This is a genomic window from Kiloniella majae, assembly GCF_002118315.1.
GTDB classification, from domain to species: domain Bacteria; phylum Pseudomonadota; class Alphaproteobacteria; order Kiloniellales; family Kiloniellaceae; genus Kiloniella; species Kiloniella majae.
The window spans coordinates 1-57671 of the sequence record NZ_MTSZ01000008.1 but is presented as its reverse complement, the minus strand read 5'-3'; the positions used below and the strand labels follow the sequence as shown (position 1 = coordinate 57671).

Sequence of the window (57671 nt, the reverse complement as noted above, 5' to 3'; positions counted from 1 at the left end):
CTTGGGTATGACTGTTTTGACTTCTGAGGAAGTATCGGCTTTAGATGCTGATTCTAGACCCTATGTAAGTCAAGGATACCCAGAATTTATAGTAAAACACTACGAACACAGTTCTGGCGTCATAAGGAAGGTGCTTGAAATTGAAATTCCGCCAATAGAAAATTTTGATCAATCTGAAGCGGGGTCAAAAATAGTAGATTATGTCGTTGAAGGAGAGTTATTAGAAGCTTTTAATGTGGGGTTTGATGTTGCCGGAGGCGAACGTAATCTTCTTGCTATAGGAGATAGTGTAGCGCCAATTCCACCTGTTAATTACGCGATGAATTTCAAGGACCCTAGCAGTTTAGATCTTCATTCCATAGATTTTCTTGCCTTGTTAATGGCTATGCCAGAGAAAGATGGCGAGTTTCCTATGGTTAAGCTCATAAGGGAAAATCCTGGATTAATCCACGCTTTGTATAGTAATAGCACGTTCCATCTGGACACTGATGAGTATGGATTTGTTGGCTCTGTCAGTAATCCTATGAATGGTGCAGATATTCAGCGTGAATTAGTTCGACAGCATATTGATTCAAATAATGGTGATCTAAGTGTTCTTGAAATGCTTCATGATGATCTTGTTAAAATCCCGAAAGGGAGCCCCGATAATGATACAAAAAATGGTGGACTTGCTAATGAAAATATTCTTGTTCGCCAAATGCTTATTGAGCTTCGAGTGCAGGAAAGTTGGCGTCAGTTAGGTTTTATGGAGGGAGGTCCGGCAGCAGCGCCTTCTCCTGATATCTCGCAAGAACAATTTTTAAAAATTGATTTGGCTGGAATTGGGATTGATCCGACGAAGTTATTTGAATTAGGACCAGAAAAAGTACCAGTTTTAAAATATATTCTTGAATATTTACCTAAGGCATTACTGTTTAAGAAAGATGATACTATTGTTTCAGTGCACAAAATCAATAGGGATGATTTTGTGCAACCTGAATATATCGCCGTTTCAGCAGATATCCCTGATCAAGAAGAATTAATTCTTCAAGGTAAAGAGGGCGTAGTAAATTTACTGATCTCGGATGCAAGTAAAGAATATATTGTCAAAGGTAACAATAAGTCAGATTACATCATTGCTCTAAAACCAACACTGGGAACATCTGAGGGGGCCAGCAATGTCTTCTATGGAGCAGAGGGGAATGATGTCATCAATGGTCTAGAGGCTGATGGCAGCATTTTTTATGGGGGAGAAGGTGATGATACTTTTGTAGGGGGTAATGGTAATTCAGATGATACTGTAAGGTACACAGCCGATAGCGAGCATGATTTTGTAAAAGATCCAAAAAGCGGGATTTTCATTAACATTGAAAAGCCAGACGAAGACGACGAAAACCCACCTGAATTGATTGTGCAAAATGACGGGGATGACGGTGTTGATCATCTCTATAACATTGAAAAAATCATTGGATCTAAATTTTCCGATTATTTAAGGATTTCTGATCTTTCCGTATTTGAAACAAGAGGTTTAAACAAACTATCCCTTAAAGAAATTGATTTTGGAGATAGTGAGACTGGCGTTGGGGATACTGTCGACTTATCAGATCTTGATAAGGGTGTAACGATTGTTAATGGCAAGATCGAGGGCACGGATCTTGAAATTAAAAATGCCGAAATACTTATTACCGGTCAGTATGATGATATTATCATTTTAGATGGAGATACTTCTAACGGTCACAATAATTACGGTGGAATCACTCAAGTCAGAACCGAAGACGGGGACGATATTGTGGAAGCCCGGGGGAATGGCGTTAGGGTAGATCTTGGTATGGGGGCTGATTGGGTCGAGCTTCGCGGTAAGAATTCAATTGTCACTCTGGGGTCGGATGCGGTCAAAGATACCGTGGTTTTTGGGAATGGTTATATTGTTGACGCGGCTGCTAATGACCGTTTGCAATTGGGCGGTTATAACTTGTTGGGTGGCATCCGTAACGCGACGTCTGAATCTCCTTATGCAGGTGATCGTTTTGGCAACAGTTATGGTTTTAACAAACAGGGCGACCTTATCATTGAGGATATTGCTGGTCGCGAGATTTTCGTTAATGGAGCAGAAAGCGGACCGGGTGTTGGGTATGACAAAGAAACATTAGGATTGCATCTTGTCGAACGCTATATCGAATATGTCAGACTCTTTTCCTTAAAAGCCACGCCGGGTTGGTTCACTGATATCTTTAAATTCTGGTTTGGGGACTACCTGAAAACCATTATGGATAATGATGACTTTAATTATGGTGGTGTTGATCCTATTGTCCTTGATCTGGATGGTGATGGCTTGGAACTCACGGCCAAAAGTCAGTTCGGGGCAACCTTTGACACAGATGGTGACGGGTTTAAAGAGCCTACTGGCTGGGTAGATAAAGATGATGGTCTTCTTGTTCTGGATAAAGATCTGGACGGTAAAGTCGATAGTGTTGAAGAGCTGTTTGGTGGTCCAACGCAAAGCGGTTTTGACGAATTAAGTGAACACGACCTTAATGGCGATGGTGTTATTGATAGTAACGATGACATCTATAGCGAATTACAAATCTGGCAGGATTTAAACGGTAATGCCGAAGTTGATGAGGGCGAACTTAAATCCCTGGCCGATCATGGCATTGCGTCGATTTCGCTTAATGCAGAAGAACTCAACGGGCAGCAGTTAGCACAAAATACATTGGCTGCGAAAGCTGCCTTTACCCGTACAGACGGTACCACGGGTGATGCCTATGACGTTGTCTTCAAAATTGATAATTTCAATTCAGAATGGCTGGGGGACAAGACAGTTGCCGATGATGTCAAGCCGCTTGCCAACCTGAAGGGGCATGGTACGCTTTTGGATCTTCATGTTGCTATGACGCAAAATGAAAGTTTGAAAAATCTGGTAGCCCAAACAATTCCAACCTTGAATATGGTTAATATTGCGCAACTGCGTGATGCCGTTCAACCTGTTTTGGATGCATGGGCAATGGCTTCACCTTTTGGTATGGCTGCTCATGATGATTTCAATATTCTTGTCAAACGTACGGATGATGGCGTCACGGTTACTGACTTTACAGTTAAGGTTACCGATGAAGATGGCAGTTATTGGAAATTGGGTAGCGGAACAAAGATATATGACGATGTTCTTGGCCCTGAAGTCAAACGCCCTACCTTTGAGCAAATCATGGCCCACAAACCAGATGGGGCAGAGTGGGAGATCTTCTCTGGTAACAAGATAGCCGTTATGGAGCGGTACTTTGGCGAAGATTTGCCACTTAACGATGCGGTGGCCGGGGCATCCGGGGCGGTGGATGCTCTGAATAATATGTTCTCTTTTTTCCTCGATAATCTGGATCTTCTAGCGGTTAAGCTTGCTATTCAGGGGCCACTTGCTTCTTATTTTGAGGGTATTGCCTATGATGATGAAGGTGACAAATTTGTTTTGACATCCGATCGTCAATTGACCCCAACCTTTGAAGCAATATTTGATGCAGCTCCTGCAGATACCCAGGGTGCCATGAATTGGTTGCAAGATTGGAAACCGATTGTTTACACCGTGCTGCAACAGCTTGATCGTGGCGCAGATTACCTGATGATGACACAAGCTTATGTGTTCCATAACATTGTCAGTGCCTATGAGAACAAAAACCTCAATGTGGATCTAAAAGAAACAGGGGCAATTTTCGGTGTAGATAAATCATTGATTATGACCGGTGCTGGAGAGATTTCCGGCACGGATCAGGGTGATTTCTTCTATATGGATGGTAGTGATCAGGTTGCTCGTGGCGGTGATGGGGCTGATACCTATGTTTTCGGACGTGATTTTGGGCATGATGTTATCGACGATGTGGAAGGTCGATTAAGCGCTAAACATACGGATAGCATCCGTTTTGCTCATTATAATGCAGATGAATTTATCGCAACACGCGAAGGTCTTGAACTTCTTCTGACTCATGTGCCAACTGGTTCGACTGTGCGAGTTTTACGCCAGTTTGAAGGCATTATTCCTAACTTGAGCGGGGGGGACATCAGCGAAGATACCGGTATTAATGAAATCATTTTTGCCGATGGTACGGTATGGAACAAGGTTGATATTGCCAAAGCAGTATCACATCCTTTGGATAGTGATGATATTCTTATTGGAACTCCTGATATTGATTTTCTTAATGGGGGTGCCGGAAACGACCATCTAGCAGGTGGAGATGCAAGTGATATTTATTTCTTTGGCAAGGGGTATGATCAGGACACAATTCGTGAAGATGTAAAGTGGGTGAAAACACCAGCTGTTGATTATGTCAAATTTGATGCCAATACCGATTTTTCGGATATCTATTTCGAAGGTGTTGAGGGCACGGGCGATCTTGTCATTCGCTATCATAACACCAGTGATACGCTCACTATCCAAGGGCAATTTGATGCAGCTTATACCGGAGTTTTAGGGAAACAGTTTCTTCATAGGGTTGAACTGATTACCTTTGAAGATGGCTATTCATACAATTGGGATGAAATTCTCCGCGATCTTGTTGCAGATATGAAAACGGATGGTGATGATCGTGTCTTTGGCTTTGACTATGAGGATACTCTTGATGGTGGTGCTGGGGATGACTTTCTGACAGGCGGAAATGAAAACGATACCTATATTTTTGGTATGGGATATGGAAATGATGTTATTCACGACAAGCTCGATAATATCCTTTCTGGACAAAATGATACTCTAAGATTCAAGGCGGATGTTGATCCATCCACAGTACAGTATGAAAGAGTAGGTAAAACGGATACGCTTCTTATTACGTTATCTGACGGGTCAACTCTGAAAATACACGAACAATTTTCAGCAAGTCATACCGGAGTTTTTGGCATCCACTGGTTTGATCGCATTGAATATTTTGAGTTTGAGGCTGATCCAACTGCAAACTTTAACGCAACGAATCTCATTCATCGTCTGTTGGCAGAGGCCAAGACAGATGGTGATGATGTTATCTATGGTTACGATATTGCCGATGTTATGGACGGCGGTTTGGGTAATGACCGTCTTGAGGGTGGGTTAGATAGCGATACCTATATCTTCAATCGGGGTTATGGTCAGGATGTTATTCACGACCATTCGACCAACGTGCTTTTTGATGATAAAGATGTTGTCAAATTTGGTCCCGGGATTGCCTTCGAGGATCTCGAATTTGAACGGGATGGTACGAAGCTCACGATCAAAATTAAAGACAGTACTGATACGCTGACAATTGAAAATCAATTTTTCTATAACAATCTGGGTCATGCCTATCGACAGATTGAAGAATTTCATTTTGATGATGGCACTATCATTACGCCAACAGATATTCAACAGGCCTTGCTGGAAGGTACTGATGGTGATGATGTTCTGGAAGGGTTCTTTGCCTACGATACTCTTGATGGTGGTGCAGGTAACGACACCCTGAAAGGTCGTAATGCAGGGGATACCTATATTTTTGACCGGGGATATGATCACGATACGATCTATGATGAACAAACAAGCGTTTTTTCTGACGCGCCGGATGTTGTTCAGTTTGGTGAGGGCATTCTTCCCGAAGATATTCTTCTCTCTCGGGATAATTATAATCTGATACTGACGATTGCAGATACGGGTGACACTCTGACCATTATCAATCAGTTCTTTGCAGGCAATCTTGGGGGGACTCTATATCAGATTGAAGAGTTCAGGTTCAGTAATGATGTTGTGTGGAGTTGGTCGGATGTTCGTCTCAAGTTGCTTGAGGGAACTGACGGAGACGACACAATAACTGGTTTCTTTGGTGCCGATATTCTTGATGGTGGTGCTGGTAATGATACGCTCAAAGGAGCAGATGGCGGGGATACCTACGTCTTTGGCCGAGGTTACGGACAGGATGTGATTTATGATGAACAAAAAAGCATTTTTGCCGCTCAACCAGACGTAGTTCAATTTAAAGAAGATGTCCTGCCATCTGATATTACTCTCACACGCGAAGGTCTGAACCTTATCATTACAATCGCAGATACGGGTGATAGCTTAAAAATTATCAATCAATTTTTTACGGGTAATCTTGGCGGTACCTTATATCAGGTTGAGGAGTTCAGATTCAGCAATGATGTCGTCTGGAGTTGGTCTGATGTACGTCTGAAATTGCTCAATGGTACCGATGGTGACGATACCATAACTGGTTTCTTTGGGGCGGATACGATTGATGGCGGCTTGGGCAATGACACACTCAAAGGTGGAGATGGTGGTGATACCTACATTTTTGGGCGCGGTTATGGGCAAGACGTTATTTTTGACGAGCAATCGAGTGTTTTTGCCGACCAACCTGATAAAGTTAACTTTAAAGAAGGCATCTCTCCTTCAGATCTGATTCTCACGAGGGAAGGGTATAATCTTATCATCAGGATCGCGGATACTGATGATACTCTTAAAGTTATAAATCAGTTTGCGTATGGTAATCTTGGTGGAAATTATCACCAAGTTGAAGAGTTCGTATTTGCTGATGGGACCATTTGGAGTGAATATGAGGTTCGTCTCAAGCTCCTGACTGGTACTGATGGTGATGATAATATTTCCGGATATTTCTGGGATGACGTTATTGAAGGTGGAAAAGGAAACGATGTCTTAAAGGGTAGTAATGGCGGTGACAGCTATGTCTTCAATTTAGGTGATGGGCAAGATATAATCTATGATAAGCAGTCCAGTGTTTTTTCAACAGATAACGACAAAATCATATTTGGCGAAGGTATCTCCCCTGAAAATCTAAAGTTCTTCAGACAAGGCACTTTTGCTCGCGATTTACGTGTAGAGTATGGAGATCAGGGCGATTCTGTTCTGATACAGGATTTCTTCATCACGAATTATTATAAAATCGAAGAAATTCACTTCCATGATGGCACGTCATGGGATCTTGCTGCTATTCACCAGGCCATGCAAACAGGGACAGACAGAGATGATTCTCTCATCGGATTTGGCGGGAATGATACTCTGGAAGGCGGCCTCGGAAACGATATTCTCAACGGTTTCAAAGGTAATGACACTCTCGATGGTGGTGCTGGCGACGACTTCATGTATGGAGGGGAAGGCAGTGATACCTATGTGTGGGGAGCTGGCCGGGGAAACGATGTCATTGATGACAATGTTTCCAGTGGAACCAACACGCTTCTATTAAAAAATACTCCCCCTGCAGATATAAAACTATACCGTAAAGGTAATGATCTTCTTGTTGAAAACTCTACAACGGGTGAAACATTAACCATTGACGATCAGTTCTATATTTATGGTGTAGAGAGTTTTGTCTTTGATGATGGCACGACTTGGGATCGGACGTATATACGCGCAAATTCTGTCTACAGAGGTACAGATGGCGATGATACGATAACGGGTACGACCTGGAGTGAAACGTTTATTGGCGGTGCAGGGGATGACGTTATCCGTGCCAGAGAAGGTCATGACACCCTGGATGGTGGATCAGGGGATGATCTGCTTGATGGTGATGATGGAAGTGATACTTACATATGGGGCCTTGGAAGCGGTAACGATACGATTGCAGAAATCGGAAAATATAGCGATGTCGATACAGATGTTGTCCAGCTCGTTGATGTTAATCTGAATGACCTTGAATTCAGCCGAGTTCTCCCTGCGTTAAATAATTTGGTTATAACTATTAAATCGTCAGGCGAAACACTGACAATTGTTGATCATTTTAAAAATACTGCCCGAGGTATGGAAACATTTGTGTTTGCAGATGGTACCGAGCTTGATCGAGGGCAAATACTCGCCCTTACTTCTTATCAGGGGACCGCAGGTAATGACACATTAACTGGATCTTCTCGTAGCGAAGAATTAAACGCGGGTGCCGGAGATGATACAATAAATGGTGAAGCGGGCGCCGATGTTCTGATTGGTGCAGAAGGCAATGATACACTACGCGGTGGTTCTGGTTCAGATACGTACATTTTCTCAATAGGTGACGGTCAGGATATTATCGATGACAATGGCGATGGTACTCTGGATAAGTTGATTATTCACGGTGTCACACCGGACAATGTCATTCTTGAGAATGCCTCTACTCTCTCTCCGGATTTGAAAATAACATTCGCTGGCAGCGATGATCAGATCATTATCAAAAATGCTTTAAATGCCAGTAGCTCGGATACAATAGAAGAATTTGTTTTTGATGACGGAACCATTTGGACAATAGTTGATGTCGAGACCATCATCGCGGAAACAAACGCGAACGCTGGTAATGATCATATACAGGGAAATGCTGGTGATAATACTCTGCGTGGTGGTCGAGGGAATGATATCCTTAACGGCAATGATGGTTCGGATACCTATGTGTTCAACAAGGGTGACGGAGAAGATATTATCGAAGATAACGGGTATCATGATACAGATAAGGTTCTTATTCATGGCTATACACCTGAGGAAGCAATCTTAACCCAAAATGGAGCCAATCTTGTTATCACTTTTGCAGGAACATCAGATAAAATAACCCTTGTGAATACACTGAGCTTCAGCCGTTCTGATACCATTGAGCAGATCATCTTTGACGATGGTACTTTGTGGGGAATGACCTATGCTCGCGCAACGCTTATTGAGCAACAGCAAACCGATGGTAATGATACAGTTATAGGCTTTGCTGGTGATGATACGCTAGAAGGTGGTCTGGGGAATGACATTCTTCACGGCAATGATGGTTCGGATACCTATGTGTTCAACAAGGGTGACGGAGAAGATATTATCGAAGATAACGGGTATCATGATACAGATAAGGTTCTTATTCATGGCTATACACCTGAGGAAGCAATCTTAACCCAAAATGGAGCCAATCTTGTTATCACTTTTGCAGGAACATCAGATAAAATAACCCTTGTGAATACACTGAGCTTCAGCCGTTCTGATACCATTGAGCAGATCATCTTTGACGATGGTACTTTGTGGGGAATGACCTATGCTCGCGCAACGCTTATTGAGCAACAGCAAACCGATGGTAATGATACAGTTATAGGCTTTGCTGGTGATGATACGCTAGAAGGTGGTCTGGGGAATGACATTCTTCACGGTAATGATGGTTCGGATACCTATGTGTTCAACAAAGGTGACGGAGAAGATATTATCGAAGATAACGGGTACCTTGATACGGATAAGGTTCTCATTCACGGCTATACGCCTGAGGAAGCCATTTTAACTCAGGATGGCGCTAATCTTGTTATCACTTTTGCGGGAACATCAGATAAAATAACGCTTGTAAATACCCTGAGCTTCAGCCGTTCTGATACCATCGAACAGATCATCTTTGACGATGGTACTTTGTGGGGAATGACCTATGCTCGCGCAACGCTTATTGAGCAACAGCAAACCGATGGTAATGATACAGTTATAGGCTTTGCTGGTAATGATACGCTAGAAGGTGGTCTGGGGAATGACATTCTTCACGGCAATGACGGTTCTGATACCTATGTGTTTAACAAAGGTGACGGAGAAGATATTATCGAAGATAACGGGTACCTTGATACGGATAAGGTTCTCATTCACGGGTATACGCCTGAGGAAGCAATTTTAACTCAGGATGGCACTAATCTTGTTATCACTTTTGCGGGAACATCAGATAAAATAACGCTTGTAAATACCCTGAGCTTCAGCCGTTCTGATACCATCGAACAGATCATCTTTGACGATGGTACTTTGTGGGGAATGACCTATGCTCGCGCAACGCTTATTGAGCAACAGCAAACCGATGGTAATGATACAGTTATAGGCTTTGCTGGTAATGATACGCTAGAAGGTGGTCTGGGGAATGACATTCTTCACGGCAATGACGGTTCTGATACCTATGTGTTTAACAAAGGTGATGGTCAGGATGTCATTGAAGATAATGGGTATCTTGATACGGATAAGGTTCTCATTCATGGCTATACGCCTGCGGAAGTCACTGCTTGGCGATTAGCAAGTACCATGAGTACCTTGGTACTTACCTTTAATGGATCAACAGATTTACTTACTATTCGCCATACCCTCAATGGTTATCGAGGAGACACTGTAGAGCAAATTGTTTTTGATGATGGAACAATTTGGACAATGGCTGATGTTCTTGTAGGTATTCAAGTATACAACCTTGGTGATGATCATATTGTCGGCGGATCTGGAAATGATATTCTTGATGGTGGAGCTGGGGATGACGTGATCGATGGTGGTGATGGCGAAGACACCATCATTGGTGGAACAGGTAATGATTTCATGAATGGTGGTTTCGGGGTGGATAATTTTGATGGTGGAGAGGGTATCGATACTCTTGATTTCACCTACACAGATGCTGAAGTGGTCATTGAAATGGAAGCTGGAACCGCAAGCTTTGCGAATGGATCGGTAGAAAATTTCACGTCAGTTGAAAATATCAATGGCACAAGAGGTAACAATACAATAATCGGTGATGCGCAAGATAATGTCATACGTGGTTTTGCCGGTAACGATACGCTTAAAGGCGGTGCCGGTAATGATATTCTTGATGGCGGCGCTGGTTTAGATAGCTTTGATGGCGGCGAAGGAGTTGACACTGTTGATTATGCTTATACGGATATTGCAGGAACCATCGACCTTGAAGCAGGCCAAGCAAGCTTCGTAAATGGCTCTGTTGAGAGTCTTACCAGTATTGAAAGCGTTATTGGCAGTACAGGTGACAACACAATTGTTGGAAATAACCAAACAAACGTTTTCACGGGCCTTGCAGGCAACGACACCTTTGTTTTCAAAACCGATCTTGGTCACGATACGATTACTGATTTTGTTGTGGGTGCAGGTTCAGAAGATAGTATTCGTATCGAAGGTCTGAATATCTCGACCTTTGATGACGCTCTCCAACTTTCTGAACAGGTTGGGAATGATACTGTCATCAATATTGATGATGATAATTCCATCACGTTGAAAGATGTTCAGAAAACAGCCCTTCATGCCGATGACTTCCAGTTTGTGTAATCACTGATGTCAGATAGTACTTCCAAGACTGCTGTGCCTTCGGCGCAGCAGTCAAATCCCGATAGTTCGGATAACGAAATCAAACAGGCCTTGGGCTATTGCCGAAAGGCTTTGGTTTCTATTGGCCTGTTCAGTTTTGTCATCAACATGCTGATGCTGACAGGGCCGCTTTTTATGCTGCAGGTCTATGACCGGGTTTTGACCAGCCGTTCCATTCCAACGCTGATTGCCTTGACGGTTCTTATTGCCGGACTCTTTGGCTTTATGGGTATCCTCGAGATCATTAGGTCCAAGGTTTTGGTTCGTATTGGCCTCAAACTTGATAGTGTGCTGACAGAGCGGATTTTCAATATCTGGCTGCTACAGGGGCTGCTTAAAAGCGATGGCAAGAAGACCAACCCCCTCGCTGATCTGGCAACGATGCGGCAGTTCCTTTCTGGTAATGCACCGGTTGCTCTCTTTGATTTGCCATGGGTGCCTTTTTATCTCGCGCTTGTCTTTCTTTTGCACTGGACCCTTGGTCTGGTTGCTGTCGCCGGGGCTTTGATTGTCTTTGTTCTGGCCCTGACCAATGAACTTTCAACTCGGAATCTCCTCAAACGTGGGGCGGCCCATACCGCTGCGGCAGGAGCTTATGCCGATCAAAGCCATCGCAATGCTGAAACTGTCCTTGCCATGGGCATGGGAGAGAATGTTCAGAAGCGTTGGCAACAAAGCCATCAAGAAGGCATCAAAAATAACATCACGGCCAGTGATCGCGCCGGAGCATTGACGGCAACGTCCAAAACCTTCCGGATGTTTTTACAGTCCATCATTCTCGCTGTCGGTGCTGCTCTGGCTGTTGAACAACTAATTACACCCGGTGTGATGATTGCGGCTTCTATTCTCACAGGTCGAGCTCTAGCCCCTGTTGATCAGACATTGGCGCAGTGGAAGGGGGTCATTACAGCCAGACAGGCCTATCAACGCCTGAAAGCCCTGTTGAACTCCATTCCCAAAGAAAAAGACAAAACCGATCTACCCGATCCGGAAGGTAAGCTCTCTGTAGAGAAGGTTTTTGTGACACCTCCCGGAGGATCAAAGCCTGCGCTTAAGGGCGTAAACTTCACACTTGAACCCGGACAGGGCTTGGGGGTGATAGGAACTTCAGCTTCGGGGAAATCTACCCTTGCCCGTCTTTTGATCGGGGCCTGGTTACCTATGCAGGGAACGGTGCGTCTGGACGGGGCAACGCTGGATCAATGGAAACGGAGTTCTCTCGGCAAACACATTGGTTATCTGCCGCAGCAGGTAGAACTCTTTAGCGGAACGATCAAAGAGAATATTGCGCGTTTTAGTCCAGAGGCTCAGGATGCTGATGTTATCGAGGCCGCGCAACGTGCTGGCGTTCACGAGATGATCCTGCGGCTGGCCAATGGCTATGAAACTGAAATCGGCACAGATGGCGCCGGACTGTCCGGCGGACAGAAACAGCGCATTGCATTGGCGCGTGCGCTTTATCTCGACCCTGCACTCGTTATTCTGGATGAGCCCAATTCCAATTTAGATTCAGAAGGTGATGCCTCTTTGACTGAAGCAATCAAGGGCGTACGCACCCGGGGAAAGACCGTTATTGTGATGGCGCATCGCCCCTCTGCTATTGCAGCGGTTGATATGCTCTTGATGCTCAATGATGGTCAGCAAACGGCCTTTGGCCCGAAAGAACAGGTTCTCAAGGAAGTGACTCAACAAGTGCCAAACAGCCAGTCGTCTGTTCAAGAGAATCCTCCACAGGCCGGACAAACAACACCTCTGGGAACGGCTGGCTAGATGATGCAACAGCAAGAAACACAAGAGCTTTGGTCGGAAAAGCTGTGGGCGGGATCTGGGCGCTATGTACTAACGGGTCTGTTGACGGTGGCGGCCCTTGTCATTGGGCTCGGCGGTTGGTCTGTCATGGCCTCGATCTCTGGCGCCGTGATTGCCACGGGCGTTGTGATCGTTGAGGGCAAGCCTAAAACCATTCAGCATCTCGATGGCGGACTGGTTGGCGAGATCCTTGTCAAAGACGGTGACAGCGTCAAAGCGGGTGATGTACTGGTGCGTCTGGACGAGACCATGGTGCAAACCAACTTTGTCATTACCGAGAACCGTCTCTATGAAGCCTATGCACAGCGAGAGCGTCTGATTGCCGAACGAGATGGTAAAGAGACTGTCGAGATTCCATCTCAGTTTGAAGCTCTGGCCCAAGATGCTGAGGAGTGGCAGATCCACCGGGATCACATTAATCTCTTTCAGGCCCGGGAAAGCACCCGTAAAGGCCAGATTGGCCAACTCAGGAAACGTATAACCCAATCCGGCAATGAAATCTCCGGCCTCAGGGGCTTGCGGAAGTCCAAAAAGCAGCAGGGTGATTTCATCTCTCAAGAGCTTACGGGGCTGCGCAAGCTCTATGAAAAGGGCCATGCAACGCTCCCGCGTTTACTGGCACTGGAACGGGAAGCTGCCAAGCTTGATGGTGAAATATCTGAACTGGTTGCGAATATCGCCCGGGCAGAAAACCAGATCGGGGAAGCCGAGCTGCAGATCCTGCAGGTTGAACAGGATTACCGTGAACGCGCTTTGACCGAACTCAAGGAAACCAATTCTTCTATATCAGAGTTGGAAGAACAAAGAATAGCCTATCAGGAACAGTTGGCACGTGTAGAAATCAAGGCCCCGGTTGATGGCATTATCCATGGTTCCAGTATCTTTACGGTTGGTGGTGTAGTTTCTCCTGCGGAGCCTCTGATGCAGATCGTCCCCTTTGATGAACGCCTGACCGTTGAAGCACAGGTTGACCCTCAAAATGTCGATCAGGTCTACAGCGGCCAACCGGCTGTTGTGAAGTTCCCGGCCTTCAACCAGAAGGTCACACCTGAACTCAACGGTTATGTCCTGAAAGTCTCTCCAGACCGCCTACAGGACCCCCAAAGTGGCATACCTTATTATCAAGGCATTATCGAAATCCCCGAAGAAGAAATGGCGCGTCTGAACACTGTCAAGCTTGTCCCAGGTATGCCTGCTGAAGTTTATATCCAAACCGGCGAACGTTCTGCTCTCAGCTATCTGATAAAACCACTGACAGATCAGTTGGAGAGAGCTTTTAGGGAAGAGTGATAAATATCACCCCATCTTTTTAGCAAGATCGGCTGCTTTAAGATTTGTATAACGTTTAAGGCTCTGTAAGTCTTTGTGGCCGGATACTGTCGCTACTTCCATGACGTTCCAATTTGCCTCAAATAGTCTTGAAATAGCTTCATGCCTTAAATCATGAAAGTTGAAGTGCTCCAAATCAGCGCGTTTACGAGCCCTTTCAAATGCATTTTTAATACCTTCGGCAGTTGTGCGTAGAACTTGACCACTTTCATGTTGCGGTAAGTCCTTCAGTGTTTGTATTGCGATAGAGGACAGAGGGACATCGCGTGATTCGCCGTTTTTTGTATCAGGGAGGTGTGCAACGCGTGTTTCCAGATCAATGTGTTGCCACTGTAGGTTAAGTAACTCACTTCGCCTCATTGCAGTTTCTAAAGCTAAAATTACCGCAGGTTTAATCCAAGGATTTCGGCAAGAATCGAGAGCCTTCATTAACCTTGTCTCATCATCGCCGTAGAAACGCATGATACGGTTATCATTTACTTTTGGGCGTTTAACTTTCGTAACTGGATTCTCTAGAAGGCCCAGTCTTCGAAGTGAAGATTCAATAACGCTGTGTAAAAGGCCTAGTTCTCTTTTTACTGTCCCCGGCGCTTTGTTTTCGTTTAGACGTTTGTCCCGATAACTTTCAAAATCTTCAATGGTTAGTGTTGCCATGATACGGCAAGATAAATCTTGTTCGTCATTTAAGAATTTGTTGAGACGCGCTACTTCGGCGTCGCCACCTTTATGTTTCGGGGCAATGTAATTTATATAGCGAATTATGACATCTTCCAAAGTTTCCCGTTCGCTTAAGGATCGATCAACAAATACAGAACGAGTCATTTCTGATTCGATTACGGCGGCCCAGGCCTCAGCCTCACGTTTGGTATCAAAAGTCTTACTTTGTACCGGATATCCTTGTTTGCGAATCTTGGCTTGCCATTGATATACCCCGCGCTTCGAAATAGTCGCCATTTCTTGCTCCTAAAATAACTTTTAGAAGTTAGTGTCCCAAAATTGTCCCAAAAAGGCAAAAGAGAGATTTTTCAAAAATGGTAAATTATTGATTTTATTGGCGCACCCGACAGGATTCGAACCTGTGACCTTCGCCTTCGGAGGGCGACACTCTATCCAGCTGAGCTACGGGTGCTTAAGCAGAGGGCCAATAGGGCGGACATTACTGCAAGCTATGGACGAGGTAAAGGGGCAAAATGGCTGTTGCCTTTGTTGAGGGGATAAATTTATTGCTCTGATAAAATTATCTCTGGACGCTTTGCTTCTGCCAGTCTTCAGGTTGTCGAACGCCCTTTGTTTCATTGTGTGAGTAAGTGTATTGAGCTGCACTACAGAGCCCTTGGAATTTCCGATACCTTCCCTATATTGCTTTGATAATAAGCTGAACGCGCTGCGTTAGTGCTTTTTTCTTGTGTTTGCCCTGTCCTTTGTGGCTTGTTGGGCAACAGATTTTCGGGATGTGGTAAGATGCTTTCTTCTGATTGAAGGCATTTATCGCTGGTTTGATGTTCTGATGTCGCCGAGATGGCGTTGGATCAGAACAAAAAGGGAGTTAGGAATGGCGCGTCAAAAACCGAATTGGATGGGACCTGCAATTGAATATGGTCCAATTCTGATCTTTATGGGGATCTATTATGGTTTTGATCGTATTGTCACCGCCTTTCCGCATGAAATTCTTCAGAATACAACGCAGTTAATTGCTGCGACTGTGGGCCTGATGATCACCACCGTGATCGGGATTGCCTTTTCGCTTTATTACGATGGCAAAATTCCAAAAGTTCCCCTGATTACTGCTGTGGTGGTGATGGTTTTTGGTGGCCTGACGGTCTATCTGAACGATGAAACTTTTATCAAAATGAAGCCGACCATTATTCAGACCATCTTTGCGCTGGTTCTTTTCGGTGGTCTGTTTATTTTCAAGCGTCCCTTGATCAAGCCTTTGATGCAGAAAGCTTGGAACATGACCGATGAAGGTTGGCGCATTCTGACCATCCGTTTTGGTTTCTACTTCCTTGGTATGGCAGTGTTGAACGAAATTGTCTGGCGCACACAGTCCAATGATTTCTGGGTGAACTTCAAAGTTCTGGGATCAATGGGGTTGATGGTGCTCTTTATCTTTAGTCAGTATCCTGTGATTCGCAGATATCATCTGCCTGAAGAAGATGAAGCGTAGGTTTCGTTTTTAAACTCAATTCGTTTTTGCTTCCTGTTTCAGGTCTTCCTGATCCAGTTTCTGTTGGGCGTTAAGGTCGGCGCCCGATGGCAAAGGCATTGCTTGGTCTTTCACCCAGCTTGCGATATCGGCAAGGACAGTTTCCGCCTGTAAATCCCGCAACAGCATGTGCCACCCTTCCGGGTAGAGGGCTGCCTTTTGAGGGCCAGAGATGCCGTTGGGCAATCGCTTCCAGACATCGCGTGTCGGGTGCCAGGGCACGACTTCATCCTTTTCGCCATAGAGCAAAAGTGCGGGAAGGATCAGGCTGTCGGGTGAACCATAGGCGGCATCCATTAAATCCGTCAGGCCATAAACGCTATCAATCCGGGTGCTTTTGATCACAAGGGGATCTTTGCCAAGGCCGATTAGCATGGGGATATTGTCCGAGGCCTGTATTTTCAATCCACTGCCGGTAAAACTTGCCCATGGAGTGGTATGGGCGACCAGCCACAACGACGCCCGTTGATACCACGGCATGGTTTTTCTGGCCCATACGGCGGGGGCGGAGAGGATAACGCCGTCGATATCTAAGTTGGCTATATCCCGACCAGAATCTAGGTCAACTGAATTGCTTTGTTCTGATGCGTTTTCTTCTTCCAAAGCGGCCATGGCAACCGCGCCGCCCATGCTGATCCCGAGCACATAGAGAGGGGTGTCTGGATGGCGTTGGCGCAAGAGCTTGGCGGCGGTACGCAGATCGGATGTCATGCGTTTGTGTCCACCCCACAAGCCAGGATGAGGGGCGGCGCCAAATCCACGTTGATCATAGGCATAGGTGGCGATACCTGAGTCTTTCCAGAAGGTGCCGGGACCATCAAAGGCATTGGAATAGTCATTGAAGCCGTGCAGGCCAAGTATGATCGCAGAGGGTTTTCCTTGGGGCAGCCAGCTTCGCAAAGGAAGCTGCAGGCCATCGTCTGTAATCAGGTAATCGTTGGTGATTTCTGCGGCCTGTGTAAGTTCTCCTGCAGGGCCAAGGCGCGGCGTACAGGCGGCAAGGGAGGTTATTATGAGCAGGCACAAAAGAAGAGAGCACCACAACCTGTTATCTAAAACTCCACACACACCAAACATTTTAACCTTCATAGCCGCTCAAGTTAGCTTTCCTCATCTTTGTTTTATCGTTCGTATAGGTCTCTCTACACTTCTGTCTTCATGCCTTTGAGTAAAAGCTAACTTTAATGGCTATAAATTGCCAGTCTGATTAAAGCGGAAAATGCATGGAAGAAGCTTTTGATTTCCCATGGTTCAGGGCAAGAAATCAGTTTTGATAATTTAGTGATCTAAAGACAAAAAATAGATTTGGGGGGTAAGGGGGAAGAGGATCTTCCCCCTCATAAACTTATGTTACTTGTGAAATCATATTAGGCGGTCGCGTTATGCGCCCCACGGGTGAGCTGCAGGAAGATATCTTCCAGATCGCCCTGATCTGTTGTCAGATCCAGAATGGAAAGACCAGCAACATGTGCTGCTTTGAGGATTTCTGCGAGCTGCCCATCATCGGATTTATAGGTGAAGGTTAGCTCTCGTGCAGATTTTTGCTCAACGTGGAAAGCGGTAAAGCTGCCCGGCAGACTATCAAGATCTTCGCCGAGAGTCAGAGTAAGCGTTTTGCTTTCGATACGCGCAAGTAGAGCTTGGGTTGTATCACAGGCAATGACCTGCCCGTGGTTGATGATGGCGATTTCATCACAAAGCTCTTCTGCTTCTTCCAGATAGTGCGTAGTCAACAGAATCGTGGTGCCGCGTTTGTTCAGTTCGCGCACATAGGCCCAAAGCTGTTGGCGGAGTTCGATATCCACACCTGCTGTTGGTTCGTCCAGAACGAGAACCGGGGGATTGTGCACCATGGCTTTGCCAACCATCAAGCGGCGTTTCATTCCGCCGGACAGGCTACGGGTATAGGTTTTTGCCTTGTCGGTGAGACCCATGACATCCAGAATTTCTTCGCTGCGGCGCTCACTTTTGGGAACACCATAAAGTCCGGCTTGAAGTTCCAGCAATTCCAGGGGCGTGAAGAAGGGATCAAAGTTCAGTTCCTGTGGCACCACACCAATTGACATCCGGGCGGGACGCATCTCGTCCACAATATCATGGCCCCAGATCTTGGCTGAGCCGCTGGTTTTATTGACGAGGCCAGCAAGAATATTGATCAGGGTTGATTTCCCGGCGCCGTTTGGCCCCAAAAGACCAAAGATACTCCCGCGCGGGATTTTGAGATCAACAGAACTCAGGGCGCGTTTTTCTTCGGCGTTTCCGGCGGCCTGATAAACCTTGGTCAGACCTTCGAGTTCAACGGCGTAAGTGGGCATGCCAGATGGATCCTTATCTGTTGAGTCCGGTAATTCAGACTGTTCCGGGGTGTTTCGTCCGGGCGTACTTTGTGATGTTTGGGCGTAACTGTGATCGTCAGGCATAATATGTACTATCTGTCCGCCTTAAAAGGCTGTTTACCTTAGAAGGTCTAGAATGGTTTAAATTGGTGTCCGGTGGGGAAAAGGAAGCCGTTGGAAAAAGAGGCTGGAAACTTTCCTGTCTGGACGGTAAAAGAATTTCAGCATCATTACATAGTGACTATTGTCTCAATAATAAAGTCCCCCATAGATAAAGTGGGCTGAAGATCGCAAGGAAAAGGTGTTGTTCAGTTCGAAAATCAAGGGGTGAAGTCAGGAAAGAGTTATGGCCGTTACTGAAACGCAAGAGGTTGAAACCAACGTTGTTGCCTGTGATGGCGGCAGTGGTCCCGAGGGACACCCGCTCGTTTATCTCAACATGAACGGGAAGAATGAGATTACCTGCCCCTATTGTAGTAAGCATTTTACACTAAAAGAAGGTGCTGGCGGCGGAAGCGGTCACTAAAGCTTTCCAATCAAGATATGTTCAAAAGCTCCATACCTGAAAGCTAAGTGCTTTGGGTGTGGAGCTTTTATTTTCTGCAAAGAATAAAGTGGGGGAATAATGTTCCGTATAGCCATAATTATTGTCGGGATGGTTATTACACTTTCCGGCTGTAATAAAAGACAGCTTAATTTGACGGGTTCTGGTCCAATAGAACTAAGTCCAGAAATTAAAGTTGCTTATCAAGGATATTTAGAAAATGAACCCGTGATTTTTTCTGTGTCCACCGATGGTACGTCCAGTTGGTATGGTGTCACTTGTGACTATGGAGACTGTCGTCGCAAGGCTAATAAGCTAAAATATTATGCCAATGGAGCATGTGTAAACAAGGCAGGAGGTTTCTTGAATCCAGAAGGTATCGTTTGTAAAGTTTATGATATTGGAGGAAAGGTTGTATGGGATAGAAGCGGACCTCGAATAGAAGATAAGGCCAAAGTTGAAGAGCAGGTCGTAAATTTCAGCGGAAAGCTCACTGAAGGTCAAAAAAAAACCTTTGATGTTTATCAAAGTAGAATCAGTATCAAAAATCCTGAACTGACATTTGTTTATGCGGTAAGCAACAATGGTGCAAATTCCTTTGCTTATTCTAAAGAGTCAGCACCGCACAAAGACTTAAAAGATAGAGTGATCCGCTATTGTGAGGTTAAATCTAATGGCGAGCCGTGTTTCTTGTATGCAGTTAATGACAAAATCGTAATCAATGAATAGAGCTGGGTTTTATATTCAAGATATATTTGTACTCTTAGGTAAATTTTTTGCCTCTTGAAAGTCGCGTTGACTGCTTTTGCGTTCAGTTCCGTTTTTAGCCAGAATTCTTTGGGTTACGATTTAAGATGATGGATATAACCTCGTTAACCCGCTAGAGATTCGGATGCTTGATTCAAAAGTTTGCCAAAAAGCCCGATTATCCCGTGACCCTCGGTTCGATGGTAAATTTTTTACTGCGGTAAAAACCACAGGGATTTATTGCCGTACGATCTGTCCGGTCTATCCGCCGAAAGAAAAAAATGTCTTATATTTTCCTACTGCAATAGAGGCGGCGAATGCTGGGTATCGGCCCTGTTTGAGATGTCGCCCTGACAGTGCGCCGGGATCGCCAGCGTGGAAAGGAACAAACGCGACATTGGACCGCGCAATCAGATTGATTGACGAAGGTGCTTTGCAGGACGGATCACTTGAAAAACTCGCTGATCAATTAGGTATTACAGATCGGTATCTGAGGCGGCTTTTTGATAAAAGCCTTGGGATCTCGCCAAAGGCATATGCGCTTTATCAACAATGTCTTTTTGCGAAGCAGTTATTACATCAGACGAACCTGCCAATTATTCAGGTTGCTTTTGCGAGCGGTTTCAAGAGTTTGAGGCGGTTTAACGACTGTTTCAAAACACATCTGAAGTTGACACCTTCGCAGGTACGGAAAAAGGGTCAATCAGCTTCAAATATTTTGCAGTTAAATCTCTACTACCGTCCTCCTTACGATTGGCCGTCCATGCAGAGGTTTTTGACGAAAAGAGCGATAGGCAAGCTGGAATGGTGCGATGAAACCAGTTATGGGCGGACCTTTAACTGGCTTGGTTCTCTAGGTCATTTTACAGCACGCCATGATTCAGCAAAAAACCGTTTTATCGTTACCATTGGTCTGGATGATCTTTCTCATCTGAAAGCGGTGGTCGCGAATATCCGCAGGGTGTTGGATATGAATGTGGATATTCAGGCTATAGAATCAGATATTGAGGGCTGTATTCGTCCGCTGTTCCCGCTTAAATCCGGGTTGAGGTTACCGGGCATCTGGTCATCTTTTGAGGCGGGTGTCCGTGCTATTCTGGGGCAGCAAATTTCGGTTACAGCAGCTCATGAATTGGTCAGAACCCTAGTGGAGGAGTTAGGGAACTCGATTGGTGACAATAAGATTTTTCCGTCGCCAGAAAGTTTGGCCGAAAGTGACTTTGATTTTCTGAAGATTCCGATGTCACGCAAGAAAACGTTGCGTAATCTGGCACAACATTATCTTGATCATGACATCCCGGATGACCTGTCCACTTGGCATAAGCTTCAGGGAATTGGACCGTGGACAATTGGCTATGTCCAGATGAGGGGGCAAAGTGACCCAGACGTTTATCTCGATAGTGATCTTGGTGTGAAAAACGCGCTGCAAAAATATACAACAGCGATCAATTCTGACATGGCGGCCCCTTGGAGAAGCTATCTAACCTTACAGTTATGGAATCAGTTATAATGTATACTGACTATATCGAAACACCCCTTGGCATGGTGGAAATCAAAGCGTCAGAAAAAGGTGTTCGACACGTTATTTTTTGTGGTTCCGAACGAACTGCTGTCGAGCCCAGCTCCATCACAGATCGCTGCAAACAGCAGCTTAAAGAGTATTTTGACGGCTCGCGAAAAGAATTTGATTTGTCGCTTGATCCTCAGGGGACTGATTTTCAAAAATCAGTTTGGGCTATTTTGACCAAGATTTCCTTTGGGGAAACACTTTCCTACATGGATATTGCTGAGAAGCTGAGCAATCCGAAGGGAGTGCGTGCTGTAGGTGGTGCTAATGGTCGGAACCCTATTAGCCTTATTCTTCCCTGTCACAGGGTTGTTGGCAGCAATGGAACGCTGACGGGTTATGCAGGTGGTGTCGCAAGAAAACAATGGTTGTTGGAGCACGAAGGCATTCAATTGAACTTTCTTAAGAAAACGGAACAACTTGACCTGCAAGATGTAATCTACACCCGCCAGGATAAGACCCGGTTTTTAAAATAGGTACAGTCCTTACTGATATACCCTTTACTGGTAAACTAAGATAATCTTTATGCTCTAATCGTATGTTTAAGCTCATATAGGATCTTTTTCGTTTTTCGAAAGTCGGTTTATATTTTCTGCTCGTAGAGTTTTAATGAGGTGTCGCAAGTGATGAAGCTTATGTTGTGGGGTATAGAAGCTTTGATGCAGCAAGTTTGCACAATAGTTCATGGCTTGAAATGTGTTGTGTCCAGGATTTGCGTTCTCGGGGTTGTAACCCTTGGGATCCTTGGCTGTAGTATTTTGCTATCTCCGCAACTGCAGGCACAGGATGAAGAAGAACTATCCGCGCAGGAATTTATCGCAGGAAATATCTTGCTCACACTCTATCACGAAGCAGGTCATGCCTTTGTATCTATGTACAATCTACGACTGAGCGAAAACGAAGAGGATGCCGTTGATCACTTCTCGATCATTGCCCTGACCGAAGAACTTAATGAAGGAAATTTGAGAGAAGAGCGGGAAGTTCAACTCGATAATTATCTTTTCTCAACAGCGCTCTATTGGTTGGCCATGAGCGAGGAAGAAAGTTTTGGCGACAGCAGTGAGGGGCGAGAACATTCGTTGGACTCAGAGCGGTTTTTGCAACACCTGTGCATGGTTTATGGATCAGATCCGGATGTTTATGTAGATTTGCCTGCGGACTTTGATGTTGCGGATTTAGTCACGCCCGAATGTGTTGGTGAATACGAAGAAAAAACCGATGAGTGGTACGACATGTTGGCGTCACACTGGCTTGGGGATCGTATTCGCACAGACAGAATTGAGATTGTTGAAGACAAGCCAGACCCGCGTTACAAGGGCTATCGCGAGTGGTTGCATGTGCATGGTATTCTTGATGAATTTGAAAGCTATGTTGAGGGTAATTTCTATCTGCCGCGTAAAATCACCTTACGTTTGATGTCTTGTGGTGAAGCGAATGCTTTTTGGGATCCGGAAAGCTTTGAAATTATCCTCTGTGATGAACAGATTGCAGAATACAGCCATATCTATGACCGTCTTGCAGAAGAGAACGGATAAGGCTTTGGACCTTATCTGATTATTATTGTATCTTTTCCTGTAAATAATACGCATCAGAGACAGTGATATTTATCTTGTCTCAAGATGATTTTGGTCAGGGAAGCCTTTGTTACGGTCATTTTTCGGCAGTCGTCGACGCATAGAAAAGCTGGTTCCAGATTTGAAAGCTTATGCCATCGCCCTTTGTGGGGATCGGGAACAGGCCGAAGATCTGGTGCAGGAAGCAATTGCGCGGGCGTTTGAATCTGGAACCCGTTTGAAGTCGGTGGACGAACTGCGACCTTGGCTGTTTCGTGTTCTTCGCAACCACTTCTTTGATGAACAAAGAAAAAAAACGGTGCGTAGGGAATATTTCGCGCAGGAAAAACGTTGGGTAAGTGAGATCAATGACCAAGCACTTGCTCCGGAAGATACTCTCGCCATCAGAAAGGCCTATGAGGAGCTCTCCGCAGATCATAGAGATGTTCTGGCCTTGGTGGATATTCTGGGATTACGGTACAAGGAAGTGGCCGAGTTGCTGGATATTTCTCCGGGTACGGTTATGAGTAGGATCAGTCGTGCACGACAAGCGTTGTTGCAAAGATTGGAAGAAGAGGCGGACGAAAAGATTGTTAAGTTCCCACATGAGTCCCGTTAATCGTGAGTATCGTTAGTTATGTCCAATAAGGATCGCCCCATCGGGGAAAGCCCTGATTGGGAAACATTGAATGCGTTTGTTGATGGTGAATTATCTCCATCCCAAGAGGCATGGGTGAAAAGTTATGCCGAAAAAGACCCGGAAATTTCGTCTGAAATTGCCCGGCTTACGCTGTTAAAAAATGCGTTAGCCGCGAGTGTTCTGACGAATCAGAGCGAACAGGTATCTGACATAAATGTAAGTAGGGTGCTTGATTACAAGAAGGTCGTAGCTGGTATCTCTATTCTTGCTGCGGTTATTGTCTTGTTTGTAATGGTTTCTCCTTTGGGGTATTTTTCCTCTCCTGATTTTGAGCACTGGGCGCTGGATCGCCACGAAGATCTTTCTGGTCAAAGCTTTGTTGTATCAGAGCTTGAATATAAGCCACTGCTTGCGGCTGCCGTATCTGGTACGTTGCAAGCGCCGGATCTTACAGGCAGCAAACTTTATCTCGTGGATTTGTCTATCAGCACTTTTGATCGTGATGATGCAATTGTGATGCATTATCGGGGTTTGCGGGGCTGCCGTGTTTCTCTGTTGGTAACCGCACTTCAAGATGATCAGACGCGCAAAAATAGTGAGCTTCAGGGATTGCCCTCCAACTTTTCCGAAACAAAAAATCTGGTAACTGATTTCTGGAAGGGAAAACGTTTCCGTTTTGCTCTCTTGGCAACAGGTATGGAGCAAAAACGGTTTGATTCTATTGCGACTTACCTGAAACTTCAGGGGGAAAGAAACCTTCCTTCTTCTGACGATGAACAATACGCAATGCAGCAGGTCTACGCGCAGTCTACACCTTGTGCGTAGGTTGTTTTGATTTCAATTAAACGATAATTAAAGATGAAGCCGGACAGCTATTTGTCCGGCTTTGTGTTGAGAATTTTTTTACCTAACAATCAGATGTGGTTTTACATCTTAATTTGCAGGGAAATTAGGACGATCAATGTTATAGTTTTTGGCAAGGTAATCGAGGATCAACGTAAGGTCTGGCTCTTCAATCTCGCTCATGCCCTGATCTTCCACCATCCACTCCAGTGTTTCTGCCCACTCATCCCGTGAGAGCCCTTGTTGTTGCACAATTCTAGTTGAATGGCAGGCCGAGCAGTAGATCAAAACCTCTTCTTGCCCGGGACCTGCGACAAGTCCTTCAAACTCGTCTTCGTCGGCGTCTTGACCGAGGCTAGGACTGCCAAAGGCAAAGAGTGTTGATGCCAACAGGAATGCTTTTGCAGCACCGCGACGCAGTGATGTTTTTGTCATCGTATAGTTATCCATAAGGTATAAATATCCACTGATCGCATATTCATGACGATAGCATGGACTGCCTTGGCGATAAAATCACCGCCAAGGCGCAAAAAAGAACGCGATAGGTTTAAGAAATCCGAACAGCGATGCGATGCATTGTATTGTTCAGATACCCTTTGGGATTCCAGTCAATGGCATGTGGCTGGCTTTCTCCCTCTGAATCTGTGGCTTTTGCCCAAATTTCGTAATAGCCCTTTTCCGGTAAGGTGACTGAGGCAGACCAGTTTTGCCAAGCACCTGTATTGGCTGCCTTGTCCAATTTGGCTTCCTGCCATGTTGCCCCGAAATCAATAGAAACTTTAACGGAATTGATATCCCGATCCCCGGACCACGCGTGACCGCGAACGGTAATGTCCTTATCTGTGGTTTCTATACCGGATTGTGGAAAAGTGATGAGTGACTTAACGGGCATCCGCTCGATAATCTCAAAGTCTTTTTTATCCACCTTTTCACCTGGGGAAACCGGGTGGTTCGGAACACGATAGGCTTTGCCTGTCATTTTGGGGCCATCGTGAACCTGATCCCGTAGCCAGATGCGCGTTATCCATTTTTGAGAACAAGATCCGGGCCAGCCCGGAACAACAAGACGTAATGGTGCACCGTTCATGGGGTGGATTGGTTCGCCATTTTGTTCAAAGGCAATCAGAATATTCGGGTCCAATGCTTTGGCGATGGGAACACCGCGAGAAATTGGCAGCTTTTCTGGGTCTCCGGAAAGATGACCATCGGCGCCTTCATGCGCGGTATAAACTACACTGCTCTGAACGCCTGCAGCTTCCAGAACATCTTTCAAGCGGACGCCGGTCCACTGAGAACAGGCAACTGCCCCCAGAGTCCATTGGTTGCCCTTTGCCGGGGGATTAAAATAAGCACGTCCATTTCCACCGCACTCGATGACGAGTGCTTTGGTCACAACTTCAAATTTGCTCTTCAGATCAGCAATTGTCAGTTTCATGGGTTTGTCGACGAGACCATCAATGGTCAGAGTCCAAGACTCTGCATCAACGTCTTCTGGTGGGATACCGTTATTACGGATGAAGTGGCGGTTTACCGGGGTTATTGCATCATCGAGAAGATGTGGTGGCGTTTCAGCATTAAGAGGTCGATCATTAAGGAGTGTCAGTCCGTCTTTTCCTTCGATAACACCACCCGTCTCGGCGAGGGCAACTGGAATCAAACCAGCGGGCATGTTTTTGCTAAAGGGAATAGAAGCCCCCAGCATAGCACCCATTGTAGCGAGGCCTGCGCCTTTCAGAAAACCGCGGCGATTTTGATCTGGAACGCGGCCGAATATTTTGAAGTCGGCGGCAGCTGGATCGGATGAATAGAGGTCAAAAAGCTTTGGAATTCCAGAGTTTTTTGTGAATCTTTTTGATGATTTTTCAGTCATGTATTCCCCGTGTACGTAGTGAGTTATTTATTTTTATTCTCTTTGTAACTGTGGGGATAACGTCTGGGGTTTGGGTTTTATTCCATTCGTATTGAAAAAAAACTGACTGATTTTATCAGGTAATTTCCCCGGGCTCTTTTCTTATGAATTCTGGAAAGTCACATTTTTATGATTTCAGAGGAGATTTCTGTCATTCCTGCTCGACTTAACCGGGCCGCTTGGGCATTCTGTGCAGCATGACTGATAACGTACCTTTCAAGCACCTCTACCTCGTCGATGGTTCCGGATATATTTTCCGGGCTTTCTTTGGCATTCCTCCGATGACTCGCCCTGACGGAACACCCGTTAATGCTGTTTTCGGATTTACCAATATGTTGCTCAAATTGCGTGACGATATGGAGGCTGACGGTATTGCTGTCATCTTTGATGCAGGGCGATCAAGCTTTCGCATGGATATCTATGAAGAGTACAAATCCCATCGACCGGAAGCGCCTGAAGATCTCGTTCCGCAATTTGCGCTTATCAGAGAAGCAACAGACGCGTTGAACTTGCCACAGGTCGAAATGAAAGGCTTTGAAGCGGATGATTTAATCGCGACCTATGCACGTCAGGCCAAGGAAAAAGGCATAGATGTGACCATCGTGTCATCGGATAAGGATCTGATGCAACTGGTTGAGCCAGGCATCTCGATGATGGACCCGATGAAGAATAAAATCATTGGTCCGGACGAAGTATTTGAGAAGTTTGGGGTTCAACCGAACAAAGTTGTCGATGTACAGGCTTTAGCAGGCGATTCTGTTGATAACGTGCCGGGTGTACCGGGTATTGGCATAAAAACCGCAGCTCAGCTGATTACTGAATATGGGGATCTGGAAAGCTTACTTGATCGGGCAGGCGAGATTAAGCAGCCAAAACGCCGGGAAAAGCTGCAGGATAATGCAGAAATGGCGCGTATCAGTAAGCAGTTGGTGACACTTAAACAGGATGTCCCCGTCGAAATTCCACTGGAAGGCTTTGCGACACGGGAACCTGTGGCAGAAGTGCTTCGTCCCTTCTTGGAAGTGAATGCTTTCCGTTCCTTGTTGGCTAGAATGTCAAAACGCCTAGGGGACGCCCCAATGGAAGTGACGGATGAAGCTGCATCTGAAGATGGTGATCCGGAATATGAATTGGTGCAGGATGAAGCCACGCTTGTACGGTGGATTGCTGAGGCTAAGTCTAAAGGAACCGTTGCTGTTGATACCGAGACAACATCGCTGAACGCCATGAGTGCCAATCTTGTCGGTGTGAGCTTGTCCACGGGAGGTAACAGAGCCTGTTATATCCCTTTGGATCACATTGCTATCTCTGAAAGTGGTGATGGTGGACTTGATTTGTTGGGCGGTTCAGCAGATCGTCCTAAGCAGATTCCGAAAGCGCGTGCCATAGAACTTTTGAAGCCATTACTGGAAGATCCATCGGTTCTCAAAATCGGGCAAAACATCAAGTATGACATGGTGATTTTTGCTCAAAACGGAATCTCAGTTTCACCCGTTGATGATACGATGCTCTTATCTTACGTACTCGAAGGTGGGATGCATGGGCATGGGATGGATGAACTGGCTGAGTTACATCTGGATCACACGACAATTAAATTCAAGGAAGTTGCCGGAACAGGAAAGTCTCAGGTTACTTTCGATAAGGTGCCTCTGGATAAAGCGCTGGATTATGCCGCAGAAGATGCTTTGATTACCTATCGTCTTCATGCTGCTTTGAAGCCGCGCCTGGTTCCAGAGAAGATGACAACTGTTTATGAGACGATTGAGCGACCGTTGGTAAAGGTATTATCGGATATGGAGCAACGCGGGATTAAAGCGGATCGCCCCTTCCTGCACCGCCTCTCTAATAACTTTGCCCAACGTCTGGTTGATTTGCAGTCAGAGATTCATGAAGTCGCGGGTGAACCTTTCACTATTGGATCACCCAAGCAATTGGGGGAGATCCTGTTTGATAAGCTCGGATTGCCGGGGGGTAAAAAGGGTAAAAGCGGATCGTACAGTACAGGGGCCGACATTCTGGAAGGACTCGCCGCCGAGGGACATACCCTACCAACTAAAGTTCTTGAATGGCGCCAGCTTGCGAAGCTGAAAAGTACTTATACTGACGCCCTTCAAGATCAAATTAATAGTAAAACGGGACGTGTTCACACATCCTATGCACAGGCTGTAGCATCAACCGGGCGGTTATCTTCATCCGATCCAAACTTGCAGAACATTCCCGTTCGTACAGAAGAAGGTCGAAAGATCAGAGATGCCTTTATCGCTGAAGATGGTTATAAACTGCTTTCTGTGGATTATTCTCAGGTCGAACTTCGTCTTGTTGCTGAAATTGCGGAAGAAGATGCTTTGCGTCAAGCCTTCGTAGAGGGGCAGGATATTCATGCCATTACGGCACATCAGGTTTTTGATACACCGATTGAAGGTATGGATCCGATGATCCGTCGACAGGCGAAGGCAATTAATTTTGGTATTATCTATGGTCAGTCCGCGTTTGGTTTGGCTGCAAGCTTGGGGATTTCCCGAAAAGACGCCAAAGATTATATCGATGCTTATTTCGGACGGTTTCCGGGAATCAAACGTTACATGGAAGAGACCAAAGAATTTGCACACAAACATGGTTTTGTGAAAACACTGTTTGGGCGTCATATTCATCTACCGTCGATCAATGAGAAAAATCCAATGCGCAAGAACTTTGGTGAGCGTGCAGCGATTAATGCGCCAATTCAAGGAACAGCAGCAGATATCATCAAGCGGGCAATGATCAGGATGCCGGCTGCGTTGAGTAATGCTGATCTAAACGCAAAGATGTTGCTTCAGGTGCACGATGAATTAATCTTTGAGGTCCCTGAAGCAGAAGTTGAGGCGACGTCAGAGATCGTGCGTTCTGTTATGGAAAACGCCTGTGATCCCGTACTGAAACTCTCAATTCCCCTTACGGCAGATGCAGGTGTTGGGCGTAGTTGGGGTGAAGCTCACTAGTACTACATGCTAAATGACGATGAAGAAGCCGGGATTAATGCCCGGCTTTTTTTATTACCCAAACAAAATGTCAGCAAGGTCTTTGTAGTCTTCGGCAATCCATGTTGGTTTATATTTAGCGTGTTCACCGTCTTTGCGATTGGCGACACCCGTTAAAATCAGGATGGATTTCATCCCCGCTTTATGACCGGCAAGAATATCTGTGAACAGATTATCCCCGATAATCACACACTGATCGGCGGGTATTCCTATGCGTTTCAAAGCGGCATCCATAATAGGTTTTTCGGGTTTCCCAAAGATTTCTGGTTCTTTGTTTGTGGCGGCTTGAACAGCTGCAACTAATGGTCCAGCTTCGGGTAGGATACCGTCTTCGACAGTGATCAAGCGGTCTGTATTGGTTGCAATAAATCGCGCGCCTTTATCAATAAAACGTAGTGCGTGGCTTAGCTTTTCATAGTTAATGCCCCGGTCATAGCTGACAACAACAGCATCGACCTCATGATTATCTGCACTATCCACGATGTTCATACCGGCTTCTTTGAGAGTTGATTTAAGTGGCTCTTCCCCAAGGCAATAGATTGTTGTTCCGGGTTTCAAACCCATTGCAACGGCCTGTGCCGATGTCAGGACATCATCTTCAGTGCAGGGAATGCCCATAGATACAAGTTGATCTGCAACAGCAGAGGGATGGCGATTGCCACGATTGGTCACAAACAAAAAGGGAATGTCGCGCTTTTTTAACGTGGCAATGAAGTTACTCGCGCCGGGAATGGCTTCTGTTCCTCGATAAACGGTGCCATCAAGATCAAATAAAAGGGCTGAAATATTATGCATTAACAAAATCCTGTTGAAGTCAGTCATGGCTTAGTAACAGATTTTATTGTCAATAAAAAAGCCCAACCGTTCGGTTGGGCTTTGGCATGTTTTATGTGGTCAATTTTGGAGATCGAATCACATATTGCTTGTACTAAATTTGGGGTCGGTTCCCAGATGTTTCAAGAGGGGTACAAACTCATCCCGACGCAGATACATGATGATGAGACCAGAAAACCAGACGCCGACAGCCTGAGTGAAGAGCTTCCCGCCATCATTATAAGGGTCGATACCCAAAGGAGTGAAGACGTGGAAGAAAATAGCACCCGTCATCAGGGCCAGTGAAAGTAATCCGCCAAGTGATTGTAACCGTGGAATAAAAAGTAGAATACAAGCGAGTAGTTCTGCGCCACCTGTTAAATAGCGACCATGGGGCTCAAACCATGCAAGCCCGCTCCAATCTTCGAGAACTTGAAAAAGGTGGCTACCCTTGGCAAATTTGAAGGGCAGGTATCTTAAAAAAACATAGGCGATAAATATCGCGAGTAAATATGGCAGTACTTTTTTGATCATAGACATTTGGTTTATTCCCCTAAACTGCGTTCCATGAAGTGCATATGACTTCTTAATTGATCAAGCACCAGTAACATTTTTGATAACAAGTTGTTATCAGGATGCCTCTACCTTTATAGTTCGGGCTTCCTTGGTTTGGGATACCAGTGCATTCCTGGCTTCAGTGGTTGTGGTAACGAGTTGGTTAAATGGGTACCTGGCATGAACATGGCCGTTGTGCAGATCCCACCCTTCTGGATCAATACCGCACATACGCCACTTGCCGGGATCCAGTCGAAGAGTTTGCTCTGCAATCACATTAATTGCGTCTGAATGATCGCTGTTCATATGATCGATAATGGATGTTTCGGCCTCGATGAGTTCTTGGGATGCAGTACAATCCAGTTTTAAATTTTCCGCTGGTACCCAAATGGCTTTTGCAAACCCGCCAATAAGATGTGCTTCCTGAATGTCGTAGCGATAGAGGCTAAAATCCTTGAACCCTGCATAGAGTTTGGATGCTGGATGCCGAGTTAAAAACCGCTGTAACATTCGGTCGTCATTTACCTTGCGCATTGTGCCAATCAAGGTAACGCGCCCCCCGGCCAAGGGATCACGATATCCTGCTGTACCATCAAATAGCAGGCCGGTTTTTGGGTTATGTGCCATATTTTGGCTGTGATCTGCCAGATCGGACAACATCATATAAGGCGTTGCGTCATGATCCAGTGTAACAAGTGACAATGAAGCATAGGGATGGGAATTTGAAACTGTCGTCGTTTTCCCACCGGGGGCATCAGTTGGCTTTGTGTCGGGGGAAAGTTCTGTTGCTATATAGGCTTTTGTTGCCCAACGCATAAGGTTTCGCGCTTTTTCTTCTTCGCTTGAATGAGGGGAGGATTTAATTTTATTCATTTTAACGTGCCTGATCGAAATTTTATGTAGTTAAGTTTATCACTACATTGAATTTAAAAAGAAAAAACAAACCTGACGGATTATTTCTGCGTTAGTAAGATTGTGTTTAGGACAAGAAATTATTCACTAAAACAGAGTGTAGTATTTTGGAATGTTTATAAAAATTAAAAAATATGACGTTAAATGACAACCTATTATTGATATTAACCATAATTGAAACTATTATTTGAGGAAATGTTGCTGTTGATTTTCAGTGGCTTGATTTCTATCAAGCCGTTTGTTTTTACCGAAAATCCCGACATCTGAGTTAACGATTGCCAGTATTAAGGGATACTGGTTTGGAAAAGCTACAATAAGCGGTGTACCTCTGGGGTGTGCCGCTTGTTTTTTAAGGAGTTAATCTTGATACAACAGGGGATTGTCCGTTGGTTTAGCAGCCAAAAGGGATATGGTTTCATCACGCCGCAATCGGGGGGGGAAGATGCATTTGTACATTTTGCCGCGGTGCAGAAATCTGGATTGGCAGGCCTGGTTGAAGGTCAGCAAGTCGAATACGAATTGGTGGAAAGTAGAAAAGGACGTATGGCTGCTGATAATATCAAGCTGTTACAGCCTGTGGGCTAGCGTCGGAATATATAAGAGTAACGATGCTGGACGAGTGATAAGGGAAAGCAGGGCATGATCACTTGCCCTGCTTTTGACTTGGAGCTTATACTAATAGTTGTTCTTCGAAGGGAAATTGGGACAAAAGCTCAATACCTGTTTGAGTGACCAAGATCTGTTGCTCTAATTTAACACCTTCTTTTCCATTCTCTTCGCCAATATAACTTTCCACGCAAAGTGTCATGCCGGGCTCAATGATTCCATCATATCCTGCGTCAGGGAAATCACCATGGTGATAAAGGTATGGATATTCACCTGTCATGCCGCACCCATGTGCTGACAGATAGTATCGGTTTTCATAAAATTTTGCGGGTATGTCCCATGCTTTGTCAGCATATTCTCGAAAACTCAGTCCTGGTTTTATAATCGCCATATTGTGATGTACTTGCTCGTAAGCCGTTTTATATAATTCCCGTTGCTGATTGGTTGGTTTATTTGGACCGACGTGAAAAGTTCTAGAGAAATCTGAATAGTATCCATGGCATCCAACAACATCAGTATCCAGTGCAACAAGTTCATTTTCGTGAATAACATTGCTTGCTGTTTCCTGAAACCATGGATTGGTACGCTGCCCAGCGCTTAGAAGGCGTGTTTCACAATAGTCACCGTTTTGCTCTATGATTGATTTATGAAGGACGGCCCATAATTCGTTTTCTGTCATGCCGGGTGTGATTGCTTCGCGAAGCTTCGAAACAGCTATTTCTGTGGCTCGTAATGAAGCATTTATGCATTTCATTTCCTCACTGGATTTGATGGCACGCGCCATTTCGACAGGTTGCTGTGCATCGACAATTCTAAGGCCAAAATTTTGGAGCGCAATTGCAACACCGGCATTGAGCCGTTCTAAGCCAACAATAGCGTTTTCCCCGACGAATTCTGTGATCGTGTTTGCCATATCACGCGCCCACTGTTTTTCTCGGGCAGCAATATCGGGTCCTGCAGCTACAAAACTTGCCGTTTTTGCTAGTCTTACTTCATCGATAGTTTCGTAGCCATCTGCCAAATGAAGGCATCCGGTAAATTCAAATAAAATTGATTTATGCTGTGTCATTAACAGATATCGCGAAGGTGCATTCCGTTGGGAAAAGACCTGCATGTTTCTTGTGCCCGTAGCATAACGGATATTCACAGGGTCAGATAAGATAACTGCATCAATGCCATAGCTGAGCATTTTCTGACGGAGCTGTTTTTGTCTATAGCTCCGTACGGCTTTTAAATCGATACCTTCACTTTCAGGTGCGCGATCTAAAAGCGTTATGCCTGATAAATTGCTACGTTCTGCATGCCAATCAAATGTTGCCATCTTATTATCCACTATGTTGAGTACCTTTAAGAGATATCTTTATGATGAATTGAGGTAAATGCTGGTAATATTCGTGAATTTTAATAACCTGTAGTTATGAAAAACTATCGTAAATCTCTTCCGCCACTTGATTGCCTGTTATTTTTTGAGGCTGCGGCACGTTATGAAAGTTTTACAGGTGCTGCCGTCGAGCTGTTTGTTTCTCAGGCGGCAGTGAGTAAACGAGTACAGCAGCTTGAAAAGCACGTCGGGGTTACGCTATTTCATCGGCATGGGCGTAAACTAGTGCTGACGAATGAGGGAAAGTATTTACGAGATCGAATTATTTTGGCTTTGGACTTTCTTGATGTTTCTTTTAGTGGCTTTACCCCCGAGGTAACAGGGTCTGTGCGTGTTGCAGCTAATAATGCTGTTTCTATGTTTTGGTTGGGACCGAGAATAAAAGAATTTGGACTTTCTGATCTTGCCTGTTCTGTTGACTTGGTAACGTCTAACATCATGCGCGAGCAGTTGGACAAAAAGAATGATTTGGCCATAGTTTATTGTGATGGAAATTTGCCTGATCACGATTGCTGGCCTCTTATGCCCGAGGTTTTAACTCCTGTTGCCCACCCAGAGATTGCCGAAAGACTTCAGATTAAGCCTGGGGAGAGTTTATCAAATGTTCCTGCGGGAAGCCGTTCGCCCTTACTTAACTTTCCTCTTCTTGCGCCGGATTGGGTCAATTGGGATGTATGGAGCCAGCGGGCTGATGTTCAGGGTTATGATGTCTGGCCGCGAGAAGTTTGCAAAACCTATGCGCATACGATCGGCCGTGCATTGAAGGGACAGGGCATCGCACTTGGAAGCATTTATTTGTTAAGCGAAGAGTTGACTACCGGCCAATTGGTTAAGGTTGGAGAGCAGTCAATACAAAGCAAACTGTCTTATTATCTTGTAGCTTCAAAGGGTTTTAAGCTTCGCGATAATGTCAAAGTTGTTGCTAAATATTTGGCGGACTACACCAGTAAGCATTTTCCCGAATTAACACAGGATCCCGAGGCGCAGTTATAAGCTTCATATTCTGGGATGTCTCATTCTCCGGGAACACCCTGTGATGTTGAGTATTGGAAATGCAGTTCCTGATCAGGAAATACTCGCGGGTGGATGGCGTGAGCGGCCATAGCTGCTTCGGAAAAGCCGCACAGGATTAGTTTTAGCTTGTTTTCATAGGTTGCAACATCTCCGATGGCATAGATGCCGGGCTGTTTGGTTTCGCAAGTTGCTTGATCGACAAGAATATGGCTGCGTTCCAACTCGAACCCCCAGTCCGCAATAGGCCCAAGGCTTGTTGCCAGCCCATAAAAGGGTAACAGGATGTCAGCTTCTAGAGCACGCTCGTTGCCCTGTAGGTCCTTGACGATGACAGATGAGAGTTTACCATCGGCACCTTCCAGTCCATGAAGCTGGTAAGGAACAACCATCTCTACTTTATCAGTCTCTGCCAGCGCGCGCATTCTGGCAACGGATTCTGGAGCGGCCCTGAATTTGTCGCGCCTGTGGATGACGTAAACTTTTTTGGCCACCTGTGGCAGAGACATGGCCCAATCCACTGCACTATCGCCACCACCAGCAATAACAACTGTTTTGTCTCTGAAATCTTCGCGGCGTTTTACCAAATAAAAGACAGACTTTCCTTCAAAGTCTTCTAGAGCTTCAAGAGGAGGTCGATTAGGGCCAAAAGCACCTGCGCCAGCCGCGATAATCACAGCCTTACAGTCAATAACTGTGTCTTTGGAGGTTGTAACACGCCATGTTTCGTCGTCCTGTCGTGCTAAGCCACAAACCTGCTGATCTAAATGATACACTGGATCAAATGGTGCGGCCTGTTGTTCCAGGTGCTCGATAAGTTCTGCTGCTGCGACCGTTGGAAATCCGGGAATGTCATAGATTGGTTTCTCTGGGTAGAGAGCCGTACATTGTCCGCCTGTTGCCTCTAGAGCGTCTATTACGTGAGTCTTCATGCCAAGCATGCCGCATTGAAACACGGAAAAGAGACCTGTTGGTCCTGCGCCGATAATAACAACGTCAGTTTTCTGGATATTTTGACTCACGCAGATAATCCTTATGATCGCCAATAAAAGGCGTTTAACATAGCTTTATAAAGGGCGCATTGTATTTAAGCTTTGAGGCGATTCAATAGTAGAAAAACGCCAAAGCCATGTTTTTTCTTTAAAAAGGGAACGTAATTTTATTGTTGTTAATGTGTTGATCAGGATTTTTTTGCTCAAAACTTGAAAATTATCTTCCCATAAGTGCCCATTCAGGAACAAAATGCTGCCATAGTCACGCGCCACATTGCTTAATGTGACAGGATACTTACTATTTGATTCGCTTAAGCGAAATAAGGGTGTCGCCCCGGATAAAGGCTCGGCCCCTGAACTTGAAATGAGGAATGGCATGGAAGGCAACATCGTACTGGTAGATGACGACAGAAATATTTTAACGTCGGTATCTATTGCTCTTGAATCCGAAGGTTTCAAAGTTCGAACCTATACAGATGGTTCCGAAGCTTTGCGTGGGATGGCTTCCAATCCCGCAGATCTTGCCGTTCTCGATATCAAAATGCCACGAATGGATGGTATGGAACTTTTGCGCCGTATTCGGGAAGGAAATTCTATCCCTGTGATCTTTCTGACATCAAAAGATGATGAAATTGACGAAGTCTTGGGGCTTCGTATGGGGGCGGATGACTACATCACCAAACCCTTCTCTCAAAGATTGCTGGTTGAACGAATCAGGGCATTACTACGCCGCGAGAAAGCAAAACAGGATGTGAGCGAAGGTAAAGAGGGTGAAAAGCCGATTCAGCGTGGAGAAATGATGCTGGATGCATCTCGTCATCTCTGTACCTGGAAAGGGAAGCACGTCAACCTGACAGTGACGGAATTTTTAATTCTCAAGGCCTTGGCACAACGCCCGGGGCATGTGAAGAATCGTGACCAGTTAATGGATGCAGCATATGGCGATGCAGTCTATGTTGACGATCGTACAATTGATAGTCATATCAAACGATTACGGAAAAAATTCAAAGAGTGTGATGACGATTTCGGCCAAATTGAGACGTTGTATGGTGTTGGCTATCGCTATCGTGAATAAGCGAAATATCCAAGACAATATCCAACTGGGGGATAGCTGTAATAAAGAGCTTAGAGCTCTTGTGATACGGAGGTCTTTTGATGGATAAGATGGAACGCATAGGTTTGTTTATCGGTATGGGGCTGATTGTTCTCGGACTGGTTACATTGTTTGATGGAACCAATGAACATTCTGAGTTGAAGTCGAATAGATCAGAGTTGCTAAGCGAGAATACCGGAACGAAGACATCTGGTCCGGTTTTGCCCGATTACGATATTATTCTGGTGAACTCTGCTGGTATCGTGGGTGATTCGCCTGCGCAATCTTTGAGCCGACAGCAAGAAAAAATAATTCGCTTGGCCCTGAAAACCGGGGGAACGGGTGCTCCTTGTGATTTGCAAGGGAAGCGCCCTGACCGGGTTTTATGGGGGCAACGGGGAAGCCAGAAGCATCTGGATAGCCTGTCAGTTTTTTCTGATGAGAAACTGATTTATCTCGGGAGTTATCTGGAAGCCTGGAAAATACAGGCAACCGGCGGAACGGTAACTTGCTACAGTTTAAATGATCAGGCCGCGAAGATCCTGACGGAACTATAATAATTTGTTTTTGATGTTGTTTGGGGGAAACTGTGGCTGACGAAAGCCATAAGCAAAAAGCTGAAATAGCGCAGACCGTTAAGAAGCACCGTAAAGGGCGCAAGCGGGGATGGCGCTCGTCTTTGACCCACAAAATTCTCCTGATTAACAGCTTTGTGTTGATGATCCCTGTCGTTGGGTTGATGCATCTGGAACAGTACAGATTGAGCCTTATTGCATCTGAGCTGGATGCATTATCGATACAGGGGCGTGCCTTTTCCCTCAGCTTGGGATCAACTGCAGTTGTTGCCAGTCAGGTGGGAAGCGAAAAATTGGTCCCCGAACTGACACGCAGTCTGATGCGGGCAATGTTAAACGACATCGGCGTCAGAGCCCGGATCTTTGCGACCAGCGGGGAAATGTTGGCTGATAGCCTTTATCTTGCCGGGGTTGGTGGTCCTGTCGAAGTCGGTGAACTCCCACCGCCCGGGGGCATGGGGATGATGGATCGTATCATCCTGTTTTACGAAGAGATTATTAACTGGCTCCCTGGGCATGATGACTGGCCGCTCTATCGGGAAGCGCAACATCAGAGTGCGGAAGATTATACCGAAGTGCTTATTGCCTTGAACGGTGAGCCTGCTGGAATGGTACGAACGGATACAACAGGCCGCCTTGTTTTGTCGATGGCTGTTCCCGTGCAAAGGTATCGTCAAGTGCTTGGTGCCCTAATGCTTTCAAAAGATGCGCAGGTCGTGACACAAGCGGTGCAGGATCGCCGCCGGGATATTCTCGCGGTCTGTGGTTTGGCGCTGGGTGTAACTGTTCTTTTATCTCTGTATCTCGCGGGCATTATTGGGCGTCCGTTGCGTCGGTTGGCAAATGCAGCTGACTTTGTGCGTTATGGAAAAGGGCGCGAATACGAAATACCTGACTTTACGCATCGGGGGGATGAAATTGGTGATCTCTCTGGCGCCCTGCGAGCAATGACTGAAGCTTTGTGGGCCAGGATGGACGCAATTGAAGGTTTTGCGGCAGATGTTTCGCATGAGATCAAAAACCCGCTGACCTCTCTCCGCTCTGCTGTGGAAACCGTTTCTCGCATCAATGATCCTGAACAGCAAAAGAAACTGTTGGCCATTATTATGGACGATGTTCAACGATTGGATCGCCTTATTAGCGACATATCGGATGCCTCTCGTTTGGATGCAGAGCTTTCCCGCGCGAAGATGGAAGAGGTTGATGTTGGCAAGCTTCTGGAAGCACTGGTTGAAATTCAACGTGTTGATGAAAATTGCCCTGTTTTTGAGACCGATATAAAGTCGGACGAGAAGCTTTGTGTTCAGGGGCTGGAAGGCCGGTTGGGTCAAGTTTTGCGGAATTTGATGACGAACGCGAAAACATTCAGCCCGAAAGATGGTAAAATTCGTTTAGCGGCGAAATTGGAAAAGGGAAGAGTAATCATCACTGTAGACGATGATGGTCCCGGTATTATTCCCGGTAAATTTGAAGCAATTTTTGATCGTTTTTACACCGAACGGCCCGAGGAAGAAAAGTTTGGCACCCATTCTGGCCTTGGTTTGAGTATTTCCAAACAGATTATTGAAGCTCATAACGGGACGATAACTGCAGAGAACCGGATGGATGAAAACGACGGTGTTCTTGGAGCACGCTTTATTATCTCTCTACCGGAAGAGCAGCGATAGATGTCTGACAGTCAACTATTGCACTGTACGACCATTGCCTTTGAAAAAAGTGGGTGGCTAACAGCTGTATTACTTCGGGGAAAATCAGGCGCGGGAAAATCTGATTTGGCGCTAAGGGTTATTGATGCTGGACGTGCTGAACTTGTTTCAGATGATCAAACTCTTCTTACCAAACAGGGAAATAATATTCTTGCGTCACCTCCCCCTACAATTGCGGGCAAGCTGGAAGTCAGAGGGGTTGGGATTGTTTCTTTCTCTTATTGCTCTGATGTGTCTGTGGGGTTGATTGTTGATCTTGTATCGCGCGAAGAAGTTGACCGATTGCCTGAAGTAAAAAAAGAAAAAATTTTAGGCGTTGAGATCCCCTATATCAAACTGCATAGCTTTGATCATTCAACTGTCGCAAAGCTGTTACTTGCCATATCCCGCCCGGAAAGCGATATAGTAAGATAAAATATTGTTCTTTCTATTATTTGTCGGATACGAGGGCGAGTATCTATGTCAGTTTCTCAAGAGACTAAAGTTGAAAATCCTCTTCGGGTTGTTCTGGTGACCGGGCTTTCCGGCGCGGGACGTTCCACAGCAATGAAAGTTCTCGAAGACCACGGGTTTGAGGCAATTGACAACCTGCCATTGAATCTACTGGACCTTGTTATTGGCGATAAACCGCGCCGACGTCCACTGGCGGTAGGTATTGATATTCGGTCCCGTAATTTTTCTGCGCCACCCCTTCTTGAGCACATTCGTGAACTGAAAAAACGGCCAGAGCTGGATGTTTCGCTGGTTTTCCTTAACTGCTCGGTTGATGTTCTTGAACGACGCTTTAAAGAAACACGTCGTCGTCATCCACTTTCCGAAGATCGTCCCCTCAAAGACGGTATTCTTGCCGAGCGCTTACTGGTTGCTCCGCTTCAGGCGCGTGCGGATTTTGCAATTGATAGCTCGGACACCACATCGGCAGACTTCAGGCAGAACTTAACAAGTTTACTGGGACTGGAAGAAAGCGGTGTGATGACTGTACAGGTTATGTCGTTCTCTTACCGTTTTGGAGTGCCGAGAGAAGCTGATTTGATGTTTGATGTACGTTTTTTGCGAAATCCTCATTATGATCCGCATCTACGCCCTTTATCGGGAAAAGACAAAGCTGTTTCGGACTATGTTCGCGAAGATTCTGATTTTTCCAGTTTCGCATCACACTTAAAGGATCTGGTAATCCCCCTTTTGGCGCGCTATCAGCAAGAAGGTAAAAATTACCTGACGATAGCAATTGGCTGTACAGGCGGACGTCACAGGTCCGTCGCTTTAACGGAATGGTTGGGCAATGAACTGGATGATGTCTGGCCGCAAATCATTGTTGCGCATCGGGATATGGACAAAGAGCCTGATCGCTACAAATAGTCCCGATTAGGTTCTCGTACCTTAATTTGATAAGTGAGAAATTAAGAAGCAGCTCTCGATCTACTTCTATTAACTGTGGTTTCTCTCGTGGTGAGCGCCCAAATACCCGTTTTCTTGAGAATATTTAACTTAAGTGCATTGCTTCGCCTTGTATGAAGCCGTGGTTTGCTGTTAATTTTCCCGTATATAAAGGGAAAGCGCCTGCGGAAAGGGAAGGCATGATAGGGATGGTTCTGGTCACACATGGTGACTTGGCTCTCGAATTCGTGGCAGCATTGGAACATGTTGTTGGGCCACAGACACAGATAGAGACTGTGTGTATTGGACCTGAAGATGACATGGAACAAAGACGTCAGGAAATTATCTCTTCTGTTGGAAAAGTAGAAGATGGTAGCGGTGTAGTGATTTTGACAGATATGTTTGGTGGTACCCCCTCTAACCTTGCGATATCCATTATGGATAAGGCCAATGTCGAGGTTGTTGCCGGCGTTAACCTGCCTCTTTTGATCAAACTGGCGGGGCTTCGGGAAACAAAATCCATGAAAGAAGCAGTTTTGGAAGCGCAGGAAGCTGGCCGTAAGTACATCCACGTTGCTTCAGAGTTACTTTGAGCGTGCTTAAAACCGGGTAGTTGAGGGTTTTAAGGGGGAAATAGACGTTGCTTACCAAAACATTGATGATTTTGAACAAGCGGGGATTGCATGCCAGAGCTTCGGCAAAGTTTGTAAAAGTTGCCGAGCTTTTTGATGCAGATGTGACCGTTTGTAAGGATGGAACAAGCGTATCGGGGTGTTCCATTATGGGGTTAATGATGCTGGCGGCTGCGCCGGGGTGTGAAATTGAGCTTTCCGCCAGTGGACCTTCTGCGCAAGAAGCGATGAATGCTTTGGAAGAGTTGGTTTTGAACAAGTTTGACGAAGACTAGTCCGGTAAAATCAAGCTACCAAGTTTTTCCAGTAATCTTGCTGGGGCGTATGTTGAAGTGAACAGAAGTCGTCACTTTGCATCAACTATGAGATAGGAATGCGCTGTGACCAATCAGTCCGGTGAACGTATATTCGAAGGTCTTGCTGTCTCGCCCGGAGTGGTGATTGGTTCTGCTTATGTCAGTGAATCCAGTGATATTCAGATCTTGGAGTACCGAGTTCCCACAGCAAAAATTGCGGCTGAATTAAAGCGTTTATCGGATGCTGTTCAAAAGGCGCAAAATCAGGTTCTCAAGTTGCACGGACAATCAAAAGACTTTCATGGTGCTGCGGGTGAGGAACTTGGTTACCTGCTTGATGCCCACATGCAGATGCTTAAAAGCTCTAGTTTGATTGGCGGTATTGAGGCGCGGATTCAAACTGGACAGAAAAATGCCGAAGCAGCTGTGATGGCCGAGGTCGGGCAGATCGCGCGTAAATTCTCGTCGATGGAAGATCCGTACCTGCGGACAAAATCACAGGAAGTGCGCGAAGTCGGGCACCGGATCGTTCGTAATCTGACCAAAACAAAAGAAGATTCTTATTCTGGCCTGACCCCTAATTCCGTTATTCTCTCTGAAGAAATTACGCCAGCGGATACCGCGATGATGGATCCCAGCCATATTGGCGGCTTTGCTACTGTGCTTGGTGGTCCAGAGGGGCACACCGCTATTATGGCGCGCTCACTCGGTCTTCCCGCTGTTCTTGGTGTGCCGGGGCTTCTTAAAGGGGTGGAAAACGGCGAAGTAATAATTATCGATGGCACAAATGGACGGGTTATTATTAACCCTAGTCCTGCGAGGATCAAAGATTACAAGCTTCGTTTAAAGGATATTGAGCGTGAAGCCAAAGTTTTGGCCGGACTACGTGATATTGCGGCGGTAACGGTTGATGAAGAACGGGTAGGACTACAAGCCAATGTCGAGTTACCGCGTGAAACGGGGCAGGCTGTTGCCAATGGAGCTGAAGGTGTTGGTCTGCTGAGGACTGAATTTCTCTTTATGAACAGAGAGGAATTGCCTACCGAGCAGGAGCAGTACGAAGCGCTGGCTGAAATTATTGATGGTATGGCCGGTCGGCCCGTAACAATCAGAACGCTTGATGCCGGGGGAGAAAAACTGGTTTCTGCTTTGGGAACGCATCCCACAGAATCACAAAACCCGGCCCTGGGGCTTCGGGCAATCCGCTTGTCTTTAAAACACTACGATCTGTTGAAGACCCAATTGCGGGCAATTTTGCGAGCTAGCGCTCATGGGCCTTTGCGTATTTTGTTGCCAATGGTGACAACACCAAGTGAAGTTCGTGAAGTTCGCAAAGCCTTAACCGAAGTTGCAGAAGGTTTGAAAAAACAGAATATCCGCATTGCAGATCCTCTGCCACCGCTTGGCATTATGATTGAGGTTCCCGGTGCCGCGTTAGCCGCAGATGGCCTTGCAAAAGTTGCTGATTTTTTTGCTATCGGAACCAATGATCTTACAATGTATACCTTGGCGATCGACAGGGCAGAAGAGCAGGTCGCTTACCTTTATAACCCCTTGCATCCTGCGGTGTTACGCTTAATCTCTTTTGCTGTTGATGCGGCACGTCGTGCCCACATTCCGGTTTCGGTCTGTGGTGAGGTTGCGGGCGATGTGGATTATTTGCCCCTATTGCTTGGTTTGGGAGTCCGGGACCTTTCCATGAGCTCTAATGCTTTGCCGCGAGTTAAGAACAGAATCCTCAAGCTAAATATGGAAGATGTTACCCGACGTGCCGAAGCAATTATGACACAGCATGATCCCGGGCGTATTTCGATTATGCTTCAGGATTATAATGAGCGTTATAGCTCGTAATCAGTTTTGTATCTATGTCGCCGTGCTTATTCAGATAGCTGTGTTAAAGGGATGCGGAGAAATACACCGAATTCCTTTGTAAAGTCGCAACTTACTCTGGCGTGAACAGCGCCTTGTTTGTCATAGAATCGGGACTTTTGGGAAAGCGGTGTGATGGCTTCGTGCCAGATTCCTGGGTGAATGCAGAGACCAAATGATCCGTCACAATAAAAGGCTACCCAATCTTCAGGTTTCATATCGTCCCCGGTTTTTGCGAGTGCGGCAATAAAGGGTTTGTTATCCAGCGGATAAAAAAGCTGTGCGCCATCGGGATGGTAATTTGCATGCCAGATTAAGAGCTGAGAACGTTCGGGTGCAGTGTTTCCACGCGATGCTAGTCCCGGTTGCTTTGACCAACCTAGGATATAGCAATCATTCACCGCCATATTTTGCCCCAACAGAACATCCCCTTCCCACCAAAATTCAAAAATACCGTCAAGGTACCCGGCTTCGTCACCGGTACCGTCGTCAATTTTGCGCCAGCCTTGTGCGGGCCATTGAACGATTTCAACGTGGTGAGACATGTAGTCTGTCACAACAGTTCCAAATCCCTGAAGCGATTCCGGGGTTGCTTTGACCAAGGGGATATCAAAAAGAGGTAGGTCATCGGGGATATCAGGATTCATGTAATCAAAGGATTTCTTTTCAGTATGGTCCTTTGATATAGCGTTTGGTGGAGATTGCTTAGCCATTAAAGTTTTCCAACAGATGTTCTGGTTTTGTCATCAGTTTGTTAAGTCAGGCTTACCAAAACAAATTAAATTCAGTATGTAATAAATTAAATAAAATTTAATTCCGAACTTAGATGGGAAGCGCCATGAGGCATAGTCAGCTTAGGGCATTTGATGCGGTGGCCAGAGAAGGCAGCTTCGCCAAGGGGGCTCACCTTCTGAACTTAAGTCCTCCGGCGGTGACGATTCAGGTTAAAAGCCTTGAAGAGGCATATAGATTAACGCTTTTTATCCGTAGCGGGGGCAAGGCTATTCTCACATCGGATGGACAGGCATTGTATGATAGAACTCGGCGATTTTTTATCGAAGAGGAAGAAATTCAAAACTACCTGTCGGCATCGTCGGCTTTGGAAAAAGGGCATCTGAAGATAGCGGCAGATGGCCCTCATGCAGCTCTGAATATCATCGCAGCATTTCGTGAAAGATATCCGGGCATCAAGCTGAATGTCACTCTTGGAAATGCTGAGACGGTGAGGCAGGACATTTTGGCACAAAGAGCAGACGTAGGGATAACGGCGAACTGTCCGGAAAGTGATCGGTTGGTCATAGATGAGCTTTCTGTGCAGTCAATGATTGCCCTGCTTCCTCGGGCACATCACCTTAGTTCGCGAAAAGAACTTTCTTTGCCTGAATTGATGAGTGAACCATTGATTTTACGCGAACGAGGATCGAATACGCGCCGGGTCTTTGAGGGGGCAGTTAGAGATCTGTCCCTGAGCTATGAAAATGAACTGGAATTAGGCAGTCGTGAAGCTGTGCGCGAAGCTGTTGCTGTAGGATTGGGTCTTGGCTTCTTATTTGAACACGAAGTACTTGGGGACGATCGCACGGTCGCTGTCCCGTTAAAAGAGCTCGTAGATAGTAACCGTGATATGGTTATTTGCCTTAAAAGTCAGCTTAAGCGACGGACTGTGGAAACTTTTGTTTCTCTCGCGAGAACATTTGCGGGAACAAAAGATACTTCAAGAGAAGTTTTCTCATAAAATATTGATATTAAATGAAGTCGTACATCGCCTTATTACTCGAACTTAACGTATGGCTGTGATTTTAGGAAATGGGTTGCAATATTGGTTCAAGGCTGTTAATTTTCTGCCAAAATAAACACATAAAGATTTCTTTATGTGACTGTAATAAATGAAAGCCAAGTACATGACAGAATTTACCGATTATAAAGTTGCGGATATGTCCCTAGCTGATTGGGGCCGTAAAGAAATCACAATTGCTGAAACTGAAATGCCAGGCCTAATGGCACTTCGTGAGGAATTCGGCGAGAGCAAGCCTCTTGCGGGGTCTCGTATTGCTGGTTGTCTGCATATGACAATTCAGACGGCTGTTCTGATTGAAACTCTTACAGCGCTTGGTGCTGAAGTTCGTTGGTCTTCTTGTAATATTTTCTCTACTCAGGATCAGGCCGCGGCAGCTATTGCGGCTACTGGTGTTCCTGTCTTCGCCTGGAAAGGTGAAACCGAGGAAGAGTTCAACTGGTGTATTGAGCAGACAATCGAAGGTCCTGACGGCTGGAAGCCAAATCTCATCCTTGATGATGGTGGTGATCTTACCGTTATGGTTCACGATCATTTCCCAGAGCTTCTCGACGATATTCGTGGTCTTTCCGAAGAAACGACAACAGGTGTTCATCGCCTGTATGAAATGGCCAAAAAAGGTACATTGAAAGTTCCTGCGATCAACGTAAACGATTCAGTTACAAAATCTAAATTCGATAACCTATACGGCTGCCGCGAATCACTTGTTGATGGCATCAAGCGTGCAACTGACGTTATGGTTGCTGGTAAGGTTGCTGTTGTTGGTGGTTTTGGTGATGTTGGTAAAGGTTCTGCGGCTTCCCTGCGTACACAGGGTGCACGTGTTCTTGTAACTGAAATTGATCCAATTTGTGCGCTTCAGGCCGCAATGGAAGGTTACGAAGTAACAACTATGGAAGAAGCTGCTTCTGTCGGGGATATCTTTGTCACAACAACCGGTAACAAAGACATCATTACAATCGATCACATGCGTGAGATGAAAGATCGTGCAATCGTTTGTAACATCGGTCACTTTGATTCTGAAATCCAGATCGCTGCTCTTCGTAACTATCCTTGGCACAATGTTAAGGACCAGGTTGACGAAGTTGAATTCCCGGATGGCAAGCGTCTGATCATTCTTGCGGAAGGTCGCCTTGTGAACCTTGGCTGTGCAACGGGTCACCCAAGCTTTGTGATGTCTGCATCCTTTACAAACCAGGTTCTTGCTCAGATCGAACTATGGGAAAATTCAGCGAACTACGAGAACAAAGTTTATGTTCTTCCGAAAGCACTGGATGAAAAAGTTGCAATGCTTCACCTCGCGAAACTGGGTGTTAAGCTGACCAAATTGACAGAAGAACAGGCTGAGTACATTGATGTACCGATAGAAGGTCCTTTCAAACAGGATCACTACCGTTATTAATAATATCGTCAGGGTTTGATTGTCGGTATTAATCGCCAAGACAGACACAAAACGTTATCTTCAGGGAGCACAGATTAATTTCTGTGCTCCCTGATTGCTTTCAACATCTTGTTTTGACAAGATAAACTCATTACACTTGGTGAGGGTTTTCTGGCAGTTTCAAAAAATCCAAACAAAATATGGATTTTCTGCACTTTTTGAGGGGAACGCAGTGTCGTCATTTTCGGCTTATCTGCCGGGTTTCTTTCTTACTCTCATTATCCTGCTTGGCTCGGGGTTAGTTGTTTTTGCTTATCGTCATCGCTGGCGATCACTGCAACTAAAGCTTTATGATCTACAGATGAAATCGTCACTGGATCGTGCTGCGGTTTTGGCAGCACCGCTTGGTTGTGTTACCTACTCTCATCATGACCGTAAATCCCGTGCCAGCGTTGGCGTTGTCCGGGAATTTGGCCTCGATAAAGGAGAGATTGACTTCAATGCAATCTCGATTGCTTTTCAACGGGGAACTGGAGAAGCAAACACTCTCGCCGAGGCGTTTGAGAGTTTAAGGAATGCAGGGACATCTTTTACTCTGACCTTGCGAGCAAAAGGGCGAACCTATCGTATTAATGGCCAACGCATTGAAGCTGCGGGTGACAATCCTCCAATAACAGATGTTGTCTGGTTTTCAGATATCAGTGATTTGGAAAAGCAAGCTCGTACTGCTGCCGAAGAATCCCGGCATGTTTCTTCACTACTGGAAAATCTGCCCATCCCCGTTTGGATGCGCGATGAAAAGCTGGCGCTTACCTATTGCAATCAGGCCTATGCCAGTGCTGTCGAGGCCGAGCAAAATGATATCCTTAAGCAAAACATAGAACTTGTTGATCGCTCAAAGGTCTTCCAAGCGCATAGCCTTGCCCGGCAGGCCTTGGATAGTGGTGAAATTGTTTGCGAAAAACACCATGCAATTATTGCAGGTGAAAGGCGTCTTCTAGAGTTCTGTGAAAGAAAGCTGGACGATAAAGCTCTTTTGGGATTTGCAGTTGATCAAACTGGTCTGGAGGAAGCAGAAAACAAGCTGAACCGACATATCGGGGGCCATGCCCAGGTTCTTGAAAACCTCGGGATCGCTATTTCCATTTTTGGTCCTGATGAACGGTTGGTCTTTTTTAATTCGTCCTATGCAACGCTTTTTAAGCTGAATGAAGATTTTTTGAGATCCGAACCTCATTTGAGTGAGGTTCTGGATACGATGCGTGAAAATCGTAGACTTCCCGAATACGCGAACTTTCCAGAGTTCAAACAACAGCGGTTGCGGGATTATCGCACGATGATCGAGCCTGTTGAAGAGCTGCTGCATCTGACAGATGGGACAACCCTGCGTTCTGTTGCGACGGCACACCCCTTTGGCGGTGTGCTTGAAACTGTTGAAGATGTCACGGATCGTCTTGCGTTGGAAAGGTCATACAATACGCTAACAGCTGTGCAACGAGAGACGTTGAACAAGCTATATGAAGCCGTTGTTGTTTATGGTGCGGATGGCCGCTTGAAATTGTTCAATCCTAATTTTGCCGAGCTTTGGAAGCTTCCGGAAGATTTCCTCAATAGTGAACCACATGTCAGGGATGTGGTCTTGAAAAGCCGTGACCTTTTTGAAGTTCGGGATGAAGATTGGGATGATCAGCTTGAATTGATGGTGGCACGTGTTTGTGAACCTGAAGTTCGTTCCGGGCGTAAATTCCGCTCGGATGGTGTTGTTCTTGATTGGGCGCAGGTCATGCTGCCTGACGGTGCAACTTTGCTGACGTTTCTTGATGTCACGGACTCTTTTACCGTTGAACGTGCTTTACTTGAGAAGAATGAAGCGCTGGAGACAGCGGATAAACTGAAAACAGAGTTTATCGCGAATGTATCTTATGAATTAAGAACACCGCTTAATGCAATTGTTGGCTTTGCTGAAATTCTTGAAAATCAATTCTTTGGGGAGCTTAACAGTCGACAAAGAGAATACAGCCAGGCGATTGTTGAATCATCCCAACGTCTAATGACCTTGATCAACGATATTCTTGATCTGGCGACGATTGAAGCCGGGTATCTTCACCTGGACCTTTCCGAAGTCAAAGTAGATCATATGCTTCAGCACCTCTATACCATCGGGCATGAAAGAGCACGCCATCGTAATATTGAGGTGAATATTGTCTGCGATGACGATATTGGGTCTGTTCAGGTGGATGAACGCCGTCTTACGCAGGCTTTATATAATCTTCTATTAAATGCGCTCAAGTTCTCTCCTGAAGGGGCGAGTGTTGATATAACGGCCAGCCGCGATCACGAATTGCGCATTGCGGTGAAAGATAGTGGCGTTGGGATCAGCAAGGAAGATCAGGAAAGGGTTTTTGATAAATTTGAGCGTGGTGAAGGACATGCAAAACAGGCCGGGGCTGGTCTCGGGCTTTCACTGGTCAAAAGCCTTGTAGAACTTCACGGCGGTTGGGTTGAAATTGAATCTGAAGTTGACGAGGGAACAATTGTAACCTGTCACATTCCATTGCTGGAAGATCCGGAAAAATCCGGCGACATACGCCAAATCGTTGCTGATACAGTTAATGAAAATACTGAAATTCGAGAAAAAGCCGACCCTCAAGAGAATGTCGTAGCAGGAAAAAGTGTTGAAACTCGAACTGAGGAAGACACTCCGTGACAGCAGAAAATTTGATCGGTGAAATCGCCCTTGCTGATGAAAATGAAACCCGAGAGTTTGCCCAAAGGCTGGCACCATTTTTACAAGAAGGTGATGTTCTGGCTTTGGAGGGTGATCTCGGTGCAGGTAAAACAGCGCTTTCCCGAGCTTTGATTAATGCTTTTCCAGCTATGGCAGGGATGGAGCAAATAGAAGAGGTTCCCAGTCCAACTTTTACCTTGGTTCAGATATATGACCGGGCTGAGCGGAAGATTTGGCACTTCGATCTCTATCGATTAGAGGATCCGGAAGAAGCTTATGAGCTCGGTATTGAAGAAGCGTTTTCTGAGGGTGTTTCTCTTATTGAATGGCCAGATCGACTGGGATTTTTAATGCCACGCGGACATCTAGAGGTAAAGCTGTCTTACGGCCAAGGAGAAACCGCAAGAAGATTGACGGTTATAGGCGGCCCGAAATGGCGTGAAAGATTAGCGCCCTTATTTTCTTAAATCTGATATTTTCTCAAAGCGTACTTGAATGATTATAAGTCACGTTTGACAGGCAGGATGTAGTACCCCGATGACAATAAAAACTGCAATGGTATTGGCGGCTGGTTTTGGCAAGCGGATGAGGCCAATAACAGAGACGATCCCCAAGCCCTTGGTGCCGGTTCTTGGGGTGCCAATGTTGGAAAGTATCATTGCAAAGCTAAGAACTGCAGGCATTCAGAAAATAGTCGTAAATGGTTTTTATCTAAAAGAGCAGATTCAGAGCTTTGTCGAAGCCTACGATGATCCGATGATCATGTTTTCTGAAGAGCATGAGATTCTTGAGACAGGTGGCGGAGTTACGCAGGCGCTTCCGCTTTTGGGGGATGATGCCTTTGTCGTTGTGAACGGTGATGTTTGTTGGCTTGATGGAGCTGATGCTGCCATTAAAAGACTCATGAATTTTTGGAACCCTGACGTGATGGATGCGTTGCTTCTCGTTCATCCTAGATCCAAGGCCTATGGATACGAAGGGGCAGGTGATTTTTTTCTGGAGAATGATCAAAAATTAACTCGCCGAGGTGAAGCAACAACTGCGCCTTATGTTTATGCAGGTATTCAAATTTTGCATCCAAAGCTTTTCGTTGGTTCGTCCCAAGGGGCTTTTTCTCTAAACGAAATTTTTGACAAAGCCTTGGTCGCTGGTCGGTTGTACGGGTTAGAACATGATGGGGAATGGTTTCATGTCGGCACACCTGAAGGTCTTCGCGAAGTCGAGGGCCTTTTGCAAAACATGTTGCCTGCAGCATCCAAATCCAGCGGCATCTAAATAATGACGTTTGAGCTTCCCTTTGAGACAGAATTTTATGAGACAAGAGGTGCGGTAACAGAAGTCTATTCTGTCGCGTCGAATGCGTCATTTGTTGATGCACTGGCCAAGGGAATTTTAGAGCGCTGGGGCGACAACCCTCTGGAGTTTTCCAAGGTAATGATCCTTTTACCGACCAGACGCGCCTGTCGAAGCTTGCAACAAGCTTTCTTGCGAGCGTCTGAGGGTAAAGCCATGATGTTACCCAGAATGTTGCCACTGGGTGATTTGGACCCCGATGAATTATTGATGTCAGCTTCTGATGTGGCCATTGGGCAGGATCAGGAACTTGATCTTCCGCCTGTTCTTTCATCGTTAAGGCGTCAGTTGTTATTAAGTCAGTTGGTGTTGAAATGGTCGGCGTCACAAGCCAAGGCAAATGGCGGAGATATTATTCCCGAAGATCAGGCGGTTCGTCTTGCCGGAGAACTTGGTCGCTTTCTGGATCAAGTGCAAACTGAAGGACTGAGCTTTACTGAATTATCCGATCTTGTGCCAGAAGACTATGCTGTACATTGGCAGATCACATTAGAATTTCTGGAAATTTTAACAAAAATCTGGCCAACAGTGGAAGAGGCAACAGGTGGTATTGGCCCTGCTGAAAGACGGCGGCGTCTTTTGGAAGGTCAGGCTGAACTTTGGCGACAGTGCCCTCCGGATCATCCTCTCATTGTTGCGGGCTCAACAGGGTCGATTCCAGCTGCGGCAGATTTAATTGGTGTTATTTCCAAGTGCCCGCAAGGTGTCGTGATTTTACCTGGCGTTGATCTAACTGCAGATGATGATACCTGGCGTGAATTTTTAAAAGATAGCTCTCACCCGCAAAATGGATTGGCGCGTTTATTGAAACGTTTGGACATCCCAAGATCTGATTTGCAACCTTGGTCTTATGGTGCCGATGAAGTTGATTCAGATGAAACTGATTTAGGAGGAGTTAATTTAAAAGGTAGAGCGCCGGAAACACGGGTTGATTTTGTACATATGGCAATGCGTCCGGCACAAGCAACAACGCAATGGCAAGCGTATATAGAGCAGTCGGATATTTCAGTATTTCAGAAGGCGCTTGAAAAGGTATCTCGATTGGACTGTCCGGGGCCGGGTGAAGAAGCCTTGGCCATTTCCCTTATTCTAAGGTCAGTTCTGGAAACGCCAGAAAAAACGGCTGCTCTGATTACACCAGACAGAGATCTTGCACGACGTGTTACGGCAGAGATGGAACGCTGGTCAATTACCATTGATGATTCCGCGGGATCGCCTTTGCCCGAAGCCGCCCCGGCAGTTTTTTTGCGGCTAACAGCTGAAATGCTGGTGTCTGGATTATCGCCAATTTCTTTCCTGTCGGCAATGAAGCATCCTCTCTGTGCTGCGGGTATGCAGATCGGTGTTTTTAAACGAATTATTCGACAGCTTGAAATTACGGTGCTACGTGGGGTTCGACCAGCATCTGGGCTTGAAGGGCTAATGGCTGCTCTTGGTGATGATATTGAAGAGGGGAATGAAGCTCGAGATCTGCTACAGCGTCTTATTACGGCGGGGCAGGTTTTTGATGATCATATTCGAGGGGGCACACAATCTTTTCGCGCCTTACTGGATTCACATGTCGAGTTTGCTGAATTTCTGGCCTCTACGGATGAGCAGAGCGGAGCTGAAAGGCTATGGGCCGGAGATGATGGTACAGCAGCGGCTGAATTTGTTGCTGATTTGAGGGAAGCAGCGGGTGATGCCCCCGATGTATCTCCACGTCGTTATCCAGAACTGCTGGCGGCTTTGATGGTTGGGCGCGCTGTGCGTGCCCCCTTCGGAGCCCATCCGAGACTGAGTATTCTTGGGGCAATTGAAGCTCGGTTACAACATGCTGATGTGGTGATTCTTGGAGGATTGAACGAAGGTAGTTGGCCGGCAGAGGCAAAGCCGGGCCCGTGGATGAGCCGACCAATGAGGCGGGATTTCGGCTTACCTCAACCTGAACAGCAGGTGGGATTGTCTGCACAGGATTTTGTTCAGGCCTTTTGTGCACCGGAAGTCTTCCTGACACGATCAGAGAAGGTAGAGGGGGCACCAACAGTACCGTCGCGCTGGTTGCTCCGTATTGAAGCTTTATTGGAAGGTAAAGGGCTTCGGGGTTTTTTACAGCGGGATGCAAGAAAGTGGTTAAATTGGGTAGAGGCATTGGATCTGCCTGAAAAACGTATTCAAATAAAAGCACCTGCACCTACACCGCCTGTTTCTGCACGCCCTCGAAATCTATCTGTGACCCGTATTGAAACGTGGATGCGGGACCCTTATGCACTCTATGCTCAAAAGATATTAAAGCTTCGCAAGCTTGATCCCTTGGACGCAGATCCATCCGGGGCAGACAAAGGTAGTTTGATTCATGAAGCGCTTGAAAAATTCCTCAAGCAATATCCGGATGCTTTGCCTGAAGATGCAGAGCAGCAGCTTCTGATAATTGGTGAAGGTGTTTTTGCGGCAGTTAAGGATCGCCCTGGTATCTGGTCTTTTTGGTGGCCGCGGTTTCAACGCATTGCCAAGTGGTTTGTGGAGCAAGAAAGCCTGCGCCGGAAACTAGTGTCCAAGTCTCATGTTGAAGTGACTGGGAAGCTGGTTCTGAAGGCACCTGCGGGGGACTTTACCCTTACAGCCAAGGCGGACCGCATTGATGAGCTGGCAACAGGTGGTTTGGCTATTCTTGATTATAAAACCGGTACGGTTCCAAGTGCCAAAAATGTGCTGCAGGGGATTTCCCCACAGTTGCCTTTGGAGGCTGCCATTGCCATTGAAGGGGGATTTGGTGTTCTGCCAGACGATGTGAAGGAACTGCTTTATTGGCGATTAACCGGTGGTGATCCGGCCGGGGAAAACAAAAATGCACTGGGCCAGCGCGGGGCAAAAGAAGGTGCCGGGCAGATCGCAAAAATCGCTATCGAAGGACTACAGGATCTGATCGCTGAATTTGATTATCAGGAAACACCCTACGCAGCGCGCCCCAGACCTAATCAAGCCTTGGTTTATAATGATTTTGAACATCTGGCGCGTATTAAAGAGTGGTCCACAGGTGGGGAGGGTGATCTATGACGTTGCGCATTGATGATATCCTCGAAAAAGCCACTAATGAACAAAGGCAGGCTGCGGATCCAACTGCATCTGTCTGGGTGGGGGCCTCTGCTGGGGCAGGCAAGACAAAGGTTCTGACAGACCGCATCCTCAATCTGCTGTTGAGTGGATCAGAGCCGGGGAAAATTCTGGCGCTAACTTTCACCAAGGCGGCCGCGGCTGAAATGGCGAACCGTCTATCTGATAAGCTGGCTGGCTGGTCCACAATTCCTGAAGATGATCTAAGGCAAGAGCTTGAAAAGCTGTTTGGTCGAAAGGCATCACAGGACGAATTGCAGACAGCACGGCGATTGTTTGCACGAGTCTTGGATACGCCGGGTGGTATGAAGATCCAGACAATTCATGCTTTCTGTCAGTCATTGCTCGGGCGGTTTCCTTTGGAAGCCGGGGTTGCACCGAACTTTCAAATTCTTGATGACCGTTCCGCAGAAGAATTGCTTTTCAGGTCCCGTGAAGATGTTCTCTCTGGGCGTGGAGGATTAAGCGAACAAGCTGTTACTGATGCATTGGAATGTATTACTGCTTATACGCAGGAACAGTCGTTTGGGGCGCTTGTACAGGAAATCATCCGTGAGCGCGGACGGATTTCAGATCTTCTGGATCAGTATGGGGATCAGCAAGGGCTTAATAAAATCATTTATGAGACCCTTGGTGTTGACGCAAACAGTAGCGCGACAGACCTTTTGAACACAGCTTGTGATGATGGCGCTTTTAACGCGATGCAGCTTTCTCATGCGGTTGATGCTCTCTTACAGGGAGCAAAATCAGATCAGGAACGTGGATATCTGCTTAAAAGCTGGATTGAGAACCCACCGGAAAAAAGGCAGGAAAAGTACAGTGATTACCGGGCAATTTTTTTCACGCAAGCTGGGGAAATAAGAAGCCGGTTGGCAACAAAGGGCGCTTTATCTATCTTGCCGCAGCTGCCGGATATATTGATCGCAGAGGCCGAGCGTTTAATTCGGTTAAACGAGAAACTCAATGCAATTGGTGTTGCGAAAGCGACGTCGTCGTTGCTTGATTTGGGTATTGCGATTTTATCTCGGTACGAGCGCTATAAAGAAACCCGTGCCTTTCTTGATTACGATGATCTTATTTTGAAAACACGGGATCTATTGAAGGGGGAGCGGGCCGTTGCCTGGGTGCTCTTTAAGCTTGATGGCGGGGTTGATCATGTTCTGATTGATGAGGCGCAGGATACCAACCCGGAACAGTGGGAAGTCGTCGCTGCACTTTGTAATGAATTTTTTGATGGCGAGGGCGCAAGAGAAGACATCAGAACTATCTTCGCCGTTGGAGATGTCAAACAATCCATTTACTCTTTCCAACGGGCTGATCCGGCCAAGTTCGAGCAAATGCGCGAGCATTTTGAAAAGCGCGTCGAGATTGCCCATCAAAAATGGCAACGTATTAGCCTGGATGTATCTTTTCGTTCGACACCGTCGGTACTTTCAACTGTTGATCAGGTTTTTTCCTATCCCTCGGCAGCGGACGGTGTTTCCTTTCATGAGGATGTCTTAAAGCACCAACCCGTCAGGTTGGGGCAGGCTGGCCGCGTTGAACTTTGGCCGTTGATGGTAAGTGAGGTTGGTGCCGAAGATACGCCGTGGACTCTACCGTTAGCACAAGAAGCAGAAATGGAATCCCGGGCACGTCTGGCAAGTGTGTTGGCGCGACGTATCCATTACTGGACCATCGCCGAGGCAGGAATTAATGACCCTGTCTGTCAGTTACCATCACAGGGCAGGCGTATTGACCCCGGTGATATTCTGATCTTGGTTCGTCGTCGGAATGCCTTTGTTGAAGAACTGGTGCGTGAACTCAAAACTTTAGCCGTTCCTGTTTCCGGCGTGGATCGAATGGTTCTGACCGACCAGATGGCGGTTATGGATCTTGTTGCTTTGGGACGGTTTTTGTTGTTACCCGAAGATGACTTGACCTTGGCAACCGTTTTAAAGGGGCCGTTGCTTGGGTTGGATGAAGATCAGCTTTTTGATCTGGCGTATAATCGCAAAGGAAGCCTGTGGTCCAGATTACGGGACAAAGCCAAATCCAATGATATTTTCGCCCGCGCAGCAGGTTTTTTGAATGGCCTGTTGGCCCGTGCAGACTATACGCCGCCTTTTGAGCTCTTTTCTCATATTCTAGGTTCTTTAGACGGGCGGAAAATGCTCTTGTCCAGACTGGGACCTGATGCACGTGATCCTATCGAAGAGTTCCTCTCTCTGGCACTTGTTTATGAGCGGGAAGAAACGCCATCACTAGAGGGTTTTCTGCATTGGCTGGAAGTCGGTGATCAGGAGATCAAGCGTGACCTAGAGCAAGGTGGTGGTGCTGTTCGTATCATGACTGTACATGGGTCCAAGGGTCTTCAGGCCCCGGTGGTTATTTTGCCGGATACAACACAGATTCCGCAAGCGGACCGGGGGGTTGTCTGGTTAAAGGAACAGGGGAATCTTCCTGTGTGGTCACCACGAACGGCCATGAATACAGAAATTATTTCTTCTGCGCGTGATCAACTTCGCAAGGATGGCTTGCGGGAATATCGGCGTCTTTTGTACGTGGCCTTAACCCGTGCCGAAGATCGCTTGATTATTTGCGGTTGGACAGGTGCACGTGAACCGTCTGAAGATAGCTGGTACGCATTGACCCAAGCGGCTCTCAATGAGCACGGCAAAGAAGTCGCGTTTGCCTTTCCCGAAGATCCGACGGGGTCTTGGGAAGCGATGGGGCGTGTTCAGGAAAATGCGCAGGAAGCTCAAATTCAAGCTGGTAAAGAAGAAGTGGTCATTGATCACTTGGATGAAGGATTGCCAACATGGGCTTTTGTGGATCCGGATCAGGAACCTGTTCCGCCTCGACCCCTCGCGCCATCCAGAGCAAAGGATGATGAGCCGCCTGTCAGGTCACCTCTTGGGCAGGATGATGGTACGCGGTTTAGGCGAGGCCGGATTATCCACCGTCTTTTACAGACATTACCGGATCTACCAAAGGAAAAATGGGAGCCTTCAGGGCGTCGATTCCTTGAATCGCCATTACATGAATTAGATTCTGATCAAATCGAGATGTTATTGGATGAAACACTGTCTGTTCTCAATCACCCGGATTATCAGGATATTTTTGGTGAGGGGAGCCGTGCAGAAGTTCCTGTAGTGGGGTTGGTTCATCGTGATGGAGATGTCGAAGTTATTTCGGGACAGGTTGATCGCCTGATCATAACGGATAATAAAGTAAAAATTATCGACTATAAAACCAATCGACCTCCACCGAAAAAAGTCGAAAAAGTTCACCGTTCTTATCTGCGCCAAATGGCAGCATATCGAACAGTTCTGAGGCAAATTTACCCGGATTATCAAATAGAAGCACACCTTCTCTGGACCGATGAAGCACGGTTGATGCACTTGCCGGATAACATTCTTGTACAATATGAACCTTGACGTCGGGGGACCTGCATCCCTACATTCATGCTGACGATGTAATGGAAAGGCAAAGTAAGTTCTTTCCATTGCACACAAACAAATGGCAAGAGGTATACTATGTCAACGATCGCAATCAGCGATGATTCTTTTGAAGCCGACGTTCTTAAAGCGGATGTTCCTGTTCTTGTGGATTTCTGGGCTGAATGGTGTGGTCCTTGTAAAATGATCGCGCCAGCACTGGATGAAATCGCGGCAGAAATGGGCGGTTCTCTTACTATTGCCAAGCTTAACATTGACGAGAATTCAATGACCCCGCAGCAGTATGGTGTTCGTGGCATTCCAACACTGCTTATCTTCAAGGGTGGTGAAGTTGTTGCCCAGAAAGTGGGTGCGATTGCCAAAGGCCAGCTAAAAGAGTGGATTACATCTTCTCTTGCTGCATAAGGCGGAACAGCGTATTTAACGCTCTGTCTAACGATAAAAGCCCTGCATAAATGTGCGGGGCTTTTTTTATTTGCCCTGTCGCGTCCTGAAATAAGTTTACATATTGGAGACTTATGATGGGACCTTCAAAGAAAGAGCGAGTAAAGCGTAGTC

The 57671-nt window shown here is 46.1% G+C and carries 42 protein-coding genes and 1 tRNA gene (1 of these 43 running past the window's edge); 30 read left to right on the top strand and 13 right to left on the bottom strand.

Annotation, left to right across the window (positions count from 1 at the left end; genetic code table 11):
- The 3 genes in view from BKB51_RS17950 to BKB51_RS17940 are tightly spaced (at most 6 nt apart) and all read left to right on the top strand, a layout consistent with a single transcriptional unit that may run on beyond the window.
- A protein-coding gene (locus BKB51_RS17950; protein ID WP_085902498.1) for a calcium-binding protein crosses the window boundary here: on the top strand, positions 1–10966 show its 3' portion. It extends 584 nt beyond the left edge of the window; 10966 of the gene's 11550 nt are visible here — the last part of the coding sequence; its start codon lies beyond the left edge, outside the window; its stop codon occupies positions 10964–10966.
- A gap of 6 nt (positions 10967–10972) precedes the next feature.
- Positions 10973–12775 carry a type I secretion system permease/ATPase gene (locus BKB51_RS17945; protein ID WP_085902497.1) on the top strand — a complete coding sequence of 601 codons (1803 nt, stop codon included), beginning with the start codon at positions 10973–10975 and terminating at the stop codon, positions 12773–12775.
- On the top strand, positions 12776–14104 hold the full coding sequence (locus BKB51_RS17940; RefSeq protein WP_085902496.1) for an HlyD family type I secretion periplasmic adaptor subunit: 1329 nt from the start codon (positions 12776–12778) through the stop codon (positions 14102–14104).
- 6 nt (positions 14105–14110) lie between these two features.
- On the opposite strand, the gene BKB51_RS17935 is transcribed toward BKB51_RS17940, so the two are convergent.
- Positions 14111–15097 carry a tyrosine-type recombinase/integrase gene (locus tag BKB51_RS17935; protein WP_085902495.1) on the bottom strand — a complete coding sequence of 329 codons (987 nt, stop codon included), beginning with the start codon at positions 15095–15097 and terminating at the stop codon, positions 14111–14113.
- Between the two features lie 98 nt (positions 15098–15195).
- Positions 15196–15272: transfer RNA gene (locus BKB51_RS17930), tRNA-Arg, on the bottom strand.
- A 423-nt stretch (positions 15273–15695) separates the two neighbouring features.
- Between BKB51_RS17930 and BKB51_RS17925 the strand changes: the two genes are divergently transcribed.
- A complete protein-coding gene (locus BKB51_RS17925; RefSeq protein ID WP_158090277.1) occupies positions 15696–16310 on the top strand; it encodes a septation protein A in 615 nt (204 codons plus the stop codon).
- 15 nt (positions 16311–16325) lie between these two features.
- On the opposite strand, the gene BKB51_RS17920 is transcribed toward BKB51_RS17925, so the two are convergent.
- Entirely contained in the window at positions 16326–17438 is a 1113-nt protein-coding gene (locus tag BKB51_RS17920; protein ID WP_245813299.1) for an alpha/beta hydrolase, read from the bottom strand.
- A 278-nt stretch (positions 17439–17716) separates the two neighbouring features.
- The gene (locus BKB51_RS17915; RefSeq protein WP_085902493.1) at positions 17717–18769 is read right to left on the bottom strand and encodes an ABC transporter ATP-binding protein; all 1053 of its coding nucleotides are present in this window, start codon (positions 18767–18769) and stop codon (positions 17717–17719) included.
- Between the two features lie 262 nt (positions 18770–19031).
- Between BKB51_RS17915 and BKB51_RS17910 the strand changes: the two genes are divergently transcribed.
- From BKB51_RS17910 to BKB51_RS17880, 7 genes are all read left to right on the top strand, one after another.
- The gene (locus BKB51_RS17910) at positions 19032–19211 is read left to right on the top strand and encodes a zinc-finger domain-containing protein (RefSeq protein ID WP_085902492.1); all 180 of its coding nucleotides are present in this window, start codon (positions 19032–19034) and stop codon (positions 19209–19211) included.
- 99 nt (positions 19212–19310) lie between these two features.
- Positions 19311–19958 (top strand): hypothetical protein, encoded by a 648-nt coding sequence (locus BKB51_RS17905; RefSeq protein ID WP_085902491.1) that lies wholly within the window; start codon positions 19311–19313, stop codon positions 19956–19958.
- A gap of 163 nt (positions 19959–20121) precedes the next feature.
- The gene (locus BKB51_RS17900) at positions 20122–21486 is read left to right on the top strand and encodes a DNA-3-methyladenine glycosylase 2 family protein (protein WP_085902490.1); all 1365 of its coding nucleotides are present in this window, start codon (positions 20122–20124) and stop codon (positions 21484–21486) included.
- Positions 21486–22019 (top strand): methylated-DNA--[protein]-cysteine S-methyltransferase, encoded by a 534-nt coding sequence (locus tag BKB51_RS17895; protein ID WP_085902489.1) that lies wholly within the window; start codon positions 21486–21488, stop codon positions 22017–22019. Before BKB51_RS17900 ends, BKB51_RS17895 begins: the two co-directional genes overlap by 1 nt.
- 150 nt (positions 22020–22169) lie before the next feature.
- Positions 22170–23078, top strand: a complete 909-nt coding sequence (locus BKB51_RS17890) for a DUF4344 domain-containing metallopeptidase (protein WP_085902488.1) — start codon at positions 22170–22172, stop codon at positions 23076–23078.
- A 106-nt stretch (positions 23079–23184) separates the two neighbouring features.
- Entirely contained in the window at positions 23185–23715 is a 531-nt protein-coding gene (locus tag BKB51_RS17885) for an RNA polymerase sigma factor (RefSeq protein WP_085902487.1), read from the top strand.
- An 18-nt stretch (positions 23716–23733) separates the two neighbouring features.
- The gene (locus BKB51_RS17880; protein ID WP_085902486.1) at positions 23734–24561 is read left to right on the top strand and encodes an anti-sigma factor family protein; all 828 of its coding nucleotides are present in this window, start codon (positions 23734–23736) and stop codon (positions 24559–24561) included.
- Between the two features lie 108 nt (positions 24562–24669).
- Here the strand turns inward: BKB51_RS17880 and BKB51_RS17875 are convergent, their stop codons facing one another.
- Both BKB51_RS17875 and BKB51_RS17870 read right to left on the bottom strand, forming a co-directional pair.
- Positions 24670–25014 (bottom strand): hypothetical protein, encoded by a 345-nt coding sequence (locus BKB51_RS17875; protein ID WP_085902485.1) that lies wholly within the window; start codon positions 25012–25014, stop codon positions 24670–24672.
- A gap of 112 nt (positions 25015–25126) precedes the next feature.
- Positions 25127–26449: a molybdopterin-dependent oxidoreductase gene (locus BKB51_RS17870; protein WP_085902484.1), complete on the bottom strand. Its 1323-nt coding sequence runs from the start codon at positions 26447–26449 to the stop codon at positions 25127–25129.
- 236 nt (positions 26450–26685) lie between these two features.
- Here BKB51_RS17870 and polA point away from each other — a divergent pair, with 236 nt between their 5' ends.
- Entirely contained in the window at positions 26686–29466 is a 2781-nt protein-coding gene (gene polA / locus BKB51_RS17865; RefSeq protein ID WP_085902483.1) for a DNA polymerase I, read from the top strand.
- Between the two features lie 54 nt (positions 29467–29520).
- Here polA and BKB51_RS17860 read toward each other — a convergent pair whose 3' ends face one another.
- The 3 genes from BKB51_RS17860 to BKB51_RS17850 all read right to left on the bottom strand — a co-directional run bounded on the left by BKB51_RS17860 (position 29521) and on the right by BKB51_RS17850 (position 31746).
- The gene (locus BKB51_RS17860) at positions 29521–30300 is read right to left on the bottom strand and encodes an HAD-IIA family hydrolase (protein ID WP_158090276.1); all 780 of its coding nucleotides are present in this window, start codon (positions 30298–30300) and stop codon (positions 29521–29523) included.
- A gap of 117 nt (positions 30301–30417) precedes the next feature.
- Positions 30418–30858: a DoxX family protein gene (locus BKB51_RS17855; protein WP_198946794.1), complete on the bottom strand. Its 441-nt coding sequence runs from the start codon at positions 30856–30858 to the stop codon at positions 30418–30420.
- Between the two features lie 90 nt (positions 30859–30948).
- A complete protein-coding gene (locus tag BKB51_RS17850) occupies positions 30949–31746 on the bottom strand; it encodes a HugZ family pyridoxamine 5'-phosphate oxidase (protein WP_085902481.1) in 798 nt (265 codons plus the stop codon).
- Positions 31747–32148: 402 nt separating this feature from the next.
- Here BKB51_RS17850 and BKB51_RS17845 point away from each other — a divergent pair, with 402 nt between their 5' ends.
- Positions 32149–32370, top strand: a complete 222-nt coding sequence (locus BKB51_RS17845; RefSeq protein WP_407060150.1) for a cold-shock protein — start codon at positions 32149–32151, stop codon at positions 32368–32370.
- Between the two features lie 85 nt (positions 32371–32455).
- Here the strand turns inward: BKB51_RS17845 and BKB51_RS17840 are convergent, their stop codons facing one another.
- Positions 32456–33712 (bottom strand): M24 family metallopeptidase, encoded by a 1257-nt coding sequence (locus BKB51_RS17840; RefSeq protein WP_085902480.1) that lies wholly within the window; start codon positions 33710–33712, stop codon positions 32456–32458.
- A 96-nt stretch (positions 33713–33808) separates the two neighbouring features.
- Between BKB51_RS17840 and BKB51_RS17835 the strand changes: the two genes are divergently transcribed.
- Entirely contained in the window at positions 33809–34765 is a 957-nt protein-coding gene (locus tag BKB51_RS17835) for a LysR family transcriptional regulator (protein ID WP_085902479.1), read from the top strand.
- Between the two features lie 20 nt (positions 34766–34785).
- Here the strand turns inward: BKB51_RS17835 and BKB51_RS17830 are convergent, their stop codons facing one another.
- Both BKB51_RS17830 and BKB51_RS17825 read right to left on the bottom strand, forming a co-directional pair.
- Positions 34786–35805 (bottom strand): NAD(P)/FAD-dependent oxidoreductase, encoded by a 1020-nt coding sequence (locus tag BKB51_RS17830; protein ID WP_085902478.1) that lies wholly within the window; start codon positions 35803–35805, stop codon positions 34786–34788.
- A gap of 45 nt (positions 35806–35850) precedes the next feature.
- Entirely contained in the window at positions 35851–36153 is a 303-nt protein-coding gene (locus BKB51_RS17825) for a hypothetical protein (RefSeq protein ID WP_085902477.1), read from the bottom strand.
- On the opposite strand from BKB51_RS17825, the gene BKB51_RS17820 reads away from it, so the two are divergent.
- The 8 genes from BKB51_RS17820 (at position 36152) to ptsP (ending at position 43305) form a co-directional block, all read left to right on the top strand.
- A complete protein-coding gene (locus tag BKB51_RS17820; protein WP_085902476.1) occupies positions 36152–36850 on the top strand; it encodes a response regulator transcription factor in 699 nt (232 codons plus the stop codon). The genes BKB51_RS17825 and BKB51_RS17820 overlap by 2 nt on opposite strands.
- An 80-nt stretch (positions 36851–36930) precedes the next feature.
- Positions 36931–37425: a hypothetical protein gene (locus BKB51_RS17815; RefSeq protein WP_085902475.1), complete on the top strand. Its 495-nt coding sequence runs from the start codon at positions 36931–36933 to the stop codon at positions 37423–37425.
- A gap of 32 nt (positions 37426–37457) precedes the next feature.
- On the top strand, positions 37458–39110 hold the full coding sequence (locus BKB51_RS17810; RefSeq protein ID WP_085902474.1) for a stimulus-sensing domain-containing protein: 1653 nt from the start codon (positions 37458–37460) through the stop codon (positions 39108–39110).
- A complete protein-coding gene (locus BKB51_RS17805) occupies positions 39111–39563 on the top strand; it encodes an HPr kinase/phosphorylase (protein ID WP_085902473.1) in 453 nt (150 codons plus the stop codon).
- Between the two features lie 45 nt (positions 39564–39608).
- Complete coding sequence (rapZ, locus tag BKB51_RS17800; RefSeq protein ID WP_085902472.1) at positions 39609–40508, top strand: RNase adapter RapZ; 900 nt, start codon at positions 39609–39611, stop codon at positions 40506–40508.
- Positions 40509–40726: 218 nt separating this feature from the next.
- Entirely contained in the window at positions 40727–41119 is a 393-nt protein-coding gene (locus tag BKB51_RS17795) for a PTS sugar transporter subunit IIA (RefSeq protein ID WP_085902602.1), read from the top strand.
- A 65-nt stretch (positions 41120–41184) separates the two neighbouring features.
- On the top strand, positions 41185–41433 hold the full coding sequence (locus BKB51_RS17790; RefSeq protein WP_085902601.1) for an HPr family phosphocarrier protein: 249 nt from the start codon (positions 41185–41187) through the stop codon (positions 41431–41433).
- Positions 41434–41538: 105 nt separating this feature from the next.
- On the top strand, positions 41539–43305 hold the full coding sequence (gene ptsP / locus BKB51_RS17785) for a phosphoenolpyruvate--protein phosphotransferase (protein ID WP_085902471.1): 1767 nt from the start codon (positions 41539–41541) through the stop codon (positions 43303–43305).
- Positions 43306–43331: 26 nt separating this feature from the next.
- On the opposite strand, the gene BKB51_RS17780 is transcribed toward ptsP, so the two are convergent.
- The gene (locus tag BKB51_RS17780) at positions 43332–44036 is read right to left on the bottom strand and encodes an ureidoglycolate lyase (protein WP_085902470.1); all 705 of its coding nucleotides are present in this window, start codon (positions 44034–44036) and stop codon (positions 43332–43334) included.
- Between the two features lie 125 nt (positions 44037–44161).
- Between BKB51_RS17780 and BKB51_RS17775 the strand changes: the two genes are divergently transcribed.
- From BKB51_RS17775 to trxA, 8 genes are all read left to right on the top strand, one after another.
- The gene (locus BKB51_RS17775) at positions 44162–45058 is read left to right on the top strand and encodes a LysR substrate-binding domain-containing protein (RefSeq protein ID WP_158090275.1); all 897 of its coding nucleotides are present in this window, start codon (positions 44162–44164) and stop codon (positions 45056–45058) included.
- Between the two features lie 166 nt (positions 45059–45224).
- The gene (gene ahcY / locus BKB51_RS17770) at positions 45225–46520 is read left to right on the top strand and encodes an adenosylhomocysteinase (protein ID WP_085902468.1); all 1296 of its coding nucleotides are present in this window, start codon (positions 45225–45227) and stop codon (positions 46518–46520) included.
- 211 nt (positions 46521–46731) lie between these two features.
- Positions 46732–49206 carry a PAS domain-containing sensor histidine kinase gene (locus BKB51_RS17765; RefSeq protein WP_125911872.1) on the top strand — a complete coding sequence of 825 codons (2475 nt, stop codon included), beginning with the start codon at positions 46732–46734 and terminating at the stop codon, positions 49204–49206.
- Positions 49203–49694, top strand: coding sequence for a tRNA (adenosine(37)-N6)-threonylcarbamoyltransferase complex ATPase subunit type 1 TsaE (tsaE, locus tag BKB51_RS17760; protein WP_198946792.1), 492 nt, complete (start codon positions 49203–49205; stop codon positions 49692–49694). The genes BKB51_RS17765 and tsaE overlap by 4 nt, the downstream gene beginning before the upstream one ends.
- A gap of 70 nt (positions 49695–49764) precedes the next feature.
- Positions 49765–50502, top strand: a complete 738-nt coding sequence (locus BKB51_RS17755; RefSeq protein ID WP_085902467.1) for a nucleotidyltransferase family protein — start codon at positions 49765–49767, stop codon at positions 50500–50502.
- Positions 50503–50505: 3 nt separating this feature from the next.
- The gene (addB, locus tag BKB51_RS17750) at positions 50506–53616 is read left to right on the top strand and encodes a double-strand break repair protein AddB (RefSeq protein ID WP_085902466.1); all 3111 of its coding nucleotides are present in this window, start codon (positions 50506–50508) and stop codon (positions 53614–53616) included.
- Complete coding sequence (gene addA / locus BKB51_RS17745; protein WP_085902465.1) at positions 53613–57092, top strand: double-strand break repair helicase AddA; 3480 nt, start codon at positions 53613–53615, stop codon at positions 57090–57092. Before addB ends, addA begins: the two co-directional genes overlap by 4 nt.
- Positions 57093–57191: 99 nt before the next feature.
- Positions 57192–57518: a thioredoxin TrxA gene (gene trxA, locus BKB51_RS17740; RefSeq protein ID WP_085902464.1), complete on the top strand. Its 327-nt coding sequence runs from the start codon at positions 57192–57194 to the stop codon at positions 57516–57518.
- The last annotated feature ends 153 nt before the right edge of the window (positions 57519–57671 follow it).

Bases quoted from the DNA above. Each gene is read 5' to 3' on its own strand.
- BKB51_RS17795 (WP_085902602.1), top strand. From the start codon at position 40,727: ATGATAGGGATGGTTCTGGTCACACATGGTGACTTGGCTCTCGAATTC.
- addB (WP_085902466.1), top strand. From the start codon at position 50,506: ATGACGTTTGAGCTTCCCTTTGAGACAGAATTTTATGAGACAAGAGGT.
- BKB51_RS17835 (WP_085902479.1), top strand. From the start codon at position 33,809: ATGAAAAACTATCGTAAATCTCTTCCGCCACTTGATTGCCTGTTATTT.
- BKB51_RS17875 (WP_085902485.1), bottom strand. From the start codon at position 25,014: ATGACAAAAACATCACTGCGTCGCGGTGCTGCAAAAGCATTCCTGTTG.
- BKB51_RS17790 (WP_085902601.1), top strand. From the start codon at position 41,185: ATGATTTTGAACAAGCGGGGATTGCATGCCAGAGCTTCGGCAAAGTTT.
- BKB51_RS17820 (WP_085902476.1), top strand. From the start codon at position 36,152: ATGGAAGGCAACATCGTACTGGTAGATGACGACAGAAATATTTTAACG.
- BKB51_RS17815 (WP_085902475.1), top strand. From the start codon at position 36,931: ATGGATAAGATGGAACGCATAGGTTTGTTTATCGGTATGGGGCTGATT.
- addA (WP_085902465.1), top strand. From the start codon at position 53,613: ATGACGTTGCGCATTGATGATATCCTCGAAAAAGCCACTAATGAACAA.
- BKB51_RS17780 (WP_085902470.1), bottom strand. From the start codon at position 44,036: ATGGCTAAGCAATCTCCACCAAACGCTATATCAAAGGACCATACTGAA.
- BKB51_RS17915 (WP_085902493.1), bottom strand. From the start codon at position 18,769: ATGCCTGACGATCACAGTTACGCCCAAACATCACAAAGTACGCCCGGA.
- BKB51_RS17940 (WP_085902496.1), top strand. From the start codon at position 12,776: ATGATGCAACAGCAAGAAACACAAGAGCTTTGGTCGGAAAAGCTGTGG.
- BKB51_RS17900 (WP_085902490.1), top strand. From the start codon at position 20,122: ATGCTTGATTCAAAAGTTTGCCAAAAAGCCCGATTATCCCGTGACCCT.
- BKB51_RS17855 (WP_198946794.1), bottom strand. From the start codon at position 30,858: ATGTCTATGATCAAAAAAGTACTGCCATATTTACTCGCGATATTTATC.
- BKB51_RS17870 (WP_085902484.1), bottom strand. From the start codon at position 26,449: ATGACTGAAAAATCATCAAAAAGATTCACAAAAAACTCTGGAATTCCA.
- BKB51_RS17920 (WP_245813299.1), bottom strand. From the start codon at position 17,438: ATGAAGGTTAAAATGTTTGGTGTGTGTGGAGTTTTAGATAACAGGTTG.
- trxA (WP_085902464.1), top strand. From the start codon at position 57,192: ATGTCAACGATCGCAATCAGCGATGATTCTTTTGAAGCCGACGTTCTT.
- rapZ (WP_085902472.1), top strand. From the start codon at position 39,609: ATGTCAGTTTCTCAAGAGACTAAAGTTGAAAATCCTCTTCGGGTTGTT.
- BKB51_RS17825 (WP_085902477.1), bottom strand. From the start codon at position 36,153: ATGCCATTCCTCATTTCAAGTTCAGGGGCCGAGCCTTTATCCGGGGCG.
- BKB51_RS17895 (WP_085902489.1), top strand. From the start codon at position 21,486: ATGTATACTGACTATATCGAAACACCCCTTGGCATGGTGGAAATCAAA.
- BKB51_RS17860 (WP_158090276.1), bottom strand. From the start codon at position 30,300: ATGCATAATATTTCAGCCCTTTTATTTGATCTTGATGGCACCGTTTAT.
- BKB51_RS17890 (WP_085902488.1), top strand. From the start codon at position 22,170: ATGAAGCTTATGTTGTGGGGTATAGAAGCTTTGATGCAGCAAGTTTGC.
- BKB51_RS17805 (WP_085902473.1), top strand. From the start codon at position 39,111: ATGTCTGACAGTCAACTATTGCACTGTACGACCATTGCCTTTGAAAAA.
- BKB51_RS17905 (WP_085902491.1), top strand. From the start codon at position 19,311: ATGTTCCGTATAGCCATAATTATTGTCGGGATGGTTATTACACTTTCC.
- polA (WP_085902483.1), top strand. From the start codon at position 26,686: ATGACTGATAACGTACCTTTCAAGCACCTCTACCTCGTCGATGGTTCC.
- BKB51_RS17840 (WP_085902480.1), bottom strand. From the start codon at position 33,712: ATGGCAACATTTGATTGGCATGCAGAACGTAGCAATTTATCAGGCATA.
- ahcY (WP_085902468.1), top strand. From the start codon at position 45,225: ATGACAGAATTTACCGATTATAAAGTTGCGGATATGTCCCTAGCTGAT.
- BKB51_RS17880 (WP_085902486.1), top strand. From the start codon at position 23,734: ATGTCCAATAAGGATCGCCCCATCGGGGAAAGCCCTGATTGGGAAACA.
- BKB51_RS17910 (WP_085902492.1), top strand. From the start codon at position 19,032: ATGGCCGTTACTGAAACGCAAGAGGTTGAAACCAACGTTGTTGCCTGT.
- BKB51_RS17925 (WP_158090277.1), top strand. From the start codon at position 15,696: ATGGCGCGTCAAAAACCGAATTGGATGGGACCTGCAATTGAATATGGT.
- BKB51_RS17755 (WP_085902467.1), top strand. From the start codon at position 49,765: ATGACAATAAAAACTGCAATGGTATTGGCGGCTGGTTTTGGCAAGCGG.
- BKB51_RS17945 (WP_085902497.1), top strand. From the start codon at position 10,973: ATGTCAGATAGTACTTCCAAGACTGCTGTGCCTTCGGCGCAGCAGTCA.
- BKB51_RS17935 (WP_085902495.1), bottom strand. From the start codon at position 15,097: ATGGCGACTATTTCGAAGCGCGGGGTATATCAATGGCAAGCCAAGATT.
- BKB51_RS17775 (WP_158090275.1), top strand. From the start codon at position 44,162: ATGAGGCATAGTCAGCTTAGGGCATTTGATGCGGTGGCCAGAGAAGGC.
- BKB51_RS17850 (WP_085902481.1), bottom strand. From the start codon at position 31,746: ATGAATAAAATTAAATCCTCCCCTCATTCAAGCGAAGAAGAAAAAGCG.